Genomic DNA, 57671 nt, shown 5'->3' on the forward strand with positions numbered 1-57671 from the left:
CGAAGCAGGCCGACCTCCACCTGCAGCCGCGGCCCGGCACGGACCTGTGCCTGGCGCTCGCCCTCCACCGCGAGCTCTTCCGCTGCGGCGACGCGGATCTCGAGTTCCTGGCTGAACACGCGAGCGGAGTCGACGAGTTGCGCCGGCGCGCCGAACCCTGGACGTTCGAGCACGCCGCCGAAGTCACGGGCGTCCCGGTGCGTGACATCGCCCGCTGCTACGAGCTCTACACCGCGTCCTCGCCGGCGGTCATCCGTTGCGGCTGGGGCGTCGAGCGCAACCGGAACGGCGGCTCGGCGGTCGCGGCGATTCTCGCGCTGCCCGCCGTGGGCGGCAAGTTCAGGGTCCGCGCCGGCGGCTACACGATGAGCAACGGCGCCGCCTTCCGGAACGTCGGCTGGCGCGAGCCGTCGCCGGGCACCCGGATCGTGAACATGAACCATGTGGGCCGGGTCCTGACCGACCCGAACGCGATCCCGGGCCCGCCGGTCAAGGTCCTCTTCGTCTACAACGCGAATCCGCTGGCGACGCTGCCGAACCAGGAACTCGTCCGCCGAGGTCTGGCCCGCGAGGACCTGTTCACCGTCGTCTTCGACCAGGTGATGACCGATACCGCCCTTTACGCCGACCTGGTACTGCCGGCGACGACCTTCCTGGAGCACGACGACCTGGCGATGGGATACGGCGCGATGGTGCTCCACGACACGAAGCCGGTGACGCAGCCGGTCGGCGAGGCCCGTTCCAACCTGCGCGTCTTCGACGAGCTCGCGCACCGGCTCGGACTCCTGCACGACGACGACCCCCGCTCGGAGGGCGAATGGCGGCAGGCGGTGCTGGGCCGGCAGCGGGAGCGGCAGCTCGCGAACGACGGGCTCGTGCTGCCCGAGACCGGCCGCCGGCCGATCCAGTTCGTCGACGTCTTCCCCCACACGGCCGACCGCAGGGTCCATCTCTGCCCACCGTCACTCGAGGCCGAGTCGGCGCGCGGACTCTACGCCTTCCACTCCGAGCCGGGCGATGGACGGTACCCGTTGGCGCTCATCTCGCCCTCCGTGCCGCAGACGGTGAGCTCGACCTTCGGCCAGTTGCGACCCGGCCAGGTGCCGCTCGAGATGCACCCGGACGACGCCGCCGCGCGCGGGCTGAGCCCCCGCGACAAGCCGCGGGTGCGGGTGTTCAACGACTACGGCGAGGTCCGCTGCCGCGTCCGCCTCAACCCGGACCTCCGGCCCGGAGTCGCCCTCCTTCCCAAGGGCGTCTGGGCCAGGAGCACGGAATCGGGGACCAACGCCTGTGCGCTCGCTCCAGACACCCTGACCGACATCGGCGCGGGTGCCTGCTTCAACGATGCCCGGGTCGAAGTCGAGGCCCTGCCCGATGTGTCGGTGCGCCGGCCTGACATCCGCCCGCCCGAAGACGGGCGCTCGGACTGTGACGCGGCTGGCGCGAGGCCGCGCCAGCCGGGTGCTGGCCGGCCTTGAACTTCCACGTGATCTCGAAAGCCCGAGTCCCGTTCGTTGCCGCCGCGCTGGCGTGCGGTTCGGCGCTTCCCGCCGCCGGAATCGACGGCGACGACGGAGGCACGGAGGACGCCGTGACGCCACCCGCCAGGATCGTCATCGCCCATCGCGGCGCCAGCGGCTACCTGCCAGAGCACACCCTGCCGGCGTACGCCCTCGCTCACGGAATGGGGGCCGATTACATCGAGCCGGACCTCGTCCTGACCCGGGACGGCCACCTGATCTGTCTGCACGACATCTACCTGCAGGCGACGACGAACGTCGAGCAGGTCTTCCCCGACCGCGCCCGCGAGGACGGCCGCTGGTACGCCGCCGACTTCACGCTCAAGGAGATCCGCGGGCTTCAGGCGGAGGAACGTCTCGGCAACCGCTTTCCCAGGGGCAGCAGCCGATTTGCCGTGCCCTCCTTCGCCGAGATGATCGAGCTGGTCCAGGGTCTGAATGAACGGACCGGCCGAACGGTCGGCATCTATCCCGAACTCAAGGCGCCCGCCTGGCACCGCGCCGAGGGGAAGGCCATGGAGGAGGCGCTGCTCGAGATCGTCGAGCGCTACGGCTACCGGGAAAGCGGCGCTCTGATCTTCGTTCAGAGCTTCGAGGAGGAGAGCCTCAGACGCCTGCGCGAACTGGGCTCCGAACTACCCCAGGTGTTCCTGATGGCCGAGGTCGAGCAGTACCGGCGGTTCCTGAGCGCCGAGGGCATGGCCGGCGTCGCCGCCTTCGCCGACGGCATCGGCCCGGCCAAGACGATGCTTGAGCGGCAGCCCGAGCTGATCGACTGGGCCCGCGACGCCGGCCTGACCGTCCACCCCTACACGTTCCGCGCCGACCAGGTGCCGGACCGCCACGACAGTCACGAAGCGGAACTCGAGCGCTACCTGTTCGAGCTTGGCGTCGACGGCGTGTTCACCGACTATCCGGACCGGGCTCGGGCGGTTCTGGACCGCCGGTAGCCAGCGAGTCGAGAGCGCGGCGTCGCTCGTCCGGTTCCAGGCCCGCCAGCCGCTCCACCTCGGCGTAGAACGCGGGGAAGCTACCCCCCGACGACACCAGCAGGGCCCGGAACGCCGGCACGAAGTCGTCGTAGGTCGCCACCGCGACGAGGTCCGCGTTGTTGAGCCGCGACAGCCAGCCGCCGAGGTTCGATTCGCCGCCCGCGTCGTCGCCCGCCGCGCGCCAGGCCGGAACGAGTTCACGCCGATAGCGCGAGGGCAGGGCCCGGAACAACTCCGCCTTTCGGGCCAGCTTCCCATCGTCGCTGTCGTCGCTGCCGTAGATCGACTCGAGTTCGGCTCGCACCTCGAGCAGGTAGCGGTTCAGGTCGCGCCGGCGACGCCGACCGCTCTCGAAGGTCGCGAGCTCCGCGTCGCGACCGAGCGAACCCAGCCACCGGCGCACGCCTTCGACCTCGACCGCGGTCGCGAAGGACTCGTTGAACGCGCTGTCGTCCTTGACGTAGACGACCTGGTGGGCGAGCTCGTGGAAGATCACGGCCGCGAGGTCGGCCTCGGCGTAGTCGAGAAAGGTGTTGAGCACCGGATCCGCGAACCAGCCCAGGGTCGAGTACGCCGCCACACCGCCGACGCGCACGTCGTAACCGTCGGCGGCCAGCCGATCGCCATGGCGCCGCGCCGCGCGTTCGTTGAAGTAGCCGCGATAGGCGGCGCAGCCGGCGAACGGATAACACCAGGTCTTCGGCTCCAGGCTGAGCCGCGGCGCGGCGACGACGTTCCAGACCGCGTAGGGTCGACCCAGGTCGGCATAGCTGCGATAGCTCCGATTGTCCGGGAGTCCGAGCTCCCGGCTGGCAAAGTCGCGAATCTCCTGGCTCAGCCCCAGCCGTCCCCGGGTCGCGGCCGACAGAACCTGTGCGCGGCCCGGTTCGAGCAGGCGATCGATCGGTTTGCGCTTCACCAGGACATCGGCCCCGCCCCAGACCGCCTGGGAGTAGTAGCGGACACTGCCGCAGCTCGCCACAAGCGCCGCCAGCACCACGGCAGAAGCCAGCGCGAGTACGCGCGGGCGGCGCCGAAACGGTCGGCGAAGCCTCCGTTCTCGCGTGCTACCCTGCCGACTCATGAAACTCGCACTTCACTGGCAGGTACTGATCGGAATGGCGGCGGGGCTTTGCTTCGCCCTCGTCTTCGGAGAGGTGGGCTGGATCGCATGGGTCGCCGACCTCTTCATGCGCCTCCTCCGGATGGTCATCGTGCCCCTGATCTTCACCTCGATCGTGCACGGCGTGTCGGGCATCGGCGACGGCCGGTCGATCGGTCGCCTGGGCGGCAAGACTCTCCTCTGGTACACGCTGAGCAGTTTCATGGCAATCCTCGTCGGCCTGACTCTGGCCAACAGCATACGGCCCGGAAGGGGTCTCGTCATGCCCGAAGGAGTGGCGCCGCTCACACCGGAGGACCTGCAGACGCCCAGTTCGATGGCCGACATCCTCCAGCGGCTCGTCCCGGACAATCCGGTGGGCGCCGCGGCCGGGGGCGACATCCTCGGGCTCATCTTCTTCTCGATCGTGCTCGGCGCCGCGATCGGCGTGATGACCGGCAAGACCGGAGACCTGCTCCGCGACGGGTTCAGCGCCGGTTTCGAGGCGATGATGAAGGTGACGACCTGGGTCATCCGCCTGCTGCCGATCGGCGTCTTCGCGCTGCTCGCCCGCGCGGTCAGCCAGATGGGCCTCGACGTGTTCCAGCAGGTCGGCAAGTACGTGCTGACGATCGCGGTCGGCCTGACGCTGCACGTGTTCGTCGTCCTGCCGCTGCTCTTCGCCCTGCTCTCCAGGAAGAACCCCATCCACCACTACCGGGCGATGGCCTCCGCCATGGCGATGGCATTCTCGACCAGTTCCTCCGCGGCCACCCTGCCGATGACGATGAAGTGCCTGCGGGAGAAGGTCGGCGCCTCGAACCGGGTCAGCAGCTTCGTCGCGCCGATGGGCGCTACCGTCAACATGGACGGCACGGCCCTGCTGGAGATCGTCGGCGCCCTCTTCATCGCCCAGGCCCTGGGTGTCGAACTGTCGCTCTACACACAGTTGGTCGTCGTGCTGACCGCGCTGCTGGCTTCGGTCGGCGCCGCGGCGATCCCGTCGGCCGGCCTGGTGATGATCTTCATCGTGCTCGAGGCAATCGACCTGACCACGCCGGAGGCCTACGCGCTCGCCGGCGTGATGCTCAGCGTCGACCGCCCGCTCGACATGTTCCGAACGATGGTCAACATCACGTCCGACTCAGTCGGCGCAGCCGTCATCGCGAAATCCGAAGGCGAAGAGCTCAATTACTGAAGTGGCGGACGACGTCACGATCACCCTCGGGGTCGAGGAGGAACTGTTCCTCGTCGACCCCGACTCGCGCGATCTCCTCAACGACCCCGATCCGCGCATCTTCGAAGCCTGCGGCGAAGCCGCGGGCGGCCAGAAGGTCGTCCACGAGTTCCTTCGCTCCCAGATCGAAACGAACACCGCCGTCCACGACTCCGTGGCCGGAGTGCGCGAGGGCCTGAAGGCGGCCCGCAAGCTCGTCGTCGAGGCGGCGCAAACCCACGGCGCGGCCGTGATCGGCGCCTCGGCCCATCCGTTCGCGGCCTGGGAAGCCCAGCTTCCGACGCCAAAGGAACGCTACCGGCAGTTCGCCTCCACCTACCAGGAGACGGTCCGGCGCCTGGTCATCTGCGGCATGCACGTGCACGCCGGCTTCGGGGACTTCGACACCCGGGTCCGCGTCATGACGGCGCTCCGGCGCTACCTGCCCCTGTTCATCGGGCTCTCCGCCTCGTCGCCGTTCGGCAAGGGCCGGGAGTCGGGGTTCAAGTGCAACCGGCTGAATCTCTTCGAGGCGATGCCCCGGACCAGCATCCCCGGCCCGCTCGCCTCCCAAGCCGACTACGAAGCGCTTCTCGGCGAGTACCAGCGCATGGCCTTCATCACGGACGGCAGCGAGATCTGGTGGGACATCCGTCCGTCCCACAAGTTCCCGACAGTGGAACTCCGAATCTGCGACACCTGTCCGGCGATCGAGGACGCGATGTGCATCGTCGCTCTCTATGCCTCCCTGATCCGGATGCTGGCGCGGCACGACCGGGAAGGCACGCTGCCGCCCGAGCCCCCGACCGAGATCATCGTCGAGAACAAGTGGCTCGCGCAGCGCTACGGCCTGCTGGCGTTCCTGGGCGACACCCGGCGCGGCGGCCGCATCGACATCGCCGACGAACTGCAGGAACTCACAGACGAACTCGCCGAAGACGCCTGCGCCCTCGGCTGCGAGCCGGAACTCCGGCACAGCCTGACGATCGTGCGCGAAGGCTCGAGCGCCGACCGCCAGCTCGACCTCTACCGGCTGCGACTCGTCGAGGGAGCGAGCAAGGACGAGGCCCTGCGGGACGTCGTCGGTCTGCTCGTGTCGGAGACCGGCGCCGATCTGGCCACGGGCTGCTAGAGTCCGCGGCCTCCTGTCAACGCGAACATGGCCCAGTCTCTTTCGAAGAACGAGTTGGGGAACGGTCTTCCCCTTTGTCTCAGCAGTCTTCTGAAGCTCCAGAAGCCTCTGTATCTGAGCGGCCAACGACGCCACCGCCTCCTTCAGGGCGTCTGGGTGCGCTCGAAGATTGGCGACGACCTCGAGGCGGAAACGGACGAAGCCGTCATGCTCGCCTTCTACTCGGATCCGCGAAACCGCAGGGAACTCTGGGACCATTGGCGTGCCAACCCGCGACCGGCCGCTTCGGTTCCGAACCGGCGGAAAGGCGGCAGGCCCGAGGACGAACCGCCTCCATCCCTTGAGTACTGCATCCTGGACAACCTGGACCGGAGCCTCCTCCAGTCGGAGGGGTCTGACGATGTCCTCGTCGACCGGCTCAGGGAGGAGGTGGACTCCCGGCTGAACAGATGGTCCGAAATGGATAACGCGGAGCGTCGCCAGACCGTTCATCTTGCCTTCACGCTCGCCTCGCTCCTAGATGACCGGTCGGTTCTCCAGCGGGCAGTAGACCGGGTCGACAAACTGGCGGGAGAGTTCGAGAAGTTGCTCCAGCCGGCAGCCGCGGACCCGCCGCCGAATCCCGACATCGATCCTGAGACGCCGGGGGCGGGGTCAACGGAAGTCGGGGAACCAGCCGCCCGTTCCGACGCCCCAAACCGCGAGCTACTGCAGACGCTGCAGCACGTGGAAACGACGATCGACTCTGCGTTCTCTTCCCTGCACGGGCTCGTCGAGGAGGTCGAGGACGCTGAGTCCCTCGAGATCTTTGGTGGCTTCGCGACGAGTGTGGAAGACCGCGTGCAGACACTCCAGGGAAGCTTGACGGCTCGGCGCCAGCGCCTCGACTCCCGCAAAACCACAGAAGAACTCCAGTCGGCCGCCGCACGTTTCCTGGATGAAATCGCCCGGAGCGACGCCGCCGCGGGAATCCGGGCGGACGTGGATGAACTGGCCGACGGGTGGAGCAATCTGTCGCAACTGCACCCGCGAGAGGCCACAGCCGAGTTCGCCAGACTACGGAGCGAGGTCCAGAAGGCCATCGAAACGCTGGAACAGGCCCACAACGACTACGGCAAACTGGAACAGCAACGAATCAGCCTCCAGGACCGCAAACCCACGAGCCGGGAAGAACAGCGGAACCTGGACGAGCGGCTGGACGCACTCCACGAACAGAGGGTCGCGGCCAGGAATCGCCACCGAGCGGCGGAAGACGCTCTGCTGGCGGCGCTCACTCCAAGCGTGGCGGTTCAGGGCGACAGGAACGTCCCGCAGACTGATGCGGAGGTCCCGGCCCAAGCGGAGAGGAAGCCCCCCAAGCCTCCAGCCGCGCAGGCCGAGAACGATCCGGCCGACACCGAATCGCCCGCGGTTCAAACCGAGAAGGAGCGGAAGGCGGAGCCCGCCCAGACGCCAGCGCAACCCGACCAGCCGCTTCCTCGGGAAAAGCCCGTGGAGTCCGACGATTCGAAGACCCGGAAGTCGCCGGCGCCGTCAGCAGCGGCAGCCGAGACGGCAGCCCCTGCTGGAGCGGTTGGCGAAGAACCAGCGGATCCGGCGTCGCCACTCGAAGAGCCGAGGCCAACACCCGCTCCGGCGACACCGAAGCCACCCAAGGCCCAAGCGTGGAACGAGCGCGAGCGAAGCGTGCGGAAGGCCCTCGCGGAGGCTCTGGCTGACGAACCGCCTCGCCTGGCCGAGGCCTTCCAGATCTGCCGCCTCGCCGAGGAACTGGAGATCACGGCGGGCCAACCTCGAAGTGCCGTCGTCGAAGCAGCGTTGTACGCCAGCCACCTGCGGCAGGCCCACGGGGAACTCGCGGCCGATCTGCGCGAAGTAATCGAGAACGCGCCGAGTGAACCTTTGCCCGGGAGCACGCCGGCCCAGGTGAACGCGGAAGCCCTGCTCCGTTTCGCCGGCGCCGTGGTTCCAACGCTGCTTGCCCCGCACACCGGAGCAGCAGCCTGGCTCCAGGGTCTCACGCATGAAGGCCTGCTCGTGCTGTACGACTTCTCTCATCAAGCCGCCGAGCGAGGCTGGGCCGCCCAGACAGCGGGGATCGACGCAGGGTCGTTCCTACGCCGAGCAGGACACCACCTGAAACAGGGAGACGCCATGGCTGCCTTGCGGAGGGACCTAGCCTCATGGCGCGAGGGGGACGCAACGCTTCCCCTAGGCTACGTCCCCGCCAAGAAGGTCTGGAGCGCTCTCTTGAGGGAAGGCCCGTTGGATCGGCTCTTGAAAGGGATCTCGCACGGAGCTGACGCGGACCAGGTCCGCACCGACCTCGCCGAGATCGAAGACCGGGACAGCCTAAGAAAACGCCTGGACGACCTAAGTGCGCGCCTGCTCAACAGGCGACAATCCATCGACCAGAAGATCTTCAGGAAGATCCGGAGGCGACTCGACCGCCCCTGCGAACTCGCCCGCAAGTACCTTGATCTGCTCGACGCCACGACCGACCACCCCAGCCATCACCAAGAAGTCCTCTCGAACTTCGTCCGGCTGATCCAGAACGATGCTCCAGGCCTCCATCAGGAGCTACAGACTGTCAAAGCACGCCGGGACGAGGATCCACTCGTTCGAGCTGCCGCGAACGCGGCAAGTTCCGCACTGACTCAGGTCGAGAAGCTCGTCGACCTAGAGTCGAGAGCGGCCGCTACGAACGAGCCCACCACCGAGATGGTCAGGGCATCCGGCCTCTTCCGCTATCCGCAGATTCGGATTGCCGACTCCGGTCTGGCCGACGGGAATCCGGAAGAAGACCTCAGAACGCTCTCTTCTGCTCCGGTCCCCGATCTGACAACCGCCTTGGAGACACGGATCGAGGCCGCTGACCTCTTGACCGCACAGAGGATCCTGGACTGGCCCGCAAGCACGGAACAGATGAGCGAAGACGACTCGGAGCGCTGGCGGGAACGTCTGGCCTCCTCCCGCGAGGATCGCCTCCACTCTCTGAAGGAGGACGCGGAGACCCTACGCGACGCCCTGGAGTCGGCGTATCTGTACGGACAGTTGGCGCCGGACGACCGCCTCGGAACCGACTTGCGCCTCTCCGCGTTGGAGGAAAGGATCGAAGATCGGAAGGTGGTCCACTTCGACAGGAGCGTCGCCGAACTGGATTCCCTCCGACGTGAACTCGAGAGAGCCAAGGATGGGAGCCTCCAAGCGCTCCGCAGCGAGGCTCAAAGCCGACTAGCCGCCGAGCCCGACCGGCTGCGGGAGATCGAGCGTCACATCAACGATGGTGATCTCGTGGCCGCGAACGAGCTCCTGTTCCGCGCCAGCGAGCCCCGCGTGAGGACAATCGAGGACCTCACAGGCCCGGGCGACCTCCTCGACTCGTACCTCGCCGCGGACCGCGGCGAGTTGCGCGCGGCGACGAAAGACTGGTCGGCTGTCGTCGAGGCCGCGAAGGAGGGTGGGCGCCAAGGAGTTCTCCTGTTCGACGAACTCGACGAAGACGATCGCGTGTCGGCCGCCGATCTGCTTGAACGCTGGGGCGACCTGAGGACTTGCTCGCGCGTGAACCGGCCAAGCGTCGCGAAGGTTGCGCGGGAGCTCTTCAGCCGCCTCGGCTTCACCGATGTTCGGGTGAAGTTCGACCGTAACGTCTCCGGAGTACGCCGGGGCATGTGGACGGGAGAGCTCCTCGCCGACACTCTCGCCAACAGGGATGAATGCGCGATCGCCCAGTTCGGTTCCCTAGCTCGTGGTCGCTATCGCCTCCTAGTGTGTTTCGATGCTCCTACTCCAACCCAGGTGGGGCAGGAGTTGGGAGGTGCGTACTCGGGTCAGGCCGCAATCGTCGTGTGCGCCGCGCCGCTGAGTGACGGCATTCGTGAGCAACTCACACGCACGAGCTTTGAGAAGAAGCTCCCCTTCGTCGTGCTGGACCAGTCGCTCCTGGCCTTCCTAGCTATGCAGGCCAGCCCCCGTCGCGCTTCGTTCTTCGCGCTAACTCTTCCCTTTTCATACTGCAAGGCCTTCCAGACGCGCTCCAGCTTCGTTCCGCCGGAGATGTTCTTCGGGCGAGACCGAGAAAGGAGCGAAGTCAGCAACTTCGACGAGGGATCGTGCTTTCTCTACGGGGGAAGGCAGTTGGGGAAAACGGCCCTTCTCCGAAAAGTACAGGAGGAGTTCACTTCACCGGAGCGCGGTCAGTTCGCGGTCTGGATCGACCTCAAGGACGGCGGCATCGGCGATGCCGACACGGCCGATGTGTGGGCCGTGATCTGGAAGCACCTGCAAGAGTTGGGGGCGATCGACGAGTCCGCTCAACGGCCCACCCGTGAACCGAGGAGCGTTGGGACTTTCTGCGAAGCTCTGCACTCGCGGTTCAACCCCAAGACGCGAGGCAGACTGCTGATCCTGCTGGACGAAGCCGACAACTTTCTGCGCCGCGACGCCCTGAACAGCAGCCGCGCCACCTTCGCCGAGTCCTCAAGGCTGAAAGCTCTCATGGAGCGGAACCGCTCGATCAAGGTGGTTTTCGCGGGTTTGCACAACGTCCTGCGGACCACCAACCAGTCCAACCATCCATTGGCGCACATGGGTACGCCGATCTGCATCGGCCCCTTCATCCGGCGGGAGGAGCGGCAGGAAGCGGAGGACCTGATCAGCGTACCCCTCCGAGCCTGCGGCTACCGGTTCGACCCGCGGCGGCTGACGCGAAGTGTGCTTGCGCGCGCGAACTACTATCCGAGCCTCCTCCAGATCTACGGGAACGCGATCGCCGACAGGCTATCGGCGCCGGCTCGCCGCCGCTCGCCGAACGAACTGCCGGCCGTAAGCGCCGACCTTCTGGACGGCATCCACCGCGACCGGACCTTCCAGGACGAGATCCGTAAACGGTTCGTGTGGACGTTGGAACTCGACCCCCGCTACGAGGCAATTGCATACGTCCTGGCGTACATGTGCCACGAGGACGACCGTGTCCTGCGCGACGGCACTGGCGTGGAGCGCCTCTTCGACGAAGCTAGAGCGTGGTGGGAGGTCGGCTTCGGCGACGGCTACGACACGGAGCAGTTCAAGGCCCTGCTGGAAGAAATGGTCGAACTAGGCGTCCTCAGACTCACGGACCAGCCAGGATCGGAAGAGCCGAAGTTCAGCCTCCGCAACCCGAACGTCCTAGCTCTCCTCGGCAACGCGCAGGCTCTCGAAGCGAAACTACTCACACTTGAAGAACGACCCGCAACGCCCGAGTTGGGTCCACGAGAGATCAGAAGGCGAGACGACGAAAAGGGACCACTTCACCGGCCTCTGACGCTTCGACAGGAACACGAGATCGAGGGCCGTTCCGAGAAGGGTACCGGCCGCAACGAAGTCGTTCTGGTGTGCGGAACGGAGGCTGCCGGCGCAAGGCACGTCCTGGACTTCCTGACGGCCGGCAAGGGAACGGGCGAGGTCGAACGGTTGAAGGCACCACGGTCCCGCGCCGGATTCGAGCGCGACCTCAGGAGCCGCCTGAGGGCCCGAAAGCCCGGCACCACGGTGCTTCTCTGCGACGCAACCGCCCAAACATGGCACGAGGACTGGCTGCGTTCCGCGCAGGGATCGCTCGAGACGCTCCGCTCGCGCGACAAGCTCGCTCGAGTCGTCTTCGCCCTGGACGCAAACCGACTAATGGCCCACCGCCGGACGATCATCGAGCGCGAAGAGCGGGGAGCGCTTCGACTCGTCGAGCTTAAGCCGTGGTCTCTCGACTTCGCCGCCAGGTGCCTAGATGACGACCAAGATGTGGGGCACCGCCTGGACCCGAAACAGGAGCGGGAGCTTGCCGATTTGGCGGGCGGCTGGCCCGTACTGCTGGACCTCGTCGTGCAAGCTCTGCGGAACGGCGGCCATCCTGAGCACCTGACCAGCAAGGCCGGCTTCCGCGAACTCCTCCTGGAACACGCCGCCGGGCTGAGGGAGGCCTTCGCTCTTGAACACGCCGAGCTGGCGCCCGTGCTGCAACTGGCTCGCGAGCTCGGTACGGCGACGGAGGAGGAGCTTCTCGACCCGGAAGCAAGGGAACTCGCGGCTTGCTCTCTGGGCGATGACGAACTGCGATCAGCGATCTGGGCGGCGGTGAAGCTCCATCTTCTGCAGGTGACCGGCCCCGCTGAATGGCGGGTCGATCCGGTTGTGGCGCAGATCCTCCTGACACGGCCGGACTAACGAGGCGTGGGCTCGCTCTGGGGCTTGCCCGGGCCCTACCGCTTCGTCGAAAACGTCACGGACGACTTGCGCGGAGGATCGAGCGTCGTGCTTAGGTTCGGCGGCGGCTCGCCTACGGGCCTGGCCGATCACCTGGAGCAGCAAACCGCGTGGTGCACTGTGTGGACGCTTGTCGACGCGGCCCCGGAAGCCTCTCCTCTCGCGGAGATTCGCCGGACGGTCGCACCGGAAGCCAGGGCCAGCGACTTCACTACACCGCAACAGATCGTAGTCGACGAGCATTTCCGGGACCGTGTCTTCTGGGTCGACGGCCTGACCACGGAGAACTGGCCGGTCTGGCGTCGCTTCCTGTGCAGCTTTGCCCACGCTAGCCAGAACGCGGAGGCGGCCGCCCGACCGCCGCTTTTTCTGCTTCCGCTGTGCGGCGACGGCTTTGAGGTGTCCGGCTTGGCGGAGCCGTCCATCAGCTACCGGGAGTTTCGTGACGTGGTCGATCGCGACGATCTTTACGTGATGGCTCTGCAGAGTGCGCAAGCCCGACGGCGACAACGAGTCGTCCGAGCCCTGCTGGCCAACTCCGTCGCCCACGTGGCCCAATGGGATCACGTACTTGCCGAGCGCCTCCTTGACCGCGGTCCCGAGGCGGCGCTACAGCCACAAGCCACCCTCTCCCACTACGCGGAGGAGCGTGGCTGGACGGCCGAGACGCGGGAACGATGGGAGAACGGCACCCTGGACGGACCGCCCGAAAGACCCGTCGTCCACTCCGCGTTGCTCGTGGCCCAAAGCCGCGAACGCGAACTGAACCGGCGCCTTTGGGCCGCGCAAGCCGCTGTGCTCATGCCGCTCCTGGAAGAGCGCCGCCTCGAACTCGTCGACCGCAACCGACACCGTTTCAGCAGGCTCCCCATCGAGACCGACTTCGGGGTCATCGAGACCCCGGAAGACATGGAACTCGGCACCCTAGTGCTCTACTTTTCGCGCTACCGTGAAGGCGGCCAAAGAGTGTTGGGGCCCGCCCACCGCCTGAGGAAGCTCCGCAACAAGCTCGCCCACTTCCGCCCCCTGACCTACGCCGAGGCCACTCATGCGACCCTCCTCAACCCCATCAGGTAGGGCTCAACCGGAGGCTAGTCACCCACCGCGGCCAGAATGTCGTCCAAGGGGCGGCCGGGAACGAGCCTGCGAAGGAAGCCCTCGTACGGCAGGCAGAGGATGCCGTTCGCAAGCGTCCGACGACCGCCGTAGAGGAGCACCGGCGTGGCCTCCGGATAGTCCGCAGCGAAGGCGCGAAGGCCGCTCAGGTCGCGGGGGTGAACGACGCTCGACCTCTTGACCTCAAGCGCGTAAAAACCGCTCTCGCCGTAGAAAACGAAATCGACCTCGCTGCCGGAACGGGTTCGCCAGAAGCTCAGCGAGTCCTTCCGCCCCGTGTAGGCGATCCAGGCACGCAGGTGCTGAGCGACCAGCCCCTCAAGCGCTGGGCCGGCCAGTTCCGAGTCCCGGTCGAGTGGACCTCTCGGGCGGAGCGAGCGGAACACGCCCGGGTCCACCAGGTAGAGCTTCGGATGGGTGGTGAGTTTCCTGACCGCACGCCGCCGAAAGACCGGCAGCGTGAAGCCGATCAGCAGGTCCTCGAGCACGGAGAGGTAAACCGCCGCCACCTTGCGTTCGACCTGACATTCTCGCGCGAGGTTCGACACGTTCAGGACGGCTCCGTGGCTGAAGCTCGCCGCTTCGAGAAACCGCGAGAACGCACCGACGTTGCGCACCAGGCCCTCCGCCTGGACCTCCTCGCGCACGTAGAGCGCCGCGTAGGTGCGAAGCGCGGACTCCGGCTCCGCCGCGTCGACGACGAGCGGTATCAGGCCGAGGGTCAGGGCGGAGTCCAGACTGAAGGCAGATCCCACTTCCGCCGCCATGAAGGGGTGCATCGTCGTGAGGAGAGCCCGGCCGGCCAGCAGGTCCACACCGGTTCGCCTGAGCTTCCTCGCGCTCGATCCGGTCAGGACGAAGCGGAGGCTCTTGTCCCGCTCGATGAGCTGGTGAACGACCGGGAGGAGCCCTGGCGTTCGCTGTACCTCGTCGATGACGATCGGTCGTCGCGCTGGGTGGGCAGCCACTTCACGCCGTAGCCGTTCCGGCGCCGCGCCGTAGTAGCGATCCTCCTCCGGGTCGTTCAGATCGATCGACAGGGCGCCGGGGTAGCGATCCGCCAGCCAGGTCGACTTTCCGGTCCCGCGCGGGCCGAACAGGAAGTAACTCGAGGCCGCGGGAGGCGTGAAGAACCGGTCGAACACGAGCCGGAGGCTAGCATTCCGCCTTCATTATGTCCATCGTGTTTCCTTTTTGCCAGCCGTTTAGGAGACTTTCCCGCCAGAGCAACTGGCGCCACGCAGCGACGTCCAGTCTCGGCAAGGACCGAAGGGAAGGGTTCCCGGCGGACTGGAGGCAAGTGACTCCCCGTACCGTCACCAAGACTGACGCCGTGCCGAAACGCAGCCGACCGAAGCGAGCGCCGGCATCTCATTCACCAGACAAGCGCGAGCGGCCGCCGAGAGCCCTTCCCTTCGGTCCGTCCGGCCGAGACGGCAGCTACCGCAATGTGGCGTAGCGGTCGAGCCGCGGCAGAACCTTGTCCCGGCCCTGCGGCGGCAGCGGCAGGATGACGCGATCCACGCCGGCCCCGGCGTAGGCATCAAGCACCTCCTCTTGCGGCGGCGCGCCGAAGACGCTGATCGAGATCGTGTCCATGGCGCGGCCGGCGCGCTCGGCGCGCTGCTTCAGGTCGCCGATGCCCTCGAGCACGGCGTCCGTATCCCTGCCGATGGGCAGCCAGCCGTCGCAGCGATCGACGACGCGCTGGCGGGTGTAGCCGGTGCCGCCACCGAGCACGATCGGCGGGTGGGGCTTCTGTTCGGGTTTCGGCCAGGACCAGATCGGATCGAAGTCGACGTGGCGGCCGTGAAACTCCGCCTCGTCCTCGGTCCAGATCGTCCTGAAGGCCGCCACCTGCTCCTCGAGCTTCGCGAAGCGGGTCGTGTAGTCCGTGCCGTGGTGCTCCATCTCCTCCCGGTTCCAGCCGCCGCCGATGCCGAAGACGAAGCGGCCGCCCGAAAGCACATCGAGGCTCGCCACCGCCTTCGCGGTGGTGATCGTGTCGCGTTCGATGATCAGGCAGATGCCGGTGCCGAGCTTGATCCTCTCCGTTGTCATCGCGGCGGCGGTCAGCGCGACGAACGGGTCGTGGGAACGGGAGTACTCGGGAGGCAACTCGCCACCCCCGGGGAAAGGCGTTCGGCGGGAGGTCGGGATGTGGGTGTGCTCCGGGAACCAGAGGGACTCGAAGCCGCGTGCCTCGACCTCGGCGCCGAGGTCGTCGGGCCGCATCGAGTCGCCGGTGGGAAACATGAAGATGCCGATGTCCATAGGCGGCGCAGTGTAGCGGTTGCGGCAGGCCGTCCAGGCTCGGCGCGGGTAGACTCGCGCACCGTGACGCAGCGCCTCAGCTTCGGGCCGATCCAGACCTCCGCCGACCTGGACGCCCTGGCCCGCCAGGAGTCCCTGGCCTTCAACACGCCCTACGATTCGTGCGTCTCGTGGCTGCGAGCGACACGGGACGAAGTGCGTGTCGTGCGAGCCGGGCGTGATGTCGTCGGGGGCCTGGTCCAGTACGACATGGGCCTGTTCCTGGGGGAGCGGTCGGTCCGCAACATCGGCATCGCCGGAGTCGCCATCAGTCCCACGGCCCGCGGCCGCGGCGCCGCGAAGTCCCTAATGGCGGCCACCCTCCAGGACATGCACGACGCCGGCGTGGCCGTCTCGACCCTCTACCCCACGACCTTCACGCTCTACGGCCGCGCAGGCTACGCGGTCGCCGGCCACCGCTACCAGTACCGGCTGCCGCTCGCCGGACTGGGGCGAATCCAGGCGAGCGGGGAACTCCGCCGGCTCGACCCGGAAACCGACGCCGACGGGCTCGCGCGACTCTACCGGCGGTTGGCCGCGGACCGCCCCGGCTGGCTCGACCGCAACGAACACATCTGGCAGCGCGTCCACAACCACCCGGCCGGCCGCGACGTGTACGGCTACGTGCTGCCAACGGATGACGGCGCCATCGACGGTTACGTCGTCTACACCCTGGGCGCGGTGGGTCGCTATCCGTATGACCTCAACATCCGCGACGTTCAGGTGGCGCATCCCGACGCGGCGCGGCGCTTCCTTGCCCTGTTCTCGGACTGCCGCTCGCTGGCGCGCCATGCGGTCTGGTACGGCCCGCTGGACGACCCGCTGCTCCTCGCCGTGCCGGAGGTCGGGACCGAGATCTCCATCGCCGAAACCTGGATGATCCGCATCGTCGACGTTCGGGCGGCGTTCGCCGAACGGGGCTATCCGGCCGCCGCGAGGGCGAGGCTCGACCTGGAACTGACGGACGACGTCCTGGCCGGAAACGCGGGCCGTTGGCTGATCGAGATCGAAGGCGGCGAGGCCAGGGCGAACCGGGTCGATCAGGGTGCCGGGCCCGACACGCTGAGGATGGACATCCGCGCGCTCGGTTCTCTCTACACCGGCCACCTGAGTGCCCGCCGCCTCGCGGCCATGGAGGCCGTCCGAGGATCGGCCGCCGCACTGGAACAGGCGGACCGGGTTTTCGCGGCCGAACCGCCGTCCATGCCCGACTACTTCTGACGAGACGGCGTGGCCTGACGGCGGCGAATGCTGCTAGTAGACTCGCTCGTCGCAGGCGCCCGGACCTGCCCACAGGAATCCCCGTTCACGAAGAGGCCCTTCCGGCATGGCACGAAACTCCCATCGCAGCTCACACGTCCTCCCGTTCCTGACCGCGCTGCTGCTGGCCGGCCCGGCACTGGCCCAGGAACCGCCCCCGGAACTAGCGTCCGCCGAGCGCGTCGACACGGCCGAGATCGAGCCGTTTCTCGGCGAGTGGGTGCTCGAGGTACTCACCCAGCAGGGCTCACTCAACAGCCTGATCACGTTCGCCGACGACGACGGCAAGGCGAGCGCCGACTTCTACCTGGCGCGTCTGGCCGACGTCGTGATCGAGAACATCAGCCGCACGGAAACGGGCGTACTGCTGAAGTGGAACCTGGACTTCGGCGGCCAGCTCGTGCCGGTCGAGATGGAACTCGCGCGGGAAGGAGACGGTCTGGCCGGGAAACTGGAAGCCGGGTTCTTCAACGCCGACGTCAAGGGAGTAACGAAGCAAGCGGCCGAGGCGGCCGGGATCATCGTCGAGCGTCAACCGGTCGGAGACGACGACGATCTGGCCCTTTCCCGGGTCGAAGTCGACGGGCAGGCGATCCGGCTCCGCGTCGATCGCCTGGAGGCTCCCGGTCCCGACTACGACAAGCTCGAGTCCCTCGCGGACGGCGAAGTCCTGGGACCGATCTACGGCAAGCCGTTCAAGTTCTGGACCGACGCGGACCTGGCGTTCGAGGACGCGGAAGTAGCCGCCCACAACCACGGCCCGACCTATCCCGGCGTCTACAGCCTCTGGCTCAAGCGGGAAGGAGACGGCTGGAAGCTCGTGTTCAACCACCTGGCCGACGTCTGGGGCACGATGCACATGGCCGAACACGATGCCGGCGAAACGCCGCTGGCCTTCCGCACCCTCGCTGAACCCGCGGAGCACACGGAGGGTGTGCTCGAGATGGACGGCGCGGCCGGCATGCTGACGATCCGCTGGGGCACGATGGAGTGGTCGGCGCCGTTCCAGATCGCAGAGTAGAGCGCTCCCGGCGCCGGACGGCGTCGTACTCACCCGCCGCCTGAGGAGCGGCCGTTGGACCGCCTCGCGTTCAGCGCATCCGGAACGGGGGCCGGCCTGGTCACCAACGGCGTCTCCTACTTCCTCCTCATCTACTACAGCCAGGTCATCGGCCTGGAACCGGCGCTGGCCGGCTCCGCGCTGCTCCTGGCGCTCGCCTTCGACGCCGTCTCCGATCCGCTGGTCGGCCGCTGGTCGGATCGCCTGCGGAGTCGGCTGGGACGACGCCACCCGTTCCTCTATGCCTCGGTCGTTCCGGCCGCGCTCTGCTACTACTGCCTGTGGACGCCGCCGGACCTGTCGCAGCCCGCGACCTTCCTGTGGCTCGCGGGCTTCACCATCGGGCTGCGTATGGCGATGACGATGCACACCGTCCCCTTCAACGCCCTGCTGCCGGAGATCGCTCCCGACTACGACGACCGCACGGGGCTCATGAACTACTCGTACGCCGCTGGCTGGCTCTTCGGCACGGCGATGGCCGTGGCCATGTACCTCTGGTGGCTGGCCGATTCGCCGGAGTACCCCGACGGTGCCGGGATTCTGCGCCGGGCCGGCTACGAACAGGCGGGCCTCGCGACGGCGATCGGCGTGCTGGCCTGCCTGACCGCGGCAGCCCTGGCGACTCGCCGGCACATCCCGAAGCTCACGACTCCGTCGCCGGGCGCCCTTTCCATCACGCAGGCGCTCGGCGAGACGATAGCGACCCTCCGCGACCGGAGTCTGGTCGCAATCGTTGCCTCCACCGCGTTCACGGCGGCCGCCAGCGGAACCGCGACCGCGATGTGGGCGTACATGCAGCCATGGTTCTGGGGCTTCGCAAGCAATCAGACCAGCGCCATCCTGGCCGCCCAACTCGTTTCGCCGCTCATCGCGTTCGCGGTCCTGCCGCCGTTGAGCCGTGGCCGCGACAAGAAGGGCGTGCTGATCCGGGTCTCCATTCTCTCGATGCTGGCCGGCAGCGGTCCGGTGATCCTCGCCCTGCTCGGGGCCTTTCCCCCGGTCGGCCACGCGGCGCTCTTTCCACTGATGACGGTGATCGGTGTGTTCCAGATCACGCTGATCGTGATGGGTAGCGCGATCAGCGCCTCGATGGTGGCGGACATCGTCGACGCCCGCGCGGTCTCGACCGGCAGGCGCGAGGAGGGCCTGGTGACTTCCGTCCTGTCCTTCACCGGCAAGGTAGCTACCGGCATGGGTGTGTGGATCGGCGGTCTTCTCCTCAGTGCCATCGACTTCCCCACCGAACCTGACACGTCAACGATCGACCAGGCGACGATCGACCGTCTGGGGTGGCTCTATGGCCCAGTCCTGGCGGCGCTCTATCTGACCGCGGTCTACGCGCTCCGCTACTACCGCCTTAGCCGGCGTCGGCACGAGGAGAACCTGGCCGCCCTTGCCGCGAACGGAGGCACGTGACGCAGCCGTTATCGTCCCGGAACGTCAAGAGGAGACCCGACATGACCCAACCATTCGACAATCCCCGCCAGCTCCTGCCGCCCGAGGCCTACTTCGACGCGGAATGGCTGGACCGCGAAGTCGACGGCCTGTTCGACCGCTCCTGGGTCTGGGCCGCCACCGAGGAGGACCTGAAGGAACCGGGTGACTTCCGCGCCTGCCGCGTGATGAACCACTCCCTGTTCGTGCTCCGGGACGAGGCCGGTGAGCTCCAGGCCTTTCACAACGTATGCCGCCACCGCGGCTGCGAGATCCTCGAAGGCAGCGGCAACCTGGGCGGCACGATCCGCTGCCCGTACCACCGCTGGACCTACGAGACGAACGGCGCCCTGCACGGCGTGCCCAACGAAGAGGAGTGCTTCGGCGCCGTCCCCCGCGAGAGCTTCTCGCTCCATCGAGCCGCGGTCGGCGCCCACCGCGGCATGGTCTACGTGAATCCGGATCCGGATCCGCCCGAGCCCTTCGACCAGTGGATCGCGGGGCTCGACGAGCACGCCTGGCCGCATGACCTGGGCGACGGCACGTTGAGCTACGCCGGCGACGTGCGCTACGAGATGCACTGCAACTGGAAGGTCTTCTACGAGAACGCGATCGACGGCTACCACCTCGGCTACCTGCACAACAAGACCCTGGGCGCCGCCTACCCGGACCGGAACATCTGGCATCCAGTGGGCCGCCACACGGTCTGGTACTCGATCGAACGGGAAGGCGATCCGCAGTCAACCACCGTGCTGTCGGCGGAGATGGCGGACGCCGCCGGCGCCACCCGCCTCCCGGGCCACGAGGAGAGCTTCTATCCGGGCGTGGTCATGCTCTTCCCGCTGACCATCCTGTCGCCGAGCCCCTGGGGCTTCCATGTCTCGTTGCTGGAACCGAAGACCCCGGACCTCACGACCATGTGGACGCAGAGCTGGACGACCTACGGATCCGCCTCACGCGACGAAGCGGGCGAGGCGCCCACGCTGATCAGCCTGGCCAACCAGGAGGGACACCCGATGGAGTCGGGCAACTTCCAGCTCGAGGACATGTGGATCTGCGAGATGATCCAGCGCAACCTCCGCTCCCCGAAGTTCAAGGTCGGGCGGCTGGCCGCCGGCTTCGGGGCCGAATCGCCCATCATGCACTTCCAGCAGAGCGTGCTCGACTACCTGAACGGCGACTCCGGCGGGAGCGGCGCCTGATGGAGTTCGTCATCCTCGCCATCCCCTACATGCGGCGCCTGGGCGAACAGGTGGGCCGCGCGGGATCGGACCCGAACCGGTTCCAGGCGCTGATGGCGAATCTCAGGACTCAGATGACCTTCGCCGAGTCCGTCGGCTACACGGGCTTCTGCATGACCGAGCAGCACCTGCAGGTGGAAGGGATCGAGACGACGACGAATCCGCTGTTCTGGGACTACTTCGTCGCCCAGCACACGGAGCGGATGCGCGTCGGCCAGCTCGGCATGAATCTCACCGCCGTCAACCCGATTCAGCTGGCGGAGAACCTGGCGATGCTCGACCACTTCACCGGCGGCCGCATGTTCGCAGGCTTCACCCGGGGCAACACTCCCCGCTGGACGGGCACCTTCGGCCAGCACATCGGGGTCACGGCGACGCACTCCGACAAGTCCGAGGTGGACCAGCGCAACCGCCGCGCGTTCGAGGAGAACTGGCGACTCGTGAAGGCGCTCTGGACCCAGGAGGTGGTGAGCATCTCGGGCGAGTTCTGGCAGGCGCCGCCGGCGATGGACTGGGCCTTCGCGCCCACGAGCGAATGGTCGCCCGGTTCGGTCACCAGTGACGGCACGCTGAAGGAAATCGGGATCGTTCCCCGTCCGCTGCAGAACCCCCACCCGCCGGTCTACGCACCGTTCAGCTACAGCATGGGGACCGCGAAGTTCTGGGCCCGCGAGGGCGGCAAGATGATGGGCATGTTCAACGAATCGAAGGAGGAGTTCATCCCCCTGACCCTGGACGTCTGCCTCGAGGAAGCCCTCCAGCACGGACGGATCATCGGCCCCAACGACATGCTCGCGCTGGGCGGACACCTGATCATGGGACGAGATCCCGCCGAGACGAAGAAGCTCTACGAGGGCTTCGAGTGGCTGTTCAACTTCGCCTACAACGCCCCTCCCTACCACGTACCGATGGGCCGGATGTGGATGGGGTCGCGCCAGCAGGTGCTCGACCACGTGGGGCGGCTGAACGAGACCTTCGGCATCGACGAGTTCTTCCTGTGGCACCACGTCGGCTGGTTCGAGCAGGACGAGGAGCTGGCGATGCTCCACGAGTTCGCGGAGGGAGTCATCGGCCCCCTTTCCTCGTGAACCGCCGCGGCGCTCAGAGTTCGGCCGCGACCGGCGAACCGTCGTTCAGACTGTCGCTCGGGTAGACGACGACCTGCTCGCCCGGTTCGAGGCCGCCGAGAACCTGAGCTTCCTGCGCGTTCCGCTCACCCACTTCGATCTCCCGAAGGGCCGCGCGGCCTCCTTCGACCGCGAACACCGCCCAGTTCTCGTCGCGCCGGAAGAGCGCACCCGTCGGCGCCTTCACTTCGTCGTCGCTCTCCCACACGACGACCCGCGTCTCGACGCGGAATCCGTCGCCCAGGCCCGCCCAGTCGCCCGGCGGATCGACAATGTCGATGACCACGTTGACCCGCTGCTCTTCGACGCCGAGCGCCGAGATCTTCGTGAAGCCCGAGGGTTCCACCCGCCGCAACCTGCCCAGCAACGGGCGGTCGCCGCCCCAGCGGTCGATCAGCACGCGCTGGCCCGACCGCATCCGGACGGCGTCCTTCGACAGATAGTCCGTGACTACCTCGATCTGCGCCGGATCGCCGACTTCGAGCAAGGCTTCGCCGGCCGGCACGATGGACTCGCTTTCGCGCACGCGACGGAGCACGACGCCCGAAACGGGCGACACGATCCGGATCGTCGCCCCATTCAGGTCGTCCGCGCTCTCGGCGCTGAACTGCAGCAGACGGACCCGCGCCGCCTGCAACTCGCTGCGGGCCGTGCGCACCGCGTACTCCGCCGCTTCCAGCGCTTCCTGCCGGGTGTCGAGGTCGAGCTGGGCGCTTTCCATCGTCTCGACCGAAACGATTCCCTCCTGGCTGAGCCGCAGGTAGCGCCCCGCCTCCGAGCGCGAGTAGACGAGTTCAGCCGCCGCGCGCTCGTAGTGCGCCTCGGCCTGACCGAGCGCGGCGGTCGCGGTCTGCACCACCGCCTCCGCCTCGGCTCGGCTACGGGCGTCGAGGAGCACCGGGGCCGAGGGCAGGAAGACCGCGAGCACCGTCTCGCCCGCCAGCACGGCGTCGCCGGGCTCGAGTTCGATCCGCAGCACGCGGCCGGCGAGCGGCGCGGAAATGACGAAGCGATCACGGACCCTCGTCTCGCCTTCGTCATCGACGGTCACCTCGAGAGGCCCTCGCGTCACCTCGGCCACTTCCGCCGGTACCGGTTGCGGACGGGTGCCGAGAACCACGGCGGCCACGACCACGACCAGCCCCACGCCCCACAACACCCACCGCCGCGTCTTCATCGGTTCCTTCTTCCTACTCGCGGGTCTTGAGTACCGCGACGAGATCGAGGTCATGGAGCTTACGCCGCACCGTCCAGGCCGAGATGGCCATCGACCCGAGAACGGTCGCGGCGGAAACCAGGAACGTGCTCGGCTCGACCACCACCGGCAGCCGAAACAGCTCGCTCTCGAAGACGCTCATCACGCCGGTGATCATGGCGAAGCCGAGGAGCAGACCAAGCGGAATCGAGGCCAGAGTGAGAATCCCGAGTTCGCCCAGCAAGATCGAGGAGATCTCGCCGCGAGTGAAGCCGATCACACGCAGGCTGGCGAGTTCGCGGCTGGTCTCGGACAGCGAGATCCGGGCCGTGTTGTAGATCACCCCGAAGGCGATGATCACCGCGAAGAGCAGGTTGACGTTCATCATCATGGCCATGTTGTCGAGCATGTAGGTCCGGATGCTCTGGAGCGCGGCACTGCGCAGCGTCGCCCCCGCCACCGCCGGCATCGCCTTCAGCAGACCGTACAGCCGTTCCTCGGCCAGCGTGTCGATCTTGAGCATCGCCCCGGTGATCGTGTCGTCGCGCCGCACCAGCCGACGGAGCGACTCCTGCTCCATGTACGCCGTCACGCCGAGCAGGTCGTCGACGGTGTCGGTCAGCACGACCTCGCGCACCGGCCTGGAGTCCTCCATGATCTCGACCACCAGCGTGTCCCCCGGCTCGACCCGCAGTTGCTCCGCCAGCAACGTGGACAGGACGAGACCCGGCCGGTCGAGCCGGATGGCGCGGTAGTCGAGATCGACCACGCGCCGCAACCTGGCGTCGGGCGCCAGCGCCTGGATCGCGGTCTGCTTCTGCAGGTGGCCGTTGCGCAATCGCGCCGCAACGCCGTTCGTCGGCTCCACCTGCAGCACCCCGGAGAGAGCCGCGAGTTCGTGCACCGCCCTCCGTTCGACCGGTTCGAAGAAGCTCACCGACAGGTCCTGGCGCTGGACGATGTTGAACTGCACTTCGAGAAGTTCGTCCATCGAGTCGATCATCGACCAACCCACGACCATGATCGCGCCGGCGAAGGCGATGCCGACGATCGACAGGCCGGCGCGTACCGGGCGCCGCGACAGGTTGCGGAGCACCATCCGCGCCGGTTGCGACAACCATCGCCGGGCGCCCAACCGTTCGAATAGGGACACCCGGAAAGTCTCGGGCGCCGCCGGGCGCATCGCTTCGGCGGGCGGCAGCGACACGACGCTGCGCACGGCGCCCAACGCCCCTACTGCCGCCGCGGCAAGGCTCACTCCGACGGCGATCAGAATGCTCGACGCCGACACGTTGTAGATCAGGAGCGGAAAGCGGAAGTACTCCATGTAGATGCCGAGCATCCCCCTGGCCAGGAACAGGCCGGCGACGATCCCGAGCAGGGCGCCGAGGGCCACCACGACGACGGCCCACTGCACGTAGTGGACGCCGAGCCGGAGGTTCGAGTAACCGAGAGCCTTGAGCGCCGCGATCTGCTCGCGCTGCACCGCGACCGTGCGCCGCAGAACCACGTTGAGCAGGAACGTGGCCACGGCCAGGAAGATCAGAGGTATGAGGAGTCCCATGTTCTCAAGCTGGGACAACTCGTTCTGGAGGTACCAGTTGGACGTCTGATCCGCACGCGAAATCGCGCCCAGACCGCCGTACGGATCGAGAATCGCGTCCAGTTCGACGATCGCGGCGCGTTCGAGGCTGGGCGAGCGGTCAGCCAGCGTCAGGGCGACGTCGTTGAACCCGCCCTCCATCTCGAACGCGGTGGCCAGGTGCCGCCGGGACATCCAGAGAAAGCCGAAGTGCTCCGGATCCGGGACCAGTTCTCCCGGGCCGATGCCGTAGACGTACTCCGGGCTGAGCGCGACACCGACGATTTCCAGCGGCTGGCGACGACCGTTGATGACCGCGAACAGGCGATCACCCAGATCGAGGCCGTGGGCCTCGGCGAAACGCTCGCCAACCAGGGCCTCCTCCGCCCGGTCCGGGTCCAGGAATCGCCCGCGGCGCAGAGCGACGTCGTTGAGCGCCGGCCGGCCGCGATCCGGCAGGGAGATCAGGCGTCCGTTGATCGGATCGGAGACTCCGGCCACGTCCAGCGAGACGCTCACGACCACCCGAGTCTGGACCTGCTTGACTCCCGGGATCGCCGCGATACGCTCTTCGACCCAGTTGGGGACGCGCTTGGCGCCGGCGAACACGTCGGCGAAGGCGTAGCGGGTGTAGTAGGCGTCGCGGGTCGTCAGGAGCGAGCCGAACACCCCCTGGGCCATGACCAGCAACGCGATACCCGACGAGACGACCAGGGCGATCGCCAGCACCTGGGACCGCACGTTCCAAAGGTCGCGCAGCAATTTGCGGTCGAGTGCTCTCATCGTCCTACCACTCGATCGTGGCAGCCGGTTGCTTGGTCGCGTTGCGGACGTCGCTCGTGATCAGGCCGTCTGCAAGCGAGATTACTCGATCCGCCATCGCGGAGATCGCCGCGTTGTGGGTGATCACCGCGGTCGTCGTGCCCAGTTCGGAGTTCACCCTCTCGAGCGCCCCCAGGACCGCGATGCCGGTGCTGATGTCGAGAGCTCCCGTCGGTTCGTCGCAGAGCAGCACGTCCGGACGCTTGGCGATGGCCCGGGCGATCGCGACGCGCTGCTGTTCGCCGCCCGACATCTGCGACGGGAAGTGGTCGAGGCGGTACTTGAGGCCGACCAGCGCCAGGGCCTCCTCCGGTGCGATCGGATCGCCGGCGATCTCGGTCACGAGAGCGACGTTCTCGCGCGCGGTCAGCGAGGGAATCAGGTTGTAGAACTGGAACACGAAACCGACGTGGCGGCGCCGGTAGCGGGTCAGGGCCCGTTCCCCGGCCTCGCTCAGATCCCCGGCACGGTAGGTGACCCGGCCAGCGGTCGGCCGATCGAGCCCGCCCAGGATGTTCAGGAGGGTCGATTTGCCGCTTCCCGACGGTCCGAGCAGGACCGTGAACTCGCCTTCGTGAAGCTCCAGGTCGACGCCGCGTAGCGCATAGACCTCGACCTCGCCCATCACGTAGACCTTGGTCACGCCGCGCATGGCGAACACCGGCGGCAGCTCCGTCGATTCGGCGGTTGCCGCGGGGGCGGCGGCGTCCATCGCGCGCCTAGCCTCCGGTGCCGGCCCCTTCCGGGCCCTCGACGCCGGCAACGAGGGCGTCTAAATCGGGAGGCGCCGCCGCAAGCTCGACGATCATCTCGGTGAACTCGCCCGGCACCGTATCGACCCGGATCATGCCGCCGTGCTCGCGCACGATGTCGGCCGAGAGCGCCAGACCGAGGCCCGTGCCCTCGTCGGTCGGCTTGGTCGTGAAGAAGGGGTTGAAGATCTTGTCCACGATGTCCCGCGGAATCCCGTTGCCGTTGTCCCGGATACGGACCTCGACGCCGTCATCCATCTTCCGCGTCGTGACCGTGAGCGTCGGCTCGTAGGACTCGTCGTCCGTCGCGAGCCGCTTTTCGTTCGTGGCGTAGCAGGCGTTGCCGACCAGGTTGAGGAACACGCGGCCCACGTCCTGGGAGACGACCTCCAGGGTGCCGAGGTCCGGGTCGAAGTCCTTCTCGATCGTGAGGTTGAAGTCCGAGTCGGAAGCCCGGGCGCTGTGGTAGGCGAGCCCGATGTGCTCGTCGACCAGGCGATTGATGTCGGCCTCCTCACGGCCGGCAGCGCCCCGGCCCATCTTCAGCATGTCGGTGACGATCCGGTTGGCGCGCTCGCCGTGGTTCTGGATCAGCTTCAAGTTGCCGCTGAGGTCCTCGAATATCTCCCCGATCTCCTCCCGCTGGTCATCGTCCAGGCTGCCGTCCTCATTCTCCTTCATGATCTCCTCGACCTCCTCGAGGAGTTCCGAGGACACTTCGGAGAAGTTCTTGACAAAGTTGAGAGGGTTCTTGATCTCGTGGGCGACCCCGGCCGTCAGCTCGCCCAGCGCCGCGAGCTTCTCGCGCATCACGATCTGGTCCTGGGCCTTCTGCAGGTCGACCAGCACGACCTCCAGCTCCTCGTTCTTCTCCTTCAGCTCGTCGGCCAGCTTCTCGACCAGGTTCAGCCGCTGCACTTCCAGCGCGTGACGACGGAAGACCTCGAGAGCGGCCGCCATGTCGGCGACCTCGTCCTTGCCGCCGATCCCGATCTCGGCTTCCAGATTGCCCCCCGCCATCTCCCTCATGCTGCTCGAGAGGGCCTCGAACCGGCGTACGAGCAGCCGTCCGACGAACAGCCAACCGATGAAGATCGCTCCGGCAATGCTCACGATGTTGAGCGCCAGGAGCAACGCGCGTCCGGTGCGAATCGCCTGGGACGCGGCCATGGTCGCCGCATCGGTGCGGGCCCGGGAAGCTGCGACCAGACTCTCCACGTCGCCACCGAGTTCGACCGCCAGATTCTGGTTCTCCTCCAGCAGCGCCTGTTGCCGGTCGAGCGCGCCGACTTCCTGCCGTCTCAGGTCGAAGGCCGAACGGCTCTTCGCCAGCATCTCACCGAAGAGCTCCTCCAACCGATCCGAGGTCGCGGTTTCGTCGATCGCACTGAGAGCGCGCTCGATACTCGTCGCCGCCGACTCGTACCGCTCCTCGACCGGCTCGATCAGTGGCCGGTCGGTCAGCACCGCCAGACTGTTCAGGAGCTGATCGATGATCGTTACGTCCTGCTGAAGGCCCACCAGCACCCGGTAACGGTCAATCTCCGGTTCCGAGAAGTGGACCTCACGGGACGCGGGGGCAAGCTCGAACGACCGGAAGCCGGTCATCGCGTAGAAGAGTTGATTGTCGAGAGCAGGCACCAGAAGCGCCTCGATCCGGCTGTGGAGCGACTCCAGCTCAGACCGCAGCGCCTCACTCTCCGCACTCAGTTCGAAACCCTCGGAGACCGACTCCTGGATCGCCGCTATGTTCCCGATGAGCTCCTCGCCACGAGCCTGGATGCTCAGGATCTCCGCGTCGCCGCCAAGTGACCCCTCGGACCCCATCCCCCGGCTCATCAGGTCCTCAAGCTGGACCTCGAAGGCACGTTGCGCCGGCGCCACCTCCACCTCAGCCCGAGTCAGTTCGTCCTGGTTCGCCGTCGCGGTCAGCCTGGGTCCCGCAGCCACCAGTGTACCGCTGCCCTGCGCCACGCCGAAAGCCGCCGCCAGCTCAGGCACCGTTCCCTGGGTCACCCGGTTCTGCGAATCGCCCACCTGAGCGAAGGCGAACAGCGCCACCAGACTGGCCGCGAGCGTCAAGGCAGCCGCGCCGCCGATGCCGACGTAGAGCTGCGTGGCGATCCTGAAGCGGGCCTCGGTCAGTCGCCGGAACCACGAGATCATTGGCTCACCACGGCTTCAAGACGCGTCGCGGGCCGATACCGGCCCTGCTCGTCGATCACGGTCAGGAACACGGCATCCGACCCCTGGTTGTCCTCCTCGCCGAATGCGAGTCGGAAGCCATCCAGGTCGAGGGAACCCGCGCCGCGGAGTGTCTGAATGAAGCGATCCCGATCAACGGTCGTCCCGCATCGTTCAAGCGCTTCGATCACCAGCCGTCCGGCCAGGTAACCCTCGAACGAGACGAAGCCGGGCTCAGCGCCAGCGGTGTGCTCGCGCAGGGCCCGCCGGTAGGCCGCCGCAACTCTCGAGTTGCGCGCGGTCGGGAATGGCACGACCTGGGTGACGTAGACGCCGGCGCCGCGTGGACCCAGCTCTTCCGCCAGTGCGTTGCTGCCCACGAACGACAGCGTCATGAACACCGGGTCGAGGCCAATGTGACGAGTCCAGGCGATCAGGCTGGCGACCGGCTGATAGGCGCCCACGATGATGACGGCCTCCGGCCGCCCCACCTCAATGTCGACGATGGCCGTCTTGACGGCGGTCGTGTTGCGCGGATAGACGCCGATGGCGACCGCCTCCATGCCCCGTCTGGCGAACGCGGCACGAACGCCCGCAAGGCCGGCGCGCCCGAAGGAGTCGTTCTGGATGACGACCGCGATCCGCTCGATACCGAGATCCCTCGTCAGTCGCTCCACCATCTCCTCCGTCTCCTGGGCGTAGGAGGCGCGGAGGTTGATCACATGCGGTTCGCTGCGGAGAAAGCCCGCGCCCGTGAACGGAGCGATGTACGGCACACCCGCCTCTTCGGCCACCGGCACCGCGGAGCGGGAGGTCGGCGTACCGACGCCGCCGACCAGCGCGAACACACCCTCGTCCTCGATCAGGCGGCGCGTGTTCGTGATCGCGGCCTCCGGCTCGTAGCCGTCGTCCACCGTGATCAACTCCAGGCGCCGGCCGTGCACGCCGCCGGCGTCGTTGGCTTCCTTGAACGCGGCCTGAACACCGAGCCGCATCCCTCTGCCCAGTTCGGCCGCCGGACCACTGAAGGCGGCGGACTGGCCGAACAGGATGCGCTCGGCCGAAACGCCCGGCGTCCCTTCCGGCTCACCCGGCGACGCAGCCGGCTGAGCCGACGACAAGGCCGGAGCGAGCAACACCGCCGCGGCCCAGGCTGACGCGGTCAGAGCTGTTCCAGCAGCACGTGCGCGCATCGCTATCGGCAGTCCCGCGCCGCGGTTCAACTCCGGCGCTTGACCATGGTCACGTGGTTGCGGCCGCCCTCGCGGCTGTACGAAGTCTCGTCCATGAGGACCTTCACGAAGTGAACCCCCAGACCGCCGATCTGCCGGTCCTGAACTCCCGCGTCGAGGTCCGGCTCGGGCGCTTCGTGGAAGGGGTCGAAAGCCCTTCCGCTATCGCGAACCTCCACCCGGACTTCGTCATCGCTCGAGGTGACCTCGATCTCGATCTCGCTGCTGCCAGGCTGACTGCCGCCGTGACGCACCACGTTCGTCGCCACTTCCTCCAGACCGAGAACGATGGCGTAGGTCACGTCCTGCGTCCAACCCTCCTCCCGGCCGAGCGCCTCTACGGCCTCCGAGACACCCGGAAGCTCTTCGATCCGGTTCGGAACACGGAGGTGGAGGTTAGCGCTCACTCGTCGGCGACGCGCAAGGTCATGCAGGTCAGATCGTCGAACTGCGGCGCTTCGCCGGCAAAGTCCTGCACGGCCTGCAGGATCATCTCCGCGGCTTCCCGGGCGGTTGGAGTCCGGCCGTCGCCGAACAGACCCTGAAGCGACTCAAGGCCGAATTCCTCGTTCGCCACGTTGATCGCCTCGGTGACTCCGTCCGTGAAGAAGACGACGAGGTCTCCCGGGCTCAACCGGACGCTGGCCTGCCCGTACTCGAAGCCGGGAATCGCCCCGAGGGCGAGGCCGCCCGTCAGTTCAAGTTCCTCCGAACTCCCGTCGGGGTGAACCACCAGCGGAGGGTTGTGGCCGCCGTTGGAGAAAGTGAGCACCCTGGTCGACGGATCGTAGACGCCGTAGAACACGGTGACGAACATCGCCGCGTCGTTCGTCTCGTTCAGCAGGTCGTTCACTTCCCGGAGGACCGCCCCGGGATCCTCGACGCCGACCGCCGCCCCCTTGAGCAGGGTGCGGCTCGACATCATGAACAGGGCCGCCGGCACGCCCTTGTCCGACACGTCGGCTACTGCAAGCCCGATCCGTCCCGCGTCGAGGTTGATCACGTCGAAGAAGTCCCCTCCGACGTTGCGTGCCGCGTGCATGCAACCGTAGACCTCACACCCGTCTACATGGGGGAACTTGTCCGGCAGGATCGACTGCTGGATCTTCGTCGCCACGTCGAGCTCGTTCTGTATCGCCACCAGCTTGTCGCGCGAGGCGAGCGCGGCACGCCACTCGTCGAGATGTCGCAACGTCCGCTCGATCGTGACCTCGAGGTCGGTGAAGTCGATCGGCTTGGTGACGAAGTCGAAGGCGCCGCGGTTCATGGCGGTGCGGATGTTCTCCATGTCGCCGTAGGCAGAGACGATGACCGAGCGGAGATCCGAGTTCACCTCCGGGATCTGCTGCAGGAGCGTCAGGCCGTCCATCTTCGGCATGTTGATGTCCGAGAGAACGATGTCGATGTCCTTCTTCTCCGTCAGGACCTGGAGCGCCTCGACGCCGTTACCGGCGAACTCGAAGCCGTACTTGCCCCTGCGGATGTGGCGACGCATGCGCTGGCGAACCAGCCGCTCCAGATCCGGCTCGTCGTCGACGACCAGGATCTTGTAGTCGGGATTGTCCCGATCGCCCACCTGGACCGCTACCCCTTCCGCGCCCGAGTCCTCTACCCCGCAGCCGCCAGGGCGTCGGCCTGCGTGTCGTAGATCTGGATGATGCGGTTGAAGCCGCTGATCTCGAACACCGACTGAACGGGATCGCTCAACGCGCAAAGGGAGATACTCACGTTGCGCTGGCCGAGGGTCTTGGCGACCAGCAGGACGACCCTCAGGCCGGCGCTGCTGATGTACGCGAGCTGGCCGAGGTCGACGACCACCGCCTGGACGTCCTCGCCGATCGCCCCCTGCAACTGGCGTTCAAAGTCCTGGGAGTTCGAGCTGTCGACGCGCCCCTCGACTTTGGCCACAAGAACCTTGTCGTGATGATCCACCTGGACGTTCATACTCTCTGCCTCCCGTTGCCGTTTCTTCCGCTAAGTCGTGCGCTGTCAACTGCATTCACTATCACATCAACCGCGATTTTCGCATCCCCGGCGCCCTGGAACACCCCCCTTGTTGGAGAAACGTCGGCATAGTCCCTGCCCGCGGCCACGCGGATGTGTCGCTGATCGCTGAACGCCGTGTTCGTTGGGTCGAAGCCGACCCAGCCGGCCCCCGGAAGCCAGCATTCTACCCAAGCGTGACTGGCGCCCGCCGTCACGCGTTCGCCGGCTCGTCCCGTGTTGTGGAGATAACCCGACACGTAGCGGGAGGGGACGCCCCAGGAGCGGCCGATGGCGATCATCAGGTGGGCATAGTCCTGGCACACGCCCCGACCCGATTCCAGCAGGTGCTCGATGGGCGAATCGGCCGCCGTGCTGCCCGGCTCGTACTCGAAGCGCTCGCGGATCCCGTCGGCCAGGCGGACCAGGCTCTCCATCGGACGTTCCTCCGGACGGAAGCCCTCGCTGCGGACGAAGCGCTCTAGCGCCGGGGACGGCCGCGCGAGCGCGCTGGGTTCGAGGAAGTGCCAGTACTCCGGCATATGGCGCAGGCTCCGCAACTCCTCCCAGCCGCCGACCGCTTCCACGCTCGACGTCGCGGCGAGATCCGCCCTGAACCGGGACGTGATCACGAGTTCCTCGTGCCGCCGATGGACGTTGAGAACGTGGCGGCGGTTGCCGAAGCAGTCCCGCTCCGGACTGAGGGAGGCGGCCGGGATCGTCTCGATCTCGAATCGCCGCACCCTCTGGCCCGATGTCCGGGCCGGCCGCAGGCAGAGCAACAGAACGCAGCCGCGGACGCTGTCCGAGTACGCGTATCTCGTCCGATGCTCGACGTCGTAACGGAGCCGGCGGGTAGACGTCACCGCAGCGGAGAGTCCTGGATCGCGTAGTCGACGAAGGCGCCGAGCACGGCGTCGTGCAGATCGCGGGCGGACTGGTTGACCTGTTCGAGCAGTTCTTCGGGCGCTGACGTCTCCGGCCAGTCGTAGAGGATGAGCGCCTCGGCCCGCCCGGCCAACCGCCGGGCGGCGGCGTCGGCTTCGACGCCGGGTCCGGCGCCGAGGCCCTCGAGTTCCGTCGCCGCGGCCTGCACCGTGGCGAGCACGGAGCCGGGCAGCGACGGATCGGCGACCAGCAGGTCCAGGACGCGGTCCGGTTGCATGTCGATACCGTAGACGCGGCCGTAAGCCTCCAGGGCATGATGGGTGCGCAGCATGCTCGCCCAGCCCAGGGTTCGCCTGTCCGTACGCCGGCTGAGGTCGATCTGGGCCTGCAGCAGGGACACCGCGAGCTGCGCCCGCTCGATGGCCCGGCCGAGACGCATGAAGCGCCAGGCGGCGCCACGGTACATCGTCGCGTCCGCGACCCCGACGAAGTTGTGGATCTCGCTGCGAGTCCGTGCGTAGAAGACCTCCGGCGTTCTCCAGATATCGACAACCTCGAGATCCCGCATCCGCAGATAAGCGGAGTTCAGGCAGGTCCACATCTCGCCGCTGATGCAGTGGCGCATCTGACGGGCGTTCTCGCGCCCGCTGGCGATGGCGCCCCACACCGAGTCCGGGTTCGAACGCTCGAAGGTCAGGTCGTCCGCCAACGTAAAGGCGTCCGCCAGGGCGAACTCGTCCGTCTCCGGCAGGAACTGCTCCCCCGGCGGCGGAAACCGCTTCATGCACCGGTAGATCCGCTTCCAGCCGAAGTGGATCTCCTCGACCGAGCGGTCGACCAGGAACTGCACCTGCAACTCCAGCAGGCGGCTCAGATAGCCGGCCCTCGCCAGGTAGCGGGCCATCCAGTACACCCCCTGGGCGCTGCGCGAGAGCATCAGAGGTCGACCACCCAGAGGTCCTTGCCGCCCCCGCCCTGACTCGAGTTCACGACCAGACTGCCCCTTCGCAGGGCGACCCGGCAGAAGGCCCCGGGCACGATGCGGGTCTCGTTCCCGGTCAGCACGAAGGGCCGGAGGTCGACGTGGCGCGGCTCCGCGTGGCCGTCGATCAGGCACGGCGACCGCGACAGCGCCAGAGTGGGCTGCGAGATGAAGTCCGCGGGATCGGCCCGGAGCGTCTTCGCGTAGTCGTCCCGCTCCTCCGGCGTCGAGTGCGGACCGACCAGCATGCCGTAGCCGCCCGACTCGCCGACCCGCTTGACCACCAGGCGCTCCAGGTTGTCCAGGGTGTACTCCAGATCCTCGGGCCGCCGGCAGAGGCGGGTCTCGACGTTCTGAAGGAGCGGCTCCTCGCCCAGGTAGTAGCGCACCATGTCGGGCACGTAGGCGTAGACGCTCTTGTCGTCGGCAACGCCCGTTCCCGGAGCGTTGGCCAGAGCCACGTTGCCGCGCTTGAACGCGTTCATCAGGCCCGGAACGCCCAGTAGGGAGTCCTCGCGGAAGACCAGCGGATCGAGAAAGTCGTCGTCCACGCGGCGGTAGATCACGTCGATCCGCCTGAGGCCGGAGGTCGTGCGCATGTAGACGAACCCGTCGTTGACCAGCAGGTCCTGCCCTTCGACCAGCTCGGCGCCGATCTCGTGAGCCAGGAACATGTGCTCGTAGAACGCCGAGTTGTAGGTGCCGGGAGTGAGCAACGCCAGGCACGGATCCGGCCGGCCGCCGGGCGACAGCTCGCAGAGGGTCTGCCGCAGCAGGCTGCCGTACTGTTCGACGTCCTGAACCCGGGAACGCCGGTAGAGCCGGCGCAGGCCGGCCTTGACCGCCTTGCGATTGGCGATCATGTAGGAGACGCCGGAGGGCACGCGCAGGTTGTCCTCCAGCACCAGGAAGCCCTCGTGCGTGCGCACGATGTCCGTGCCGCAGATCGTCACCCAGACGTCACCCTGCACGCTGACCCCGCGCATCGCCAGCCGGTACTGCGGGCAGCCGAGGATGACGTCGGCGGGAATCACGCCGTCCGTGACGATGCGACAGTCGCCGTAGACGTCGGCGAGGAACAGGTTGAGGGTCCGGATCCGCTGCACCAGACCGGCTTCGAGTTCCCGCCATTCCGCCAGGGCGAGCAGGCGCGGTACGCAGTCGATCGGGATGATCCGCTCCTCCGCCTCCTCGTCGCCGTAGACGGTGAAGGTGATCCCCTCCTGGGAAAACGAGCGCGTCACCCGTTCCTGGATCGTGTTCAGGTCGTCGTCGGGCAGTTCCCTGAGCGCCTCGACGACTGTCCGGCAATGCTCGCGCGGCTTCCCGTCCGCGACGAACATCTCGTCGTAGATCGCAGGATCGAAGTCGTAGAGGCTAAAGTCCACCGGACCCACTCGAGCGGTATGCCGAACGGGCGTATCCTACAGGTACAGAAAGAGTAAACCCTGTTGCCGGAGGTTGCGGGCAGACAGCGCCGACGGCTTGCTTGGACGCCGCGGCCCTCCGCCCCGTATCATCCTGTAAGCCGCCGGCGACGCGCCCCACCGCGCCGCGGCCGGACCTGAACTTCAACGCAAGGAGCACGAAGATGACCGGAGCGCGCTCCCACAGCCGGCAAGCCGGCTTCACCCTGATCGAACTCCTGATCGTCGTGGCGATCATCGGCATCATCTCCGCGCTGCTGGTGCCGAACCTGATGACCGGATTGCAGAACGCGAACCAGACCCGCACCCAGGCCGACATGAAGGCCGTGGGCTCCGCCTGGATGCAGTGGCTCACCGACCAGGTCAGCGCCGCGGCCGCCGGCTCGAGCACGACCGCCACGTTCAGCTGGAGCGAGTTCACCTATCCCGACTTCTCCCACGCGGACCTCTCGGCCCTCCTCCGTCCGTCGAACACGTTCTTCTACCTGCAGGACGTACCCGAACGGGACGGCTGGAACAACCCTTACCGGTTCGGCTTCGCCGGCTCGGACCAGCTTCTCAGTACCCAGGTCATCGGCATCTGGAGCGGCGGCCGTGACGGCTCCGCCACGGAGCAGCCGCAGTCCACCTACGAGATCGGCGCCTTCCGCGGTACCGAGTTCAACGAGGACCTGGTCTGGGCCGACGGTTACTGGGTACGCTGGCCGGGTAGCGCCGCGGAAGTCGACACGTCCGAGTAGCCGGCCGCGCCCGGCCCGCCCCGGCGGCGACTAGATCTGGGAGAACGCGGTCGGCCGCAGGAACACGTTCTCGATCCGCGAGACGGTTCCCTTGTAGTAGTCCATGTCGCGCATCCGGATCCACTCGGGATGGCCGCCGAACGCCTGCCAGTGCTCCCGGTGCGCCTCCATGTCGGGGGCCGACAGGATGTAGACGAGAGCCGGTACGTCCTCGCCGATCAGAAGCTCGGCAAACAGGAGGGGCGCCATGTCGACATCCCGCATGATGTCGATCTCACCGTTGTCGAACATGTGGACCTTGCGGCGAGCCGTCTCCTCGTTGTGGCTCTCGTACAGACGCAACTCGAAGATCCGGTCCTGCCCGGCCGCGGTCTGGCGCGGCAGCTCCATCACCGGCATGCCCTTGAAGGCCCGCAGGAACCAGCTCTCCACGCGCTCGTAGACCGGTTCCTGCCTTGGCGTCGCGTACATCGGCGCGGCGGCTTCCAGGTACTCGGCGTCGGCTTCCAGCGTCGACTTCATCGCCGTGAAGTCCCCGACCGTCGGGAAGGCGATGATCGCCCACACGGAAAGCGAATCCACCGGGTCGACCGGCTCGTCCGCCTCGGCGGGCGGCTCGACTCCGAACACGCCCACCCTGTCGATCCCGGCCCGGTTGAGCGCCGGCACCAGGGCGTTTTCCAGGTAGGCGAGGACGGTCTGCCGGCTGTCCTCGTCCGCCAAACGGTAGCGGCGGATCTCGTAGTATTCCCGCCCCGGTTCGCTTTCCGCCGCGGCCTGCTCGTCGCCCGCCGCATCCGCCACCGGTGCTTGGGCCGGTGCGCAGGCCAGGATCAGGACGGCCGCCGCGGCAACTGCCAGGAAGATCGGAAGGGAATGCCTGGTTTGCTGTGTCATCGACATGCTGCGATCTCCTGTGGCGCCCTCACTGCCTGGCCAGCAGCCAGGCGCGCATCGTGTTCGAGACAAGGTCCGCGGCCTCCAACTGGACCCAGTGGCCGACCGTCGGCACCGTGACCAGGGTGTAGTCGCGGTCGACCCAGTCCCAGGTGTTCTTGAGCCCGTCCTTGTCCACCGCGGTGTCCTTCAGGCCATGGAACTGAAGGACCGGCATCTTGAGGTTCGGCGGCTCGCCGCCGGCCGCGACGCCGCCGTAGTTCGCCCGGTAGTAGTTCAGCATGCCGTCCCAGTAGGAGCGGGAGAACGCCTCGCGGTAGTGGCCGCCCACCTTCTCGCCCTCGCTCTCGTACCGGCCGAGCAGCCCCTCCGGCACCGGGCTGCCGTCCGGCTCGGACGACGCGAAGTTGCGGGCGTACTGCACGTTGCGACGTTGCTCCTCGGTCGCGTTCGCGATCACGTTCGCGTAGCCGCGGGGGTGGGTGAGGTTCATGATGACCAACCGCTTCACCTTGTCCGGATTCTCGATCGCGAACCGCCAGGCGATCGCCCCGCCCCAGTCGTGGCCTACCAGGTTGATCGGCGCGCCGAGGTCCTCGACCACGGCCGCCACATCCGCCAGCAGGTGAGGCATGGCGTAGTCCTCGACCCGCTTCGGCTGGCCGCTCCGGTTGTAGCCGCGGAGGTCCATCGCCGCGGCGCGGAAGTCCCCTTCGAGAGCGGCCATCTGATGCCGGTAGCTGTACCAGATGTCGGGGAAGCCGTGGATGAAGAGGACCGGCTCGCCCTCGCCGAGGGTGACGTAGTGGATCCCTACGTCGCCGTTCTTCACCGTGTGGTGTTCGACCCGGTCCCAGACATTCGCGTTGGAATCGTCCGCGGCGAGACCTGCGGGAAGAATCGCGGCCGCGAGCAGCAATGCCACGTACCGAACCGAACGCCTGCGAGCTTCGATCAACATTGCGACTCTCCTCCCAGCATCAATCAGTCCCGGCAGTCCCGAGGCGTTGATCAAGTTCATGCTCCGCCCTCCTGGGGTTGAGCGGTCGATCGTAGCAGCGTCGCCCGCGAAACGGACCTACGGCAGCGGCCCTTCTTCCGCGGGAGGCGCTTCTTCCACGGCCGGAAGGGCCTCGGCCGGCGGATCCTCGAAGCGCTTGTAGTTCCTCCCGTAGTCCGGCCGGGTGCGGCGATGGCATACGACGCAGGACATGTAGACCTGCTCGTTCAGGGCGATCAGCGCGTCCAGGTCCTGCTCGAGGGCGGCCTCATAGGCGGCGGCGCCGGCGTCGAACATCAGCCTGGCGTCGCGCATCCACTCGTCACGGTCGCCGACGACACGGCTCGGCATCATGATCAGGTTGGCGGACTCGGCGAGGATGAGGGCCTGCGCCTGCAGTTCGTTCCACTCGACCTCGTTGGTCGGGGCGCGGCTCTCGACGTAGAGGATGGCGTCCGACGCCGGGTACATGAGCTTGATCATCAGTTCGCTCATCGTGCCGATCGGCTCCGGCTCGGGAACCGGCCCGTCGTCCTCCGCGGCTGCCGCGCCCGCGAGGCCGGCCACGAGCGCCGCGATTACGATCCTTCTCGGCATTGGGACCTCTCCTTTCGGAGCTATGATGGCACGACCCGCCCGGCCAGGTAACGACCCGGAGATGGAACCCCAGCCATGAAGCACCCCTCTGCCATTCGGAAGCACTGCCTCTGCACCTCGGCCTGCCTGCTCGCGCTTGCAGCCTGCGCCCAGGAGGACGCCACGCTGCGTCCCGGAGACAACGACCACCGGACGCTCCAGGAAGCACTGCTCACGGCCGAGCCCGGAGCGGTCATCGAACTCGCCGCCGGGTACTTCGAGCTCGACGCCACCCTGTCCCTCGACGTCGAGGGCGTGACCCTGCGCGGCCAGGGGATGGACGAGACGATTCTCGACTTCTCATCGCAGGCCCCGGGGACCGGAGGCGAGGGAATCCTCGCCACCGCCGACGACTTCACGGTCGAGAACCTCGCGGTCGAGAACACGAGAGGCGACGGCATCAAGGTGGAGGGCACGACCGGAGCCGCCTTCCGGAGTGTCCGGGTCGAATGGACGAACGGGCCCGACACGAACAACGGCGCCTACGGGCTCTATCCCGTCCAGGTGACGAACGTACTGATCGAGGACAGCCGGGTGCGCGGCGCCTCTGACGCCGGCATCTACGTCGGCCAGTCGGCCAACGTCGTCGTCCGGCGCAACGAGGCCTGGGAGAACGTGGCCGGCATCGAGATCGAGAACACGACCGGCGCCGACGTCTACGGCAACCGGGCCCACGGCAACACCGGCGGCCTGCTCGTCTTCTCGCTGCCCGAACTGCCGGTCAAGGACGGCCGCGACGCCCGCGTCTACGACAACGACATCGTCGAGAACAACCTGCCGAACTTCGGCAAGGAAGGCGCGATCGTGTCGACGATCCCGGCCGGCTCGGGGATCATCGTGATGGCGAGCGACAACGTCGAACTGTTCGAGAACCGGATCCACAACAACCAGAACTCGAATCTGGCGGTGATCTCCTACCTCTCGACCGGTCGCGCCTACAACGATCCCGGCTACGACCCCTACACCGAGGGCGTCTACATCCACGGCAACGAGTTCGTCGGCGGCGGCGAGAGCCCGAACGGCGACTTCGCGGACGCTTTCGTCGCCCTCGCGGGCGGCGCCTTCCCCGACATCGTCTGGGACGGCGTTTCGAACCCGGACAAGCTGGTCGAAGGCGAGGTGCCCGCTGACCTGCGGCTGTACATCGAGAACAACGGCGACGCGGACTTCGTGAACCTCGATCTCGGGTCCGTCTTCGCGGGCGGCGAGCCGAACGTGAGCACGGACCTGGCGGCGCATCAGGGTGCGCTGCCGGCCGTACCCCAGCCGGTCGATCTCGGCGCGGCGACCGGTGGCGCTCCGTAGCGTCCCGGCCGCGGCACTGGCGATCGCCGCACTCGCGCTCGCGGGCTGCGCGGCCGGCGAGGGCGGTTCCGGTCAAGGACCGTTCGCCCGTTACCCGGAGAGGCTCTCTGCCTGGGGCCTGTTCGACGGAGAGCTGGCGAGCCACGTTCCGGCCGCCGGCGTCGAGCCCTACGACCTGAACACGGCTCTGTTCTCGGACTACGCACTGAAGTTCCGCTTCGTGCGCCTGCCGGAAGGGCCAAACGGCGACGTCGAACCCGCCCTGTACCGCGAGGAGGGCCCGTTCGAGTTCCCGGTCGGCACGGTCATCTCGAAGACCTTCGCCTACCCGGCGGACTTCCGGGTTCCGCAGGACGGCCTGCGGCCGCTGGAGACCAGACTGCTCGTCCACGAGGCGGGCGGTTGGGTGGGCCTGCCGTACATCTGGAACGCCGAGCTGACCGATGCCGAACTCGAGATCGTCGGCGGGCCGATCGAGGTGTCATGGATCGATGCCGGAGGCGCGAGGATCGAACACACGTACCGGGTGCCGAACGCGAACCAGTGCAAGACCTGCCACCGGACGGACGGCGAGCGCGTGCTGCCGATCGGGCCCCAGGCGGCGCAACTGAACCGAAAGTACACGTACCCCGACCCCGACGGGACGACCCTCGAGGAGAACCAACTGGAGCGATGGCGACGCATCGGCTTTCTCGAAGGCGCGCCGCCGGCCGCGGAAGCGCCGCGGGCGCCGGTCTGGAACGTCGCGCCCTCCGGCAGCGTCGATGAGCGGGCGCGCACCTGGCTCGACGTCAATTGCGCCCACTGCCACAACCTGACGGGCAGCGGCCGCACCTCGGGTCTCGATCTCCGCAAGGGCCATCGTGACCGGACCCGGCTGGGCATCTACAAACACCCCGTCGCCGCCGGCCTCGGCACCGGCGACCGTGTCTACGCCGTCGTCCCCGGCAAGCCCGACGAGTCCATCCTCCTCTACCGGCTCGAGTCGACCCACCCGGGAATCGCGATGCCCGAGATCGGCCGCGGCCTGGTCGACGTCGAGGCAGTAGAGCTGATCCGCCAGTGGATCCAGGAGATGGAACCGCCAGGACCGCGGGAACGGGCCGGATAAGGACGCTACTCCGCCAGGATCTGCCGGGTGCGGTGGAAGACCTCGTCCAGGCCGACGGCGTCCGAGGCGTAGTAGCCGCGGACGGCGCCGTCGCGGTCGACGAGGGCCAGCCGCGCCGCGTGCGCGACGTCGACCAGACCGCCGGCCAGGTCCAGCCGTTCTCCCATGGGCAGGGCGAAACCGTCGACAACTATCGAGCGCACCTCCGGCTCGGCGCCGGTGAGGAGGCTCCAGCGCTCCAGGTCCAGGCTCCGGCTCCCGGCATAGTCGCGTAACCGCTCCGGCGTGTCGTGCTCCGGATCGACTGAAAAGCTGACCAGCCTCACGCCCTCGACCCCCTCCTCGCGGTAGCGCCGGTCCAGCTGGCGCAGCGAGGCCGTGAGGCGCGGACAGACCGTGGCGCAGCGTGTGAACAGGAATGAGGCCACGTAGACCTCGCCCGCCAGATCGCCGCTACCGAACGACTCACCGTTCTGGTCGACCAGTCGCCAGTCGGGCAACTGCCGCAGCACCGGCGGGGGGTCGGGCTCGAACCGGAGCAACGGCCTGATCGCCGGGATCAGGACGAGACCTGCCAGCGCCGCGAGAACCCATGGGTTCAGCAAGCGTCGGCGCAGACTGTTCGGTTCTTCCGGCCGGTTGACGACTTCTGGGACCATGCCCCGAGACTATCGACGGCCCGTCCCTTTCAGTGACCAAGCCTGTGGTGATCTACACCGAAATGGCCACGGGCTTGCAGTGAACCGGTGCAAGCGGCATATCCGCACGCTGCAGGCTCGCAAGAGCAGGGAGAAGGAGATCCCCCAAGCAACAAGCTCTGCCCATGTGGCTAGCCGCAGTGCACGCACTGCGGCTAGCCACAGCGGGCGATCAGAGCTAGGCTGAAGCCAGTCTGCCCTCTCTATGAACTAGCCTGGCGATGGCGGCGCTCATCTCGCAGTGCTCTCCATGCATCGACAACGAGTTTCCCCGTCATCGCGAACAGCACACTGAACGTAAGCAACGAAGCCGTCGCGAAGACCCGAAAGGCCGTAGTGACCTCGTGGTGCTGCCCGTCCGTAGTGCTCGCCAACCATTCAAAGAGGCTCAACTGTTCTCCGATCAATACTCCTCCGGTCTGCGGCAGATTCTGTACCGCTCTCCAGCGATTTCAAGGCACGCGTCAAGCAGGGTCTTGCACCACTCTTCGTTCGGGGCTCCACCGGGACGCGACCCCGGATTCATGCAGTTGAAGTACCTCTGCCAACAGCCATTGACGTCACCCAGGTAGTCCATCGTGCAACTCCACCACCCTGTCGGTGTGACTTGCCGAAGGACCCTAGCATCCGAGTCCCTGAGATAGGCGGTACCGATCTGAGTTTCTGGACGAGCTTCGCCAATCTCGATCCTCCCGGCCTGGATCAAATCTGCGCCGGTCGATAGCAGGACAAGGCCTTCGGTTCCCAACTCGGGCACGCGCCTGCTCAGGTAACCCAGCATGTCGTCCAGAGAAGCTGGCTCCGGAGGAACCTCGACAAGTCTGAGGTCGTCCCAAGGGCCGCCCGCGTAGGCCAGCGGCAGCAGCTTGTTCAAGAAGGAGGCGTCGCCGTCGTTGTAAGCGGACTCGACGCGGTAGAGCAGATCGCTGACGAGTGCGTCGCGCGCCTCCGACGAAGGCGGAGCAGCCGTGTCTGGCGTCTGCGCCACAGTCGCGGCCGCAGAGACTGCGACCAGAAGTGACAAGAAAAGCCCGCTCAGCAGCGGGCCGCGGAACCAACGGTTCTTCCTCATTGGAGGACCTCCCTGGTTGTGGAGGACCTCCCGGTTATGGGTGCGGGCGAGCTTAGCAGGCCCGTCAATCGTGTCAACCGCGTGTAGTGGCTCAATACACAGGAGACTCGGAGGTCTCAAGCCGCTCCGTACCTGCTCGGAGAAGCAGAATCGGAGGTGAGGATCGTGGAGCGCCACGGGTAGCGGTCGGCGAGAGTGTTGAAGTGCGACTCGCCGCCGGACCGGTCGAAGGGCACAAGGCCGAGTTCGTGGCAGCCGGCCGACGATGCCGCCTCCCCACGGTCACCCCGAGGAAGTCCACCTCACCCGACTAGCCGGGACGGTGAAGCAGCGGAGCCCCCCACCAGCACCTGATGCCGAAGATGATCCAGGGTTTGAAGACGCTGGGTCTGAAGCGGCACGATCATCCTCCGATGATCTCCAGCCCGCCTTCAGGCTCATCTCTCGTGGGATTGACATCGCCCCTTCAGGCTCATCTCTCATGGGACAAGGCTGGGCTTTGACCGCCTCGATAGCACGCTGTACACTCCGCGCGACCGCAGGACAGGCAGGGCTTCGTACCCTGCTTCAAGGTACGGAAACTTGCCTCAGATCTTCCCCAAGTGGACCCTCAGGCTACCGCTGTACGCGGCGGTCGCCCTGCCGGTCGTCGGTGCCATTGCCGTGGGCGGCATCTGGTGGTTCTTCTCGCCCGAATACACCGATGTCGGCTACCGCCCGGCGCAGCCCGTGCCCTACAGCCACGCCCTCCACGTGGGCGAACTCGGCCTCGACTGCCGCTACTGCCACGCCTCGGTTGAGGAGTCGGCGGTCTCCAACGTCCCCCCGACCCAGGTCTGCATGAACTGCCACCACGTCGCCGCCCGGGACAGTGAACTGCTGGAGCCGATTCGCAAGAGCATCGAGCAGGATCGTCCGATGCGCTGGGTACGCATCCACAACCTGCCCGACTACGCCTTCTTCGACCACAGCGTCCACGTCGGGGCCGGCGTCGGCTGCCGGACCTGCCACGGTCCGGTCCACGAGATGGAGGTCGTTTACCAGGTGGAGCCTCTGAGTATGAGCTGGTGCCTCGACTGTCACCGCGACCCGGGTCCGCATTTGCGTCCGCTCGAGGCGGTGACCGACATGGAGTGGATACCGACCGGCGACCACGCGGCTTTCGCCGAACTGGCGATCACGGAACGGTCGCTCGCGCCGCCCGAGGACTGCACGGGGTGCCACCGATGAGCGCTGGCAACGGCAATCGGCCGGAGAGAACCTACTGGCGTAGCCTCGAGCAACTACAGGGCGATTCCGGGCCGGTCGCCGTCCTCGAACGGGAGTTCCCGGAGGGTGCGTCGGAAGCGCCGCCCGAGCTGCTGCAGGACGGCGTCAGCCGGCGCAGCGTGCTCGCCATGCTGGGTGGGACCGCGTCGCTCGCCGGCCTCACCGGCTGCGACATCATCCGCCGTCCCGTCGAGCACATCGTCCCCTACGTCGACGCTCCCGAGGGCATGGTCCCCGGCGTTCCGCTGGCCTACGCCACCACGATGCCGTTCGGCAGCCGGGCACTCGGTCTGCTGGTCGAGAGCCACGAAGGCCGGCCGACCAAGGTCGAAGGCAACGAGCTTCATCCGTTCTCGGAGGGCGCGTCGAGCGTGTGGGCTCAGGCCTCGATGCTCGACCTCTACGATCCCGACCGGTCGAAGTCCGTACGGTTCGGCGACGAGGCGTCCTCCTGGGACGACTTCGTGGCCGCCTGGACCGAAGGCGACCTCGGTCCGGCGTCCGACGGCACGGGCTTCGCGATCCTCGCCGAGCCGTCCTCGTCGCCGACCCTGGTCCGGCTCAAGGAAGCGCTTCTCGACCGCTATCCGCAGGCCCGATGGGTGACCTGGGAACCGGTGAGCGAAGAGAACGCCGATCAGGGGACGGCGTCCGCCGCCGGTGAGCACGTCCACGCGCTGTACCACGTGGACCGCGCGCAGGTCCTGCTGACCCTGGATTCCGATTTCCTCAGCACCGAGGGCGACAGCGTCCGCAACCTGCGCGGCTACTCCCGGGCCCGGCGCGTGAGCGAGGACGGCGGCGGCAGCCCGCTGCGGCACTACGCCGTCGACGGTGTCCACTCGGTCACGGCGGCGAACGCGGACCACCGCCTGCGGGTACAGAGCGGTCGCGTCGCAACCTTCGTCGCCCGGCTCGGCAGCGCGCTCGCTGGTCACGGCCTGGAGCTGCCGCTTGACGCCGGCGCGCCGGCCGGAGACATCGACGACGCCTGGGTCGACGCGCTGGCGCAGGATCTGGTCGCCCACCGGGGCGCCGGCCTGATCGTCGCCGGCAACCGCCAGCCGGCAGCCGTCCACGCCGCCGTCTACGCCCTGAACTCGGCGCTCGGCAACGCCGGCTCGACCGTGACGTACCACCGGACGCCCGACAGCGGCACTTCGAGCGACGAGGACCTCGCCGCCCTGTCGGCGGCGATCCACGAAGGCGCGGTCGACCGTTTGCTGGTCCTGGGCGCCAACCCGGCTTACAGCGCTCCCGCCGACCTCGACTTCTCCGCCGCCCTGGAGAGCCTGGGCAGCGCGGGCGCGGTCATCCACGTCGGCGCCTACCGGGACGAAACGAGCCGCTTCGCGCGCTGGCACGTGCCGCTCGCCCACTACCTCGAGAGCTGGGGCGACGCCCGGGCCACCGATGGCACGGCGAGCGTTGTGCAGCCTCTGATCGAGCCGCTCTACGGCGCGAAGAGCCTCGCCGAAGTGCTGGCGCTGGCCGCTCTGGGGGAGTCCCGCGACGGCCGCGATCTGGTTCGCGAAACCTGGTCCGGGATTCTCGGCCTGCCGCTCGAGGAGGACGCCGACGAGGCGGCCGCCGCCGGGACGTCGCCAGAAGCCGAGACAGACGCCGAAGCCGCCGCTGACGGCGAGGTCGAAGAGACCGAAGCGGAAGAGGCCGTGCAGGTCGACCCGATGTCGCTGCCGTTCCCCGTGGCCCTCTCAGAGTTCGAAGTCGCCTGGCGCAAGGTGCTGCACGACGGCCTGCTGGACGGCAGCGCCGCGCCGGCGGCCGATCTCCCCACCATCGCCCCTGATGATGGCGCGGCCGCGGTGCGAGCCGCGGGCGACGCCGCCCAGGCGATCGCCGCGAGCGACGACCTGGAAGTCGTCTTCCGATGTTCCCCGGCGGTCCACGACGGTCGCTTCGCCAACAACGGCTGGCTGCAGGAGCTGCCGGACGCGATGACCAAGCTGACCTGGGACAACGCCGCGCTGATCAGCCCCACCACCGCCGGAGCGCTGGGCCTCGAGAACGAGGACCTCGTCACGGTGGCCTCCGGCGGGCGCGAGCTCGAGCTGCCCGTCTGGCAGGTGCCGGGACAGGCGGACAACACGGTGACGCTCGACCTCGGTTACGGCCGCGACTTCCCGGGCCGGATCGCGAGCGCCGCCAACGCCGGGGGCCGCGCTCCCGGGCGGAACACCTATCTCCTGCGCACCTCGGAGGCGCCCGATCTCGCCCGCGGGACGCTCAGCCCGACCGGCGGCGCCTATCCGCTGGCGCAGACCCAGGACCACCACTCGATGGAGGGTCGCCCGATCGTCCGCGAGGCCGATCTCGACTACTTCGAGGCGCATCCCGACTTCGCGACAGCCCACAGCGAGAAGCCGCACGAGAACTCGATGTGGGACGAGTGGACCTACCAGGACTCGCCGCAGTGGGGCATGACGATCGACCTGAACGCCTGCGTCGGCTGCAACGCCTGCATGATCGCCTGCCAGAGCGAGAACAACGTGCCGATCGTCGGCAAGGAGCAGGTGATGGAGGGCCGGGAGATGCACTGGCTCCGCATCGACCGCTACTTCTCCGACGAGGGAGAATCACGCGGCATGCTCCGGGACCTCGTCCACGACCTCCCGTCCGAGCCTCAGACGAGTTTCCAGCCGGTGCCCTGCATGCAGTGCGAGAACGCGCCCTGCGAGCAGGTCTGCCCGGTCGCGGCCACAGTGCACGACAGCGAAGGGCTGAATGCAATGGTCTACAACCGTTGCATCGGCACCCGCTACTGCTCGAACAACTGCCCCTACAAGGTACGGCGCTTCAACTACTTCAACTTCACCAAGGACACCCCCGAGGTGATGAAGCTGGGCAAGAACCCGGACGTCACGATCCGTTCCCGGGGCGTGATGGAGAAGTGCACGTACTGCGTCCAGCGAATCAGCCGCGCCAAGGTCGACGCCAAGCAGGACGGGCGGGGTCTGGCCGACGGTGACGTCGTCACCGCGTGCCAGCAGGCCTGCCCGGCCGAGGCGATCCGCTTTGGCGACATCACGGACGCGGCGAGCGGCGTTTCCCAGGCGAAGGCGAGCCCCCGCAACTACAACCTGCTCGACGACCTGCACACGAAGCCGCGCACCACCTACCTCGCGAAGATCCGCCACCCGAACCGCGAGATCACGCCGGCGCCGCCACCCGCCGAAGACCACGGCGGCGGCGAGGAAGCGCACTGATGCGCCGGCTGCCCGAAGCCGCGGCCCTGGCCGCCGTCCTCCTGCTCCTCGGCTGCCGGGGCATGCCGTCGCCCTTTCCGCCGATCCACCCCAACCCGAACATGGACTACCAGGAGCGCTACGACCCTCAGGAGGCGAGCGCCTTCTTCTACGACGGCATGGCGATGCGCCAGCCTGTCGCGGGCACCGTGGCGCGCGGGCAGCTCGACGTCGACCACCGCCTCCTGTTCGGGCGCGACGACGAGGGCTACTTCCTGGAATCCGCGCCCATCGCGGTCACCGACGACATCCTCGCCCGCGGTGAAGACCGCTACACCATCTACTGCCAGCCTTGCCACGACGAGCGCGGCACGGGCCAGGGCATCCTGTTCGAACGCGCCAGCACCCCCACCGCCTCCCTCCACGACGAACGCATCACCGCCTACAACGACGGCCGCATGTACGACGTGATCACGAACGGCGTCGGGTTGATGGCGGGCTACCGCTACCCGCTGACGGTCGAGGACCGCTGGGCGGTCGTCGCCTACGTCCGTGAACTGCAGCAGGAACGCCGCACGATGCAGGCGGAGCGGGCGGCACGCCAGTAGCGCCCGGGGAACAGATGACCAGAAACAGGATCCTCTTCGGCATCGGCGTTCTCGCCTTCGTCTCCGTGATCGTCACGGTGCGTCTGGGCGGATTCCTCGTGGACAACGAGTACCGCCAGCCGGAGCGGCAGGTCGCCGCTCAGGAAGAGCAGGGCGAGGCCGAGCTCACGCCGCGCCAACAGGGCATCGTCGACGAGCAGGCCGCGGACGAAGCCGAAGCGAGGGCCAGACCCTACGAGGAGGCCGAGTACCGGACGGTCCCGTTCGTTGGCAGCCGGGTCACCGTCTGGGTGCTGGCGCAGCTCCATCTGCTGTTCGCGGCGTTCGTCCTCGCAGTGCCGCTGTTCGCCTTCATCATCGAGTTCGTCGGCTACGTGAAGAAGGAGGAGCGCTACAACAAGCTCGCGTACGAGTTCACGAAGCTCCTCTCCGTCTCGTTCTCGATGACCGCCACCTTCGGGGCGTTCCTGACCTTCGGGCTGATCATCCTCTACCCGAAGTTCACGAACTACCTGATGCACATCTTCTCGCCGACGTTCCTGCCCTACGTCCTGCTGTTCTTCCTGGAGGCGCTGTTCCTCTACAGCTACTACTACGGCTGGGGCAAGTTCGGGCCGAAGATGCACCTGTTCCTCGGCTTCATGCTGAACATCGTGGGCACCGCGATCATGTTCATCGCGAACGCCTGGCTCACCTTCATGATGTCGCCCGGCAGGCGCGACGACGTGGACGGCGACGGTGTGCCCGACTTCGTCTCCGCTGTCTCGGAGAGCGGCGCCCTCCTGAGCCTCCGGGACGCGTTCTTCAACTTCACGTGGATGCCGATCAACATCCACCGAATCATCGCCAACGTCGCGTTCGGCGGCTCGATCGCCGCCGCCTACGCCGCCTTCCGCTACCTGCAGGCGAAGACGGACGAGGAGAAGGCCCACTTCGACTGGATGGGCTACGTCGGCAACTTCGTCGCCATCATCGCCTTCCTCCCCCTGCCCTTCGCGGGCTACTACCTGGCCGCCGAGATCTACGCCTTCAGCCAGACCCTGGGCATCCAGATGATGGGCGGCACCTTCTCCTGGCTGTTCGTCATCCAGGCGGCTCTCATCGGCAACCTGTTCCTGGGCGCGAACTACTACCTCTGGCTGGGAATGGGCCGCATGGAGGGCGGCGTTCACTTCCAGAAATTCATCAAGTGGTTGCTGATCGCGATTGCCCTCTGCTTCGCCGTCTGGGCGACGCCGCGCTACGCCATCTCATCGGTATCCGAGATCGCCGCGATGGGCGGCAGCAGCCACCCGCAGCTTTCCTACCTGGGGCAGATGTCGGCCAAGAACACGGCGGTCAACATCCTGATCCTCTCGACCTACATGAGCTTCCTGCTCTATCGGCGGACCGGTAGACAGTCGGTCCATCCGCACCGGCAGCTACTAACCCGCGCACAGGCGATCGTCTTCTCCTCAGCGGCGGCGCTGGTCATCTTCTACGGCGTCTACGGCTATTTCGTCGACTCGGCGACGCGCATCCGCTTCGCGATCCCGCAGGTCTACTCTGTGCTCGCGGCGCTGGTCGTGATCACGGTGATCGACCTGCCCCTGTACCGCAACGCCACGCAGTCGGGCGAAACGAAATGGGGCAAGATCCCGGCGGTATCGCAGTATGCGCTGATCTTCATCGCGCTCAGCTTCACCTGGCTGATGGGACTGATGGGCTACGTCCGCTCCGGGCTGCGCCAGGAATGGCACGTGTACGGCGTGGTCCTGGACACATCCCCGGACGCCTACACGCCTACCCTGGGTTTCGCGACCCAGGTCGTTTCCGTCACCGTTCTCATCTTCTTCGGCCTGCTCGGCGTCGTCTTCTGGCTCAGCAGCCTTGGCGGCAAGAAAGACTGGGAGCCCAGGACTCCGGCTGACGGCGGCGGGCGCCTCGAAGGGGGCCAGGCGGCATGAAGCTGAGCGTCCCGATGCCGGTCCGCCTGGTCCTGCTGGTGGTGGGCACCACGGCCTTCTACATGTACCTGGGCCAGATCGTGCCGCAGAGAGAGGCCCACCCGCCGCCGCCCGTCCTGATCAGCGCCGAGATGACGACGGAAGATCTGGTCGCGGTCGGCGCAGAGCTCGCCAGCGGAAAGGGACAGTGCCTGGTCGGCTGCCATACGGTCGGACAGAGCGGTCCGCTCCGCTACCCGGACCTGGACGGAATCGGCGCCCGAGCCGCGACCCAGATCGAAGGGCTCTCCGGCCTTGAGTACCTGGCCCAGTCCCTCTACGAACCGGCGGCGTTCATCGTTCCCGGCTTTGCGGATGGAATGCAGGCGATAGACCAGCCGCCGATCAGCCTCTCGGAAGACGAAATGAAAGCGGTGATCGCCTGGCTGCAGAGCCTTGGCGGAACGCCGACCGTGACCCTCGAAACCGACCTCGGCTACTGATTCCAGATTTCAGAAATTTCTGAACGAATGAGGAACATCCACGAACACGTAGCTGTTGTCCGGATTGACTGCTCCCCAGGCGGTCAGTTCACAGCCCCCCAACCACTAGGAAGCGATCATGTGGGGACTTAACCTTCCCGTTGTTCTCGCACTGGCCGCCATTGGCGGAGTGCTCGCCTGGCGGCGGGCCAACACCCTCGTCTGGCTCCTCTATACCCTGGGCGCCCTGTGGGCCTTCTTCAGGTTCGGCTTCGCCGTGCCGATCCCGCAGTCCGTCGCAACGATCTACCTGGGGATCACCGGGCTCGCGCTGGTCTGCTACGCCTCTTCCAGCCGTGAGCGATTGGCGGAGACGGTCCAGCCGATCAAGCGCCTGATTCTCGAGCCTCGTTACCGCCTGGCCCTGGCCGGTCTTCTCGTCGCGCTCCCAGCCCTGGCCGCCTACAACGTCTACGCCGACCTGACCGTTCCTCTCGAGGCGCCAGGCTTCGGCAGGGAGGTCCATCCGCCGCCGCCCACGGAGATGACCGTCCACGACGAGACGATCGACATGGCAACGGCCGAGAATCCGTACCTCCACTACAAGCACGACGATCCGGAGTTGTACGCGAAGCACCTGGAGAACGGCCGCCGCGTCTACTACGAGAACTGCTTCTGGTGCCACGGAGACGGCATGGGAGGCGACGGCATGTTCGCCCACGGCCTGAACCCGGTGCCCAGCAACTTCAACGACGTCGGCACGCTGCCGATCCTGCAGTCCTCCTTCGTTCAGTGGCGGATCGCCAAGGGGGCCCCCGGCCTCCCCGCCTCGGGAACTCCCTGGGACAGCGCCATGCCGGCCTGGGAGAAGTTCCTGACCAACGAGGAGATGTGGGACGTCAACCTGTTCATTTACGACTTCAACGGTTACGAGCCGCGCGCCCTGGGGCAGCACTGATGACCGGACACGTCATGGGACGCACTCAGGCTGCGGCAACGCTCGCCGCCGCCGCTCTGCTAGTGGCTCTACCGGCCAGCGCCCAGGTCGACCTCGGCACCGAGGAGCAGCGGGCGGCCGGCAAGGTCGTCTACGACAAGTACTGCGGCCAGTGCCACGGCGACACCGGCGACGGCAACGGCTACGCCACGCCGCGCGTCCAGCCGAAGCCGCGCGACTTCACGACCGGCACCTACAAGTTCCGGACCACACCGAACGGCATGCTGCCGACGGACGACGATCTGCGCCGGATCATCGAAATCGGCGCCCCCTACACCTCGATGCCGGGCTGGCCGAACCTGACCAGCGCTGAGATCGAGAACGTCATCTACTACATCAAGTCCTTCTCGCCCGACTTCGAGAACCCCGACCGCTACGGCGACCCGATCGACATTCCCCGGCCGCTCGAGTCGACCGAGGAGTCGGTCGCCCGCGGCCGCGTGGTTTACGAGGAGCAGGGCTGCGCCGCCTGCCACGGCGAGGTCGGACGGGGCGACGGTCCCTCGGCGCCGACCCTGGTCAACGACAAGGGCGACCCGATCAAGGTCGCCGACCTGACCCAGCGCTGGACCTACCGCGGCGGCCCAACCAAGGAGGACATCTACCGCACGTTCTCCACCGGGCTGAACGGCACGCCCATGCCCTCCTACGCCGACTCGCTCGAGGTCGAGGATCGCCAGCACCTGGTGAACTACGTCTACTCGCTCGGCGACGGCGACGACCCGAACTACGGAACCCTGATCACGGCCGTCTACTCGGAGGAGCCGATCGATCTGCAGGACGGGGAAACACTCGACGCGCTGTTCGGATCCGCGCCGACGACCCGGTTCCCCCTGGTCGGCCAGATCAGCGAACCAGGGCGCAACTTCTTCCCCTCCGTGACCTCGATCGAGGCCCAGGCGATCTACAACCGCGACGAGATCACGTTCCGGGTCCGCTGGCACGATCTGCGCGCCGACACCTCGGGCCGCAACAACCCGAGCCTGGAAGTGCCGATGTGGGACGAGGACAACGGCATCGGCGACGATTCGGGCGACGACGGGAGCGACTCCGACGACTTCTTCGGCGACTTCGGCGGCGAGGAAGCGCCCGCGGAAGAGGACTTCTTCGGCGATAGTGGCGACGATTTCTTCGGCGATAGCGGCGACGACTTCTTCGGCGCCGCCGACGCAGGGCCCTCCGGCGCCGAGTTCTCCGACGCCGTGGCGCTGCAGTTCCCGGCCTCACTGGCCCCCGCGGAGTCCCCCGAACTCAAGCCGTACTTCCTGTACGGCGACGCACAGAACCCCGTCGACCTCTGGTTCGTCAACCTGACCTACGGGGTCGCCGACACCTTCCGGGGCCGCGGCAGCGATGCGATCGAGCCGACCGAGGCGGACATCGTCGAGGCGGTGACCTCCTACGACCAGGGCGCGTGGACCGTGACCTACAAGCGGCGCCGCTCGTCGCGAGCCGGCGTCAGCTTCGCCGAAGAGCAGTACACGCCAGTCGCCTTCAGCGTCTGGGACGGCTTCAACCGCGAACGCGGCAACAAGCGAGCGCTATCGTCCTGGTTCTACGTCTACACCGAGCCGAGCGTCGAGCAGGCCGTGGCGGGTCCTGTGCTCCGCGCCGCCCTGATCGTGCTCGCGATCGAGCTGCTGGTCGTCTTCCTGGTTCGCCGCCGGGCCCGCCAGCAGGCGGCCGGCGAAGGGACCTCGGGCGCCAGCCTCACCGCGACCGAGGCCCCCGCCGTCTGACCCCCGAACTCTCCCGGCACAAGCAGAATCTCTCTGACCCGACACTCCGTCAACACAAGAGACAGCACCATGTACAAGACGATCTACGTCCCCGTCGACAACTCGGACTACTCGAACCAGGCGATCGCCTCGGCGGTCGAGCTGGGCCGCAAGTTCGACTCCACGATGGTCGGCTGCCACGTCTACGCGGCCAGCATGCACGACTACCGGTTCAAGCAGATGGAGTACACCCTGCCGGACGAGTACCTGGAGGAGACGGAACTCGACCGCCAGCGGAAGATCCACGACTCGCTCATCACGATGGGCCTGGAGCTCATCTCCGAGAGCTACCTGGAGCCGATGAAGGCGGTCTGCGACGACGCCGGCCTCGAGTTCGAGCCGAAGATGATGGACGGCAAGCACCATGTCGAGATCGTGCGCGACATCCGCGACTCCGGCTACGACCTGACCGTGCTCGGAGTGATGGGCATCGGCCGCGTCCGCGACACGCAGATCGGCTCGGTGTGCGAGCGCGTCGCCCGCACCGCCGACCGGGACGTGCTGGTCATCAAGCGTTTGCCGGCGAAGGCCGGGGCGACGAACGGGAACGGGAACGGGAACGGCCACCAGGCGGAGGCCGAGGCCGACGGCCGCGACACGATCCTGGTCGGCGTCGACGGCTCGCCCCAGTCCTTCGGAGCGCTGATGACGGCGATCGACCTGGCGAAGACCTTCGGCAAGAAGGTCGAGGCGATCTCGGTCTACGACCCCTATCTCCACTACTCGGTGTTCAAGGGCGTCGTCAACGTGCTGACCGAGCGCGCGGCGAAGATCTTCCGCTTCGAGGAGCAGAACCAGCTCCACGAGGAGATCATCGACACCGGTCTGGCGCAGATCTACCAGTCCCACCTGGATGTCGCCGAGACGATGGCGACCGAGGTCGGCGTCGAGTTGACGAAGACGCTCCTCGACGGCAAGGCGTTCCAGAAGGTCCTCGACCACGCCCGGAAGATCGATCCCTGGATGCTGGTCATCGGCCGGGTCGGCGTCCACAGTGACGAGAGCGAGACCGGCCTCGGCAGCAACGCCGAGAACCTGCTCCGCGCCTGCCCCTGCGACCTGCTCCTGACCACTCGCCTGGAGCACCCGGAACTCGACGTCAAGGCCGAGGAGAGCATCCGCTGGACCCCCGAAGCCGAGGAGCGTTTCAAGCGGGTTCCCGAGCAGGTGCGCGGCATCGCCCGCACCGCCCTCTACAGGCTGGCGGTCGAGCAGGGACACAGCGTCATCTCAAGCGACGTCCTCGACGAAGCGATGGACCGCTACATGCCGAAGTACACCGCCCGCGAGACGGAGGCCCTGGCCGAGAAGATCGCCCTGCAACTCGCGCGCAGCCGGCCCACCTTCATCTGCCGCAAGTGCGGCGTCACCTCGGCCGAGCCGAATCCCGTCCGCTGCGGCGTCTGCGGCAGTGAGTCCTTCGAGCAGATCACCGAAGAGATGCTGGAACGGATCGCCGAAATGGAAGGCGGTCTCGAGGTCGAGACCACCTACGACGGCCGCAAGCTGAAGTGGACCGCCGACGCGCGCCTGGCGCTCAAGACGATCGAGGACGCCTACCGCCGCCGCCGCGCCAAGGCCCGGATCGAGAAGAAGGCGCGGATGAGCAAGCTGCCGACCGTCACCTTCGAACTCGCCCGCGTGATGATCGAGGACGAGACCGGCGAGCCGGTGACGATCGAGGCCCGTGAGCAGGCGACCGAGGCCAACGGCAACGGCGCCGCCGAGACGTCGGCCGACGAACGCAAGCTGATCGCGCGCGACGACGACCGCGTGCCGCTGCTCTCGAACCACGAGTGGACAGCCGAAGCGGTCGAACGCATTCTTCGGGTTCCTGCCGGCTTCATGCGGGACCGGACCCAGGAGCGCGTCGAACTGGTGGCCCGCGAAAAGCACGTCTCCCGGATCGGCATCAAGACGGTCGAGGAGGGCATCGAGCTCGGCCGCGAGCTGATGGAGCAGATGATCGCGGCCTACGAGATCGGCCAGGGCGATGGAACCCAGGCAAGCGCGGTGGCCGAGGCGGAAACCAGGGCCGCGACCGCGGCCGGCAGATGCCCCTTCTCCGCTCTCGCCGAAGCCGGCGCAAGCGAAGCCCAGGTCGAGGCGGCCAAGGACGCGAAGGCCGGGAACTACCTGAACGAGGTCGGCCTGATGTCGGCCCTCGACGAGAAGCGCAAGGCCGGCGAACCGGAAGCCTGAGTGCAGTCTCCGCGGTGGTCCTGGCGTCGGTGGGCTGTGTCCCGCTGCCTGCCGGCGGTGCCGCTCCTCGCGGCGACGGCGTGCGGAAACAACGTCGAGGAAGTCGCGGACGTCGTGCTCGCGCGACACGTCCACACGGACCTCTACGACGCCTACCCGGGCATCCCGTCGCCTGCCGGCGACCGGGTCGTGTTCGCCGACTTCGCCGCGGGCGCCAGATCGCTGACGGTCTACGACGTCGCCACCGGGGTCGGCCGCGTGTTGACGACGACGCCGGCGGAACGGTTCCGGGTGACCTGGTCGCCCGACGGTTCGCGCGTCGTCTACGTCGACCGCCGGCCCGAAAGTCACGGGGTCTGGACCCTGGAGCCGAGTACCGGCCAGGAGACTCGGATCGTGGATCCCGGGGACGCGCGCGTCGACCATCCGCGACTGCTGCCCGACGGAACCGTGACCGCTCTTCGACACGCGGGCGCCGACACCGCGTGGGTCGCGTATGCGCCGGGAGCCGGCCCCGCGACCGTGCTCGTCGACCGCGCCGGGGGGTGGGCCGCGCCCGTTCGCTCTCCCGACGGGCGCTCGGTCGCGCACCTTCTGGTCGCGGGCGGGTACCGCGCGGACCTGGCCGTGACGGAGGTCGCGACGGGCGAGACACGCACGCTCGCCGCCGACTTCCGGTTCGGATGGGACAGCCGCGTGGAGTGGTCCCCCACCGGAGACGCGCTCTATCTCGCGGCGGCGGGGCCCGACGACTCGCTCCTGGTCGGCTGGCGCGTGCCGCTCGACGGCGGCCCGCCCGAACGGCTGACGCACGGTGACCGCGACGTGCTCGCGGCCACGCCGCTGGCCGATGGTCGCGTCGCTCTCAGCGTGTACCACACGCGCACCGCAGTGGGCCTCGTTCCGGTGACCGGAGGAGAACCTACCGAGGTGACGACGGCAAGCGGCACGAGCGCCTTCCTGCCTTCCTGGCGCCCCGACGGAGGGGCGCTCGGTTTCACCACGTTCTCCTGGCGACGCCTCCGCATGCCCATCGACTTCGACCTGGGCGCCGTCGACCTCGACGCGGAGGGCGTCCCGACGGGTACGGTCCGGACGCTCCTCTCGGAGGAGCACGAGGACTACGGCGCCGCGTGGTCGCCCGACGGCCGGTGGCTCGCCTTCCACGGACACCTGGAGCAGAGCGACGACATATGGCTAGTCCCGGTTGACGGGAGCGAGCGACCCACACGACTCACGCGGTTCGGACCGGGCGCCGACACCGGCGAGCCGGACTGGCGCCCGGACGGGCGGGCGCTCGCCTTCAGCAGCCACGGCCCGCCGCTCGAGGAGAACCCGGGGTCCGTGTACACGATCGCCGTCGATCCCGCGACGGGGCTCGCGCTCGCCGACCCCGTCCGCGTCCCGCTCGACGGCTTCCAGGGCTATGCGATGGGCGCCCGCTACTCGCCGGACGGCGAGCGGCTGGCCTTCTACGGACGCTCGTTTGAGGACGGACGCGTCACCGTCTACACGGTGCCGGCCGCGGGCGGGACCCCCACGGCCGTTCTCTCCTTCGCCAACGGCGAGCCCTACAGCGCGCCCGAGTGGAGCGCCGACGGCGCGTCGCTCTTCTACTCGCGCAACGATCGCTTCGGGCCCTTCCAGGTGTGGCGGGTGGCTCTCGCCACCGGCACGACGGAGCAGGTCACGACCGGCGCGATCGGAGCCCTCCAGCCGAGCGTGAGCCCGGACGGCCGCACGCTCGCGGTCACGATACGCGAGGCCGCCATCGAGGTCGTCGTCCTCGCGGCGGGCAGCACAGGCGTCAACCCGGAACCGAATCAGGAGTGAGCATGGGCAGACCAAGGGACATCGGCGTCGTGGACCTGTTCCTCGACATCCCGGCCGGCGGCGCCGGCATGGGCATGGAGGCAGTGCGCCGGCTCAGCCGCGACCGCGGGACGGAGGACTTCTCCCACCATCCGGCCCAGTACCTGTTCAAGGATGCGGGACGGCGCATGGACAGGCCCTGGACGGCAGCCGACGTCGTTGCGATGATGGACGCGTTCGGCGTCCGGATCGCCCAGATCGGCGTCAGCGGCCAGAACCCGGAACCGGCGCTCAAGGTGTTCGAAGAGTTCCCCGGGCGTTTCTTCGGCGCCGTCGGCGTCGATCCGAACGCCGGCATGGACGGCGTCCGCGCGCTAGAGGCGACTGTCAACCTCCACCCCGCCATCCGCGCCGCGTCGGCCGCGCCGTGCCTGGCCTACCCCCAGGTGCCGATCGACGACAAGCGCTTCTACCCGATCTACGCCAAGTGCGTCGAACTCGACATCCCGATCAACATGCTGGTCGGGGTGCCGGGGCCGCGAGTCCCCTACAAGTGCCAGCATCCCGGTCTGCTCGACGAAGTCGCCTGGTTCTTCCCCGAACTCCGGGTCGTCATGCGGCACGGCGGCGATCCCTGGACCGACCTCTGCGTCAAGCTGATGCTCAAGTGGCCCAACCTCTACTACTCGACCTCGGCCTGGGCGCCCAAGCACTACCCCCGCAACGTGATCGAGTTCGCGAACAAGCGGGGACCGAACAAGTTCATGTACGCGGGCTACTTCCCCGGCCTCTCCTACGAGCGCATCTTCACGGAGATGGACGACCTGCCGCTGCGGGACCACGTCTGGCCGAAGTTCCTGCGCGAGAACGCGGCAGAGGTCTTCAAGCTGGACGACCTGCTGGGGCAGACCGCCGGTTAGTCGAAGGACAGGCGCTCGCCACTTCTCGGCGAGCGCCCGGATCGCGGGCCGGAAGGCCCGCGCTACGACCATGACGTGGACGCCACCGGCCAACGCTCCCTTCCACGGCTGGAAGATCATCTTCGTTTCCTTCCTGGCGCTCTTCGTCTCCATCGGGTTCGGTTTCTACTCGTTCAGCGCCTTCTTCGTCGCCCTGACCTCCGAGTTCGG

The 57671-nt window shown here is 67.4% G+C and carries 44 protein-coding genes (2 of these 44 cut by a window edge); 25 read left to right on the forward strand and 19 right to left on the reverse strand.

The window, feature by feature from the left end:
- Together OXI49_09435 and glpQ are read left to right on the forward strand one after the other, a co-directional pair.
- Nucleotides 1-1481, forward strand: the 3' portion of a protein-coding gene (locus OXI49_09435) for a molybdopterin-dependent oxidoreductase (GenBank protein ID MDE2690721.1). The gene continues 664 nt to the left of window position 1, outside the view; only the last 1481 of its 2145 coding nucleotides appear in the window; its start codon lies off the left edge, out of view; the stop codon is at nucleotides 1479-1481.
- A gap of 8 nt (nucleotides 1482-1489) precedes the next feature.
- A complete protein-coding gene (glpQ, locus tag OXI49_09440; GenBank protein ID MDE2690722.1) occupies nucleotides 1490-2473 on the forward strand; it encodes a glycerophosphodiester phosphodiesterase in 984 nt (327 codons plus the stop codon).
- On the opposite strand, the gene OXI49_09445 is transcribed toward glpQ, so the two are convergent.
- Nucleotides 2427-3512 (reverse strand): aminopeptidase, encoded by a 1086-nt coding sequence (locus OXI49_09445; GenBank protein MDE2690723.1) that lies wholly within the window; start codon nucleotides 3510-3512, stop codon nucleotides 2427-2429. The two genes, glpQ and OXI49_09445, sit on opposite strands and share 47 nt — an antisense overlap.
- 85 nt (nucleotides 3513-3597) lie before the next feature.
- On the opposite strand from OXI49_09445, the gene OXI49_09450 reads away from it, so the two are divergent.
- The 4 genes from OXI49_09450 (at nucleotide 3598) to OXI49_09465 (ending at nucleotide 13282) form a co-directional block, all read left to right on the forward strand.
- A complete protein-coding gene (locus tag OXI49_09450; protein MDE2690724.1) occupies nucleotides 3598-4815 on the forward strand; it encodes a dicarboxylate/amino acid:cation symporter in 1218 nt (405 codons plus the stop codon).
- 1 nt (nucleotide 4816) lies between these two features.
- Complete coding sequence (locus tag OXI49_09455; GenBank protein MDE2690725.1) at nucleotides 4817-5965, forward strand: carboxylate-amine ligase; 1149 nt, start codon at nucleotides 4817-4819, stop codon at nucleotides 5963-5965.
- Nucleotides 5966-6121: 156 nt separating this feature from the next.
- Nucleotides 6122-12166: a hypothetical protein gene (locus OXI49_09460; GenBank protein ID MDE2690726.1), complete on the forward strand. Its 6045-nt coding sequence runs from the start codon at nucleotides 6122-6124 to the stop codon at nucleotides 12164-12166.
- Between the two features lie 6 nt (nucleotides 12167-12172).
- Nucleotides 12173-13282, forward strand: a complete 1110-nt coding sequence (locus tag OXI49_09465; protein MDE2690727.1) for a hypothetical protein — start codon at nucleotides 12173-12175, stop codon at nucleotides 13280-13282.
- Nucleotides 13283-13296: 14 nt separating this feature from the next.
- On the opposite strand, the gene OXI49_09470 is transcribed toward OXI49_09465, so the two are convergent.
- Nucleotides 13297-14466: an AAA family ATPase gene (locus tag OXI49_09470; GenBank protein ID MDE2690728.1), complete on the reverse strand. Its 1170-nt coding sequence runs from the start codon at nucleotides 14464-14466 to the stop codon at nucleotides 13297-13299.
- 295 nt (nucleotides 14467-14761) lie between these two features.
- Nucleotides 14762-15595: an LLM class F420-dependent oxidoreductase gene (locus OXI49_09475; GenBank protein ID MDE2690729.1), complete on the reverse strand. Its 834-nt coding sequence runs from the start codon at nucleotides 15593-15595 to the stop codon at nucleotides 14762-14764.
- 63 nt (nucleotides 15596-15658) lie between these two features.
- Here OXI49_09475 and OXI49_09480 point away from each other — a divergent pair, with 63 nt between their 5' ends.
- The 5 genes from OXI49_09480 (at nucleotide 15659) to OXI49_09500 (ending at nucleotide 21717) form a co-directional block, all read left to right on the forward strand.
- On the forward strand, nucleotides 15659-16855 hold the full coding sequence (locus tag OXI49_09480) for a GNAT family N-acetyltransferase (protein ID MDE2690730.1): 1197 nt from the start codon (nucleotides 15659-15661) through the stop codon (nucleotides 16853-16855).
- Nucleotides 16856-16961: 106 nt separating this feature from the next.
- Nucleotides 16962-17915, forward strand: coding sequence for a DUF2911 domain-containing protein (locus tag OXI49_09485; GenBank protein ID MDE2690731.1), 954 nt, complete (start codon nucleotides 16962-16964; stop codon nucleotides 17913-17915).
- Nucleotides 17916-17969: 54 nt separating this feature from the next.
- Nucleotides 17970-19370 (forward strand): MFS transporter, encoded by a 1401-nt coding sequence (locus OXI49_09490; protein ID MDE2690732.1) that lies wholly within the window; start codon nucleotides 17970-17972, stop codon nucleotides 19368-19370.
- A gap of 41 nt (nucleotides 19371-19411) precedes the next feature.
- Nucleotides 19412-20590, forward strand: coding sequence for a Rieske 2Fe-2S domain-containing protein (locus OXI49_09495; protein ID MDE2690733.1), 1179 nt, complete (start codon nucleotides 19412-19414; stop codon nucleotides 20588-20590).
- Entirely contained in the window at nucleotides 20590-21717 is a 1128-nt protein-coding gene (locus OXI49_09500; protein MDE2690734.1) for an LLM class flavin-dependent oxidoreductase, read from the forward strand. Before OXI49_09495 ends, OXI49_09500 begins: the two co-directional genes overlap by 1 nt.
- 13 nt (nucleotides 21718-21730) lie before the next feature.
- Here OXI49_09500 and OXI49_09505 read toward each other — a convergent pair whose 3' ends face one another.
- The 11 genes from OXI49_09505 to OXI49_09555 form a co-directional block, all read right to left on the reverse strand.
- A complete protein-coding gene (locus tag OXI49_09505; GenBank protein MDE2690735.1) occupies nucleotides 21731-22933 on the reverse strand; it encodes an HlyD family efflux transporter periplasmic adaptor subunit in 1203 nt (400 codons plus the stop codon).
- Nucleotides 22934-22946: 13 nt separating this feature from the next.
- Entirely contained in the window at nucleotides 22947-25316 is a 2370-nt protein-coding gene (locus tag OXI49_09510) for an ABC transporter permease (protein MDE2690736.1), read from the reverse strand.
- A 4-nt stretch (nucleotides 25317-25320) separates the two neighbouring features.
- On the reverse strand, nucleotides 25321-26007 hold the full coding sequence (locus OXI49_09515; protein ID MDE2690737.1) for an ABC transporter ATP-binding protein: 687 nt from the start codon (nucleotides 26005-26007) through the stop codon (nucleotides 25321-25323).
- A gap of 67 nt (nucleotides 26008-26074) precedes the next feature.
- Nucleotides 26075-28273, reverse strand: a complete 2199-nt coding sequence (locus tag OXI49_09520) for an ATP-binding protein (protein ID MDE2690738.1) — start codon at nucleotides 28271-28273, stop codon at nucleotides 26075-26077.
- On the reverse strand, nucleotides 28270-29430 hold the full coding sequence (locus OXI49_09525) for an ABC transporter substrate-binding protein (GenBank protein MDE2690739.1): 1161 nt from the start codon (nucleotides 29428-29430) through the stop codon (nucleotides 28270-28272). The genes OXI49_09520 and OXI49_09525 overlap by 4 nt, the downstream gene beginning before the upstream one ends.
- A gap of 80 nt (nucleotides 29431-29510) precedes the next feature.
- A complete protein-coding gene (locus tag OXI49_09530; protein ID MDE2690740.1) occupies nucleotides 29511-29930 on the reverse strand; it encodes an ATP-binding protein in 420 nt (139 codons plus the stop codon).
- Nucleotides 29927-31099, reverse strand: coding sequence for a SpoIIE family protein phosphatase (locus tag OXI49_09535; GenBank protein MDE2690741.1), 1173 nt, complete (start codon nucleotides 31097-31099; stop codon nucleotides 29927-29929). Before OXI49_09535 ends, OXI49_09530 begins: the two co-directional genes overlap by 4 nt.
- A gap of 32 nt (nucleotides 31100-31131) precedes the next feature.
- Complete coding sequence (locus OXI49_09540) at nucleotides 31132-31467, reverse strand: STAS domain-containing protein (protein ID MDE2690742.1); 336 nt, start codon at nucleotides 31465-31467, stop codon at nucleotides 31132-31134.
- Nucleotides 31464-32372 carry a transglutaminase family protein gene (locus tag OXI49_09545; GenBank protein ID MDE2690743.1) on the reverse strand — a complete coding sequence of 303 codons (909 nt, stop codon included), beginning with the start codon at nucleotides 32370-32372 and terminating at the stop codon, nucleotides 31464-31466. The genes OXI49_09540 and OXI49_09545 overlap by 4 nt, the downstream gene beginning before the upstream one ends.
- Nucleotides 32369-33331 (reverse strand): alpha-E domain-containing protein, encoded by a 963-nt coding sequence (locus OXI49_09550; GenBank protein MDE2690744.1) that lies wholly within the window; start codon nucleotides 33329-33331, stop codon nucleotides 32369-32371. Before OXI49_09550 ends, OXI49_09545 begins: the two co-directional genes overlap by 4 nt.
- Nucleotides 33331-34764: a circularly permuted type 2 ATP-grasp protein gene (locus OXI49_09555; protein MDE2690745.1), complete on the reverse strand. Its 1434-nt coding sequence runs from the start codon at nucleotides 34762-34764 to the stop codon at nucleotides 33331-33333. Before OXI49_09555 ends, OXI49_09550 begins: the two co-directional genes overlap by 1 nt.
- 203 nt (nucleotides 34765-34967) lie before the next feature.
- Here OXI49_09555 and OXI49_09560 point away from each other — a divergent pair, with 203 nt between their 5' ends.
- Entirely contained in the window at nucleotides 34968-35543 is a 576-nt protein-coding gene (locus OXI49_09560) for a prepilin-type N-terminal cleavage/methylation domain-containing protein (GenBank protein MDE2690746.1), read from the forward strand.
- Between the two features lie 30 nt (nucleotides 35544-35573).
- Here the strand turns inward: OXI49_09560 and OXI49_09565 are convergent, their stop codons facing one another.
- The 3 genes from OXI49_09565 to OXI49_09575 all read right to left on the reverse strand — a co-directional run bounded on the left by OXI49_09565 (nucleotide 35574) and on the right by OXI49_09575 (nucleotide 38037).
- A complete protein-coding gene (locus tag OXI49_09565) occupies nucleotides 35574-36446 on the reverse strand; it encodes an NIPSNAP family protein (protein ID MDE2690747.1) in 873 nt (290 codons plus the stop codon).
- Nucleotides 36447-36468: 22 nt separating this feature from the next.
- Nucleotides 36469-37401, reverse strand: coding sequence for an alpha/beta hydrolase (locus tag OXI49_09570; protein ID MDE2690748.1), 933 nt, complete (start codon nucleotides 37399-37401; stop codon nucleotides 36469-36471).
- A gap of 117 nt (nucleotides 37402-37518) precedes the next feature.
- A complete protein-coding gene (locus OXI49_09575) occupies nucleotides 37519-38037 on the reverse strand; it encodes a hypothetical protein (protein MDE2690749.1) in 519 nt (172 codons plus the stop codon).
- A gap of 75 nt (nucleotides 38038-38112) precedes the next feature.
- On the opposite strand from OXI49_09575, the gene OXI49_09580 reads away from it, so the two are divergent.
- Nucleotides 38113-39381 (forward strand): right-handed parallel beta-helix repeat-containing protein, encoded by a 1269-nt coding sequence (locus tag OXI49_09580; protein ID MDE2690750.1) that lies wholly within the window; start codon nucleotides 38113-38115, stop codon nucleotides 39379-39381.
- Nucleotides 39368-40492: a hypothetical protein gene (locus tag OXI49_09585; protein MDE2690751.1), complete on the forward strand. Its 1125-nt coding sequence runs from the start codon at nucleotides 39368-39370 to the stop codon at nucleotides 40490-40492. Before OXI49_09580 ends, OXI49_09585 begins: the two co-directional genes overlap by 14 nt.
- Before the next feature lie 5 nt (nucleotides 40493-40497).
- Here the strand turns inward: OXI49_09585 and OXI49_09590 are convergent, their stop codons facing one another.
- Together OXI49_09590 and OXI49_09595 are read right to left on the reverse strand one after the other, a co-directional pair.
- Complete coding sequence (locus OXI49_09590) at nucleotides 40498-41151, reverse strand: SCO family protein (GenBank protein MDE2690752.1); 654 nt, start codon at nucleotides 41149-41151, stop codon at nucleotides 40498-40500.
- Nucleotides 41152-41593: 442 nt separating this feature from the next.
- The gene (locus OXI49_09595) at nucleotides 41594-42262 is read right to left on the reverse strand and encodes a hypothetical protein (GenBank protein MDE2690753.1); all 669 of its coding nucleotides are present in this window, start codon (nucleotides 42260-42262) and stop codon (nucleotides 41594-41596) included.
- A 582-nt stretch (nucleotides 42263-42844) separates the two neighbouring features.
- Between OXI49_09595 and OXI49_09600 the strand changes: the two genes are divergently transcribed.
- The 11 genes from OXI49_09600 to OXI49_09650 all read left to right on the forward strand — a co-directional run.
- Nucleotides 42845-43492 (forward strand): cytochrome C, encoded by a 648-nt coding sequence (locus tag OXI49_09600; GenBank protein MDE2690754.1) that lies wholly within the window; start codon nucleotides 42845-42847, stop codon nucleotides 43490-43492.
- On the forward strand, nucleotides 43489-46758 hold the full coding sequence (locus OXI49_09605) for a TAT-variant-translocated molybdopterin oxidoreductase (GenBank protein ID MDE2690755.1): 3270 nt from the start codon (nucleotides 43489-43491) through the stop codon (nucleotides 46756-46758). Before OXI49_09600 ends, OXI49_09605 begins: the two co-directional genes overlap by 4 nt.
- Nucleotides 46758-47345: a cytochrome c gene (locus tag OXI49_09610; protein ID MDE2690756.1), complete on the forward strand. Its 588-nt coding sequence runs from the start codon at nucleotides 46758-46760 to the stop codon at nucleotides 47343-47345. The genes OXI49_09605 and OXI49_09610 overlap by 1 nt, the downstream gene beginning before the upstream one ends.
- 14 nt (nucleotides 47346-47359) lie before the next feature.
- Nucleotides 47360-49291 carry a cytochrome ubiquinol oxidase subunit I gene (locus tag OXI49_09615; GenBank protein MDE2690757.1) on the forward strand — a complete coding sequence of 644 codons (1932 nt, stop codon included), beginning with the start codon at nucleotides 47360-47362 and terminating at the stop codon, nucleotides 49289-49291.
- Entirely contained in the window at nucleotides 49288-49773 is a 486-nt protein-coding gene (locus tag OXI49_09620; GenBank protein ID MDE2690758.1) for a cytochrome c, read from the forward strand. The genes OXI49_09615 and OXI49_09620 overlap by 4 nt, the downstream gene beginning before the upstream one ends.
- A gap of 118 nt (nucleotides 49774-49891) precedes the next feature.
- Nucleotides 49892-50710, forward strand: coding sequence for a c-type cytochrome (locus tag OXI49_09625; protein ID MDE2690759.1), 819 nt, complete (start codon nucleotides 49892-49894; stop codon nucleotides 50708-50710).
- Entirely contained in the window at nucleotides 50710-52488 is a 1779-nt protein-coding gene (locus tag OXI49_09630) for a c-type cytochrome (GenBank protein MDE2690760.1), read from the forward strand. The genes OXI49_09625 and OXI49_09630 overlap by 1 nt, the downstream gene beginning before the upstream one ends.
- A gap of 69 nt (nucleotides 52489-52557) precedes the next feature.
- Nucleotides 52558-54729, forward strand: a complete 2172-nt coding sequence (locus OXI49_09635; GenBank protein MDE2690761.1) for a universal stress protein — start codon at nucleotides 52558-52560, stop codon at nucleotides 54727-54729.
- Between the two features lie 57 nt (nucleotides 54730-54786).
- Complete coding sequence (locus OXI49_09640) at nucleotides 54787-56562, forward strand: hypothetical protein (GenBank protein ID MDE2690762.1); 1776 nt, start codon at nucleotides 54787-54789, stop codon at nucleotides 56560-56562.
- 2 nt (nucleotides 56563-56564) lie between these two features.
- Entirely contained in the window at nucleotides 56565-57461 is an 897-nt protein-coding gene (locus tag OXI49_09645) for an amidohydrolase family protein (protein MDE2690763.1), read from the forward strand.
- Nucleotides 57462-57531: 70 nt separating this feature from the next.
- Nucleotides 57532-57671: the start of an MFS transporter gene (locus tag OXI49_09650; GenBank protein ID MDE2690764.1), read on the forward strand. 1234 nt of this gene lie beyond the right edge of the window; the window shows 140 of its 1374 coding nt (coding positions 1-140); it begins with the start codon at nucleotides 57532-57534; its stop codon lies off the right edge, out of view.

It is taken from the genome of Acidobacteriota bacterium, assembly GCA_028875725.1.
Taxonomy (GTDB): domain Bacteria; phylum Acidobacteriota; class Thermoanaerobaculia; order Multivoradales; family Multivoraceae; genus Multivorans.

What these genes read in the sequence shown, in the direction of transcription:
- OXI49_09450 (MDE2690724.1), top strand. Translation starts at nt 3,598, where the DNA reads ATGAAACTCGCACTTCACTGGCAGGTACTGATCGGAATGGCGGCGGGG.
- OXI49_09475 (MDE2690729.1), bottom strand. Translation starts at nt 15,595, where the DNA reads ATGGACATCGGCATCTTCATGTTTCCCACCGGCGACTCGATGCGGCCC.
- OXI49_09485 (MDE2690731.1), top strand. Translation starts at nt 16,962, where the DNA reads ATGGCACGAAACTCCCATCGCAGCTCACACGTCCTCCCGTTCCTGACC.
- OXI49_09495 (MDE2690733.1), top strand. Translation starts at nt 19,412, where the DNA reads ATGACCCAACCATTCGACAATCCCCGCCAGCTCCTGCCGCCCGAGGCC.
- OXI49_09500 (MDE2690734.1), top strand. Translation starts at nt 20,590, where the DNA reads ATGGAGTTCGTCATCCTCGCCATCCCCTACATGCGGCGCCTGGGCGAA.
- OXI49_09505 (MDE2690735.1), bottom strand. Translation starts at nt 22,933, where the DNA reads ATGAAGACGCGGCGGTGGGTGTTGTGGGGCGTGGGGCTGGTCGTGGTC.
- OXI49_09510 (MDE2690736.1), bottom strand. Translation starts at nt 25,316, where the DNA reads ATGAGAGCACTCGACCGCAAATTGCTGCGCGACCTTTGGAACGTGCGG.
- OXI49_09515 (MDE2690737.1), bottom strand. Translation starts at nt 26,007, where the DNA reads ATGCGCGGCGTGACCAAGGTCTACGTGATGGGCGAGGTCGAGGTCTAT.
- OXI49_09520 (MDE2690738.1), bottom strand. Translation starts at nt 28,273, where the DNA reads ATGATCTCGTGGTTCCGGCGACTGACCGAGGCCCGCTTCAGGATCGCC.
- OXI49_09540 (MDE2690742.1), bottom strand. Translation starts at nt 31,467, where the DNA reads ATGAACGTCCAGGTGGATCATCACGACAAGGTTCTTGTGGCCAAAGTC.
- OXI49_09550 (MDE2690744.1), bottom strand. Translation starts at nt 33,331, where the DNA reads ATGCTCTCGCGCAGCGCCCAGGGGGTGTACTGGATGGCCCGCTACCTG.
- OXI49_09560 (MDE2690746.1), top strand. Translation starts at nt 34,968, where the DNA reads ATGACCGGAGCGCGCTCCCACAGCCGGCAAGCCGGCTTCACCCTGATC.
- OXI49_09565 (MDE2690747.1), bottom strand. Translation starts at nt 36,446, where the DNA reads ATGTCGATGACACAGCAAACCAGGCATTCCCTTCCGATCTTCCTGGCA.
- OXI49_09570 (MDE2690748.1), bottom strand. Translation starts at nt 37,401, where the DNA reads ATGTTGATCGAAGCTCGCAGGCGTTCGGTTCGGTACGTGGCATTGCTG.
- OXI49_09575 (MDE2690749.1), bottom strand. Translation starts at nt 38,037, where the DNA reads ATGCCGAGAAGGATCGTAATCGCGGCGCTCGTGGCCGGCCTCGCGGGC.
- OXI49_09580 (MDE2690750.1), top strand. Translation starts at nt 38,113, where the DNA reads ATGAAGCACCCCTCTGCCATTCGGAAGCACTGCCTCTGCACCTCGGCC.
- OXI49_09590 (MDE2690752.1), bottom strand. Translation starts at nt 41,151, where the DNA reads ATGGTCCCAGAAGTCGTCAACCGGCCGGAAGAACCGAACAGTCTGCGC.
- OXI49_09595 (MDE2690753.1), bottom strand. Translation starts at nt 42,262, where the DNA reads ATGAGGAAGAACCGTTGGTTCCGCGGCCCGCTGCTGAGCGGGCTTTTC.
- OXI49_09605 (MDE2690755.1), top strand. Translation starts at nt 43,489, where the DNA reads ATGAGCGCTGGCAACGGCAATCGGCCGGAGAGAACCTACTGGCGTAGC.
- OXI49_09610 (MDE2690756.1), top strand. Translation starts at nt 46,758, where the DNA reads ATGCGCCGGCTGCCCGAAGCCGCGGCCCTGGCCGCCGTCCTCCTGCTC.
- OXI49_09615 (MDE2690757.1), top strand. Translation starts at nt 47,360, where the DNA reads ATGACCAGAAACAGGATCCTCTTCGGCATCGGCGTTCTCGCCTTCGTC.
- OXI49_09620 (MDE2690758.1), top strand. Translation starts at nt 49,288, where the DNA reads ATGAAGCTGAGCGTCCCGATGCCGGTCCGCCTGGTCCTGCTGGTGGTG.
- OXI49_09625 (MDE2690759.1), top strand. Translation starts at nt 49,892, where the DNA reads ATGTGGGGACTTAACCTTCCCGTTGTTCTCGCACTGGCCGCCATTGGC.
- OXI49_09630 (MDE2690760.1), top strand. Translation starts at nt 50,710, where the DNA reads ATGACCGGACACGTCATGGGACGCACTCAGGCTGCGGCAACGCTCGCC.
- OXI49_09635 (MDE2690761.1), top strand. Translation starts at nt 52,558, where the DNA reads ATGTACAAGACGATCTACGTCCCCGTCGACAACTCGGACTACTCGAAC.
- OXI49_09645 (MDE2690763.1), top strand. Translation starts at nt 56,565, where the DNA reads ATGGGCAGACCAAGGGACATCGGCGTCGTGGACCTGTTCCTCGACATC.